Origin of the sequence: Janthinobacterium sp. 67, from assembly GCF_002797895.1 — a bacterium.
GTDB lineage: Bacteria > Pseudomonadota > Gammaproteobacteria > Burkholderiales > Burkholderiaceae_D > Janthinobacterium.
On sequence record NZ_PGES01000001.1, the window covers coordinates 3,831,254 to 3,887,641 of the forward strand.

General features: G+C 62.7%; 55 protein-coding genes (2 of these 55 only partly in view). 32 read left to right on the forward strand and 23 right to left on the reverse strand.

Annotated elements, in window-relative coordinates; translation table 11 throughout:
* The 9 genes from CLU90_RS17185 to CLU90_RS17225 form a co-directional block, all read left to right on the forward strand.
* On the forward strand, positions 1–539 hold the 3' portion of the coding sequence (locus CLU90_RS17185) for a B12-binding domain-containing radical SAM protein (RefSeq protein WP_100428492.1). It extends 982 nt beyond the left edge of the window; the window shows 539 of its 1,521 coding nt (coding positions 983–1,521); its start codon lies off the left edge, out of view; it ends in the stop codon at positions 537–539.
* Positions 540–596: 57 nt separating this feature from the next.
* Positions 597–1,730 (forward strand): MlaE family ABC transporter permease, encoded by a 1,134-nt coding sequence (locus tag CLU90_RS17190; RefSeq protein ID WP_100428493.1) that lies wholly within the window; start codon positions 597–599, stop codon positions 1,728–1,730.
* Positions 1,730–2,626 (forward strand): ABC transporter ATP-binding protein, encoded by an 897-nt coding sequence (locus CLU90_RS17195; protein WP_100428494.1) that lies wholly within the window; start codon positions 1,730–1,732, stop codon positions 2,624–2,626. The genes CLU90_RS17190 and CLU90_RS17195 overlap by 1 nt, the downstream gene beginning before the upstream one ends.
* Positions 2,626–3,585: an MlaD family protein gene (locus CLU90_RS17200; protein ID WP_100428495.1), complete on the forward strand. Its 960-nt coding sequence runs from the start codon at positions 2,626–2,628 to the stop codon at positions 3,583–3,585. The genes CLU90_RS17195 and CLU90_RS17200 overlap by 1 nt, the downstream gene beginning before the upstream one ends.
* A gap of 12 nt (positions 3,586–3,597) precedes the next feature.
* On the forward strand, positions 3,598–4,212 hold the full coding sequence (locus CLU90_RS17205; protein WP_092717647.1) for an ABC-type transport auxiliary lipoprotein family protein: 615 nt from the start codon (positions 3,598–3,600) through the stop codon (positions 4,210–4,212).
* Positions 4,209–5,396, forward strand: coding sequence for a VanZ family protein (locus CLU90_RS17210; protein WP_100428496.1), 1,188 nt, complete (start codon positions 4,209–4,211; stop codon positions 5,394–5,396). Before CLU90_RS17205 ends, CLU90_RS17210 begins: the two co-directional genes overlap by 4 nt.
* A 40-nt stretch (positions 5,397–5,436) precedes the next feature.
* Positions 5,437–5,754, forward strand: coding sequence for a (2Fe-2S) ferredoxin domain-containing protein (locus tag CLU90_RS17215; RefSeq protein WP_070310269.1), 318 nt, complete (start codon positions 5,437–5,439; stop codon positions 5,752–5,754).
* A 35-nt stretch (positions 5,755–5,789) separates the two neighbouring features.
* Positions 5,790–6,443 carry an alpha/beta hydrolase gene (locus CLU90_RS17220; RefSeq protein WP_058050378.1) on the forward strand — a complete coding sequence of 218 codons (654 nt, stop codon included), beginning with the start codon at positions 5,790–5,792 and terminating at the stop codon, positions 6,441–6,443.
* 113 nt (positions 6,444–6,556) lie between these two features.
* Positions 6,557–7,702, forward strand: a complete 1,146-nt coding sequence (locus CLU90_RS17225; RefSeq protein WP_092717641.1) for a D-alanyl-D-alanine carboxypeptidase family protein — start codon at positions 6,557–6,559, stop codon at positions 7,700–7,702.
* Positions 7,703–7,765: 63 nt separating this feature from the next.
* Here CLU90_RS17225 and CLU90_RS17230 read toward each other — a convergent pair whose 3' ends face one another.
* The 3 genes from CLU90_RS17230 to CLU90_RS17240 are packed head-to-tail and all read right to left on the reverse strand — an operon-like array spanning position 7,766 to position 11,705.
* A complete protein-coding gene (locus tag CLU90_RS17230) occupies positions 7,766–9,163 on the reverse strand; it encodes a cytochrome c (protein ID WP_100429499.1) in 1,398 nt (465 codons plus the stop codon).
* 14 nt (positions 9,164–9,177) lie between these two features.
* Entirely contained in the window at positions 9,178–10,974 is a 1,797-nt protein-coding gene (locus tag CLU90_RS17235; RefSeq protein WP_232731240.1) for a GMC family oxidoreductase, read from the reverse strand.
* 38 nt (positions 10,975–11,012) lie between these two features.
* A complete protein-coding gene (locus CLU90_RS17240; protein ID WP_100428497.1) occupies positions 11,013–11,705 on the reverse strand; it encodes a gluconate 2-dehydrogenase subunit 3 family protein in 693 nt (230 codons plus the stop codon).
* A 259-nt stretch (positions 11,706–11,964) separates the two neighbouring features.
* Here CLU90_RS17240 and CLU90_RS17245 point away from each other — a divergent pair, with 259 nt between their 5' ends.
* Together CLU90_RS17245 and CLU90_RS17250 are read left to right on the forward strand one after the other, a co-directional pair.
* Positions 11,965–12,507: a TetR/AcrR family transcriptional regulator gene (locus tag CLU90_RS17245; RefSeq protein ID WP_100428498.1), complete on the forward strand. Its 543-nt coding sequence runs from the start codon at positions 11,965–11,967 to the stop codon at positions 12,505–12,507.
* Between the two features lie 53 nt (positions 12,508–12,560).
* Positions 12,561–13,487, forward strand: a complete 927-nt coding sequence (locus CLU90_RS17250; protein WP_092717630.1) for an aldo/keto reductase — start codon at positions 12,561–12,563, stop codon at positions 13,485–13,487.
* On the opposite strand, the gene pssA is transcribed toward CLU90_RS17250, so the two are convergent.
* Complete coding sequence (gene pssA / locus CLU90_RS17255) at positions 13,484–14,224, reverse strand: CDP-diacylglycerol--serine O-phosphatidyltransferase (RefSeq protein ID WP_232731393.1); 741 nt, start codon at positions 14,222–14,224, stop codon at positions 13,484–13,486. The genes CLU90_RS17250 and pssA overlap by 4 nt on opposite strands.
* A 268-nt stretch (positions 14,225–14,492) precedes the next feature.
* Here pssA and CLU90_RS17260 point away from each other — a divergent pair, with 268 nt between their 5' ends.
* Both CLU90_RS17260 and CLU90_RS17265 read left to right on the forward strand, forming a co-directional pair.
* Positions 14,493–15,446, forward strand: coding sequence for a CAP domain-containing protein (locus CLU90_RS17260; RefSeq protein ID WP_332870869.1), 954 nt, complete (start codon positions 14,493–14,495; stop codon positions 15,444–15,446).
* 99 nt (positions 15,447–15,545) lie between these two features.
* Positions 15,546–16,181 carry an Hpt domain-containing protein gene (locus CLU90_RS17265; protein ID WP_092717623.1) on the forward strand — a complete coding sequence of 212 codons (636 nt, stop codon included), beginning with the start codon at positions 15,546–15,548 and terminating at the stop codon, positions 16,179–16,181.
* An 18-nt stretch (positions 16,182–16,199) separates the two neighbouring features.
* Here the strand turns inward: CLU90_RS17265 and CLU90_RS17270 are convergent, their stop codons facing one another.
* The 7 genes from CLU90_RS17270 to rpmH form a co-directional block, all read right to left on the reverse strand.
* Positions 16,200–16,397 carry a hypothetical protein gene (locus CLU90_RS17270; RefSeq protein ID WP_092717621.1) on the reverse strand — a complete coding sequence of 66 codons (198 nt, stop codon included), beginning with the start codon at positions 16,395–16,397 and terminating at the stop codon, positions 16,200–16,202.
* Positions 16,398–16,489: 92 nt separating this feature from the next.
* The gene (locus CLU90_RS17275) at positions 16,490–16,795 is read right to left on the reverse strand and encodes a hypothetical protein (protein WP_100428500.1); all 306 of its coding nucleotides are present in this window, start codon (positions 16,793–16,795) and stop codon (positions 16,490–16,492) included.
* A gap of 10 nt (positions 16,796–16,805) precedes the next feature.
* The gene (mnmE, locus tag CLU90_RS17280; protein ID WP_092717617.1) at positions 16,806–18,185 is read right to left on the reverse strand and encodes a tRNA uridine-5-carboxymethylaminomethyl(34) synthesis GTPase MnmE; all 1,380 of its coding nucleotides are present in this window, start codon (positions 18,183–18,185) and stop codon (positions 16,806–16,808) included.
* A 62-nt stretch (positions 18,186–18,247) separates the two neighbouring features.
* Positions 18,248–19,975 (reverse strand): membrane protein insertase YidC, encoded by a 1,728-nt coding sequence (gene yidC, locus CLU90_RS17285; protein WP_100428501.1) that lies wholly within the window; start codon positions 19,973–19,975, stop codon positions 18,248–18,250.
* 11 nt (positions 19,976–19,986) lie between these two features.
* A complete protein-coding gene (gene yidD, locus CLU90_RS17290; protein ID WP_100428502.1) occupies positions 19,987–20,247 on the reverse strand; it encodes a membrane protein insertion efficiency factor YidD in 261 nt (86 codons plus the stop codon).
* Complete coding sequence (gene rnpA / locus CLU90_RS17295; RefSeq protein WP_269800030.1) at positions 20,244–20,696, reverse strand: ribonuclease P protein component; 453 nt, start codon at positions 20,694–20,696, stop codon at positions 20,244–20,246. The genes yidD and rnpA overlap by 4 nt, the downstream gene beginning before the upstream one ends.
* Positions 20,697–20,704: 8 nt before the next feature.
* On the reverse strand, positions 20,705–20,839 hold the full coding sequence (gene rpmH, locus CLU90_RS17300) for a 50S ribosomal protein L34 (RefSeq protein WP_010401996.1): 135 nt from the start codon (positions 20,837–20,839) through the stop codon (positions 20,705–20,707).
* A gap of 513 nt (positions 20,840–21,352) precedes the next feature.
* Here rpmH and dnaA point away from each other — a divergent pair.
* The 7 genes from dnaA (at position 21,353) to CLU90_RS17335 (ending at position 31,385) form a co-directional block, all read left to right on the forward strand.
* Positions 21,353–22,747: a chromosomal replication initiator protein DnaA gene (gene dnaA / locus CLU90_RS17305; protein ID WP_034754339.1), complete on the forward strand. Its 1,395-nt coding sequence runs from the start codon at positions 21,353–21,355 to the stop codon at positions 22,745–22,747.
* A gap of 143 nt (positions 22,748–22,890) precedes the next feature.
* Complete coding sequence (gene dnaN, locus CLU90_RS17310; RefSeq protein WP_034754341.1) at positions 22,891–23,997, forward strand: DNA polymerase III subunit beta; 1,107 nt, start codon at positions 22,891–22,893, stop codon at positions 23,995–23,997.
* Between the two features lie 152 nt (positions 23,998–24,149).
* Entirely contained in the window at positions 24,150–26,648 is a 2,499-nt protein-coding gene (gene gyrB / locus CLU90_RS17315) for a DNA topoisomerase (ATP-hydrolyzing) subunit B (RefSeq protein ID WP_092717607.1), read from the forward strand.
* 147 nt (positions 26,649–26,795) lie between these two features.
* Positions 26,796–27,716: a bifunctional helix-turn-helix transcriptional regulator/GNAT family N-acetyltransferase gene (locus CLU90_RS17320; protein WP_100428504.1), complete on the forward strand. Its 921-nt coding sequence runs from the start codon at positions 26,796–26,798 to the stop codon at positions 27,714–27,716.
* A gap of 200 nt (positions 27,717–27,916) precedes the next feature.
* A complete protein-coding gene (locus CLU90_RS17325; protein WP_157808847.1) occupies positions 27,917–28,978 on the forward strand; it encodes a GGDEF domain-containing protein in 1,062 nt (353 codons plus the stop codon).
* An 88-nt stretch (positions 28,979–29,066) separates the two neighbouring features.
* Positions 29,067–30,071: a hypothetical protein gene (locus CLU90_RS17330; RefSeq protein WP_100428506.1), complete on the forward strand. Its 1,005-nt coding sequence runs from the start codon at positions 29,067–29,069 to the stop codon at positions 30,069–30,071.
* 162 nt (positions 30,072–30,233) lie between these two features.
* Complete coding sequence (locus tag CLU90_RS17335; protein ID WP_092717595.1) at positions 30,234–31,385, forward strand: AI-2E family transporter; 1,152 nt, start codon at positions 30,234–30,236, stop codon at positions 31,383–31,385.
* 1 nt (position 31,386) lies between these two features.
* On the opposite strand, the gene CLU90_RS17340 is transcribed toward CLU90_RS17335, so the two are convergent.
* The 3 genes from CLU90_RS17340 to CLU90_RS17350 all read right to left on the reverse strand — a co-directional run bounded on the left by CLU90_RS17340 (position 31,387) and on the right by CLU90_RS17350 (position 35,391).
* Entirely contained in the window at positions 31,387–33,117 is a 1,731-nt protein-coding gene (locus CLU90_RS17340) for a methyl-accepting chemotaxis protein (protein WP_092717592.1), read from the reverse strand.
* 403 nt (positions 33,118–33,520) lie between these two features.
* The gene (locus CLU90_RS17345; protein ID WP_157808848.1) at positions 33,521–34,435 is read right to left on the reverse strand and encodes a toxin-antitoxin system YwqK family antitoxin; all 915 of its coding nucleotides are present in this window, start codon (positions 34,433–34,435) and stop codon (positions 33,521–33,523) included.
* 41 nt (positions 34,436–34,476) lie between these two features.
* Positions 34,477–35,391, reverse strand: coding sequence for a DMT family transporter (locus CLU90_RS17350; protein WP_092717585.1), 915 nt, complete (start codon positions 35,389–35,391; stop codon positions 34,477–34,479).
* 102 nt (positions 35,392–35,493) lie between these two features.
* Here CLU90_RS17350 and CLU90_RS17355 point away from each other — a divergent pair, with 102 nt between their 5' ends.
* The 3 genes from CLU90_RS17355 to CLU90_RS17365 all read left to right on the forward strand — a co-directional run bounded on the left by CLU90_RS17355 (position 35,494) and on the right by CLU90_RS17365 (position 37,578).
* Complete coding sequence (locus tag CLU90_RS17355) at positions 35,494–36,282, forward strand: AraC family transcriptional regulator (RefSeq protein ID WP_100428508.1); 789 nt, start codon at positions 35,494–35,496, stop codon at positions 36,280–36,282.
* Between the two features lie 119 nt (positions 36,283–36,401).
* On the forward strand, positions 36,402–37,001 hold the full coding sequence (locus CLU90_RS17360) for a MarC family protein (protein WP_034754361.1): 600 nt from the start codon (positions 36,402–36,404) through the stop codon (positions 36,999–37,001).
* Between the two features lie 31 nt (positions 37,002–37,032).
* Positions 37,033–37,578: a DinB family protein gene (locus tag CLU90_RS17365; RefSeq protein WP_100428509.1), complete on the forward strand. Its 546-nt coding sequence runs from the start codon at positions 37,033–37,035 to the stop codon at positions 37,576–37,578.
* Here CLU90_RS17365 and CLU90_RS17370 read toward each other — a convergent pair.
* Together CLU90_RS17370 and CLU90_RS17375 are read right to left on the reverse strand one after the other, a co-directional pair.
* Entirely contained in the window at positions 37,543–38,733 is a 1,191-nt protein-coding gene (locus CLU90_RS17370; RefSeq protein ID WP_100428510.1) for an MFS transporter, read from the reverse strand. The genes CLU90_RS17365 and CLU90_RS17370 overlap by 36 nt on opposite strands.
* Positions 38,730–39,911 carry a serine hydrolase domain-containing protein gene (locus tag CLU90_RS17375; RefSeq protein ID WP_100428511.1) on the reverse strand — a complete coding sequence of 394 codons (1,182 nt, stop codon included), beginning with the start codon at positions 39,909–39,911 and terminating at the stop codon, positions 38,730–38,732. Before CLU90_RS17375 ends, CLU90_RS17370 begins: the two co-directional genes overlap by 4 nt.
* A 112-nt stretch (positions 39,912–40,023) precedes the next feature.
* Here CLU90_RS17375 and CLU90_RS17380 point away from each other — a divergent pair, with 112 nt between their 5' ends.
* The 3 genes from CLU90_RS17380 to CLU90_RS17390 all read left to right on the forward strand — a co-directional run bounded on the left by CLU90_RS17380 (position 40,024) and on the right by CLU90_RS17390 (position 46,356).
* Complete coding sequence (locus tag CLU90_RS17380; protein ID WP_100428512.1) at positions 40,024–40,914, forward strand: LysR family transcriptional regulator; 891 nt, start codon at positions 40,024–40,026, stop codon at positions 40,912–40,914.
* Between the two features lie 208 nt (positions 40,915–41,122).
* Positions 41,123–42,829, forward strand: coding sequence for a methyl-accepting chemotaxis protein (locus CLU90_RS17385; protein ID WP_092717567.1), 1,707 nt, complete (start codon positions 41,123–41,125; stop codon positions 42,827–42,829).
* 188 nt (positions 42,830–43,017) lie between these two features.
* The gene (locus CLU90_RS17390; RefSeq protein WP_232731241.1) at positions 43,018–46,356 is read left to right on the forward strand and encodes a DEAD/DEAH box helicase; all 3,339 of its coding nucleotides are present in this window, start codon (positions 43,018–43,020) and stop codon (positions 46,354–46,356) included.
* 101 nt (positions 46,357–46,457) lie between these two features.
* Here the strand turns inward: CLU90_RS17390 and CLU90_RS17395 are convergent, their stop codons facing one another.
* Complete coding sequence (locus CLU90_RS17395; RefSeq protein WP_100428514.1) at positions 46,458–47,876, reverse strand: heavy metal sensor histidine kinase; 1,419 nt, start codon at positions 47,874–47,876, stop codon at positions 46,458–46,460.
* Positions 47,873–48,571, reverse strand: a complete 699-nt coding sequence (locus CLU90_RS17400; RefSeq protein ID WP_100428515.1) for a heavy metal response regulator transcription factor — start codon at positions 48,569–48,571, stop codon at positions 47,873–47,875. The genes CLU90_RS17395 and CLU90_RS17400 overlap by 4 nt, the downstream gene beginning before the upstream one ends.
* 140 nt (positions 48,572–48,711) lie before the next feature.
* Here CLU90_RS17400 and CLU90_RS17405 point away from each other — a divergent pair, with 140 nt between their 5' ends.
* Complete coding sequence (locus CLU90_RS17405; RefSeq protein ID WP_100428516.1) at positions 48,712–49,206, forward strand: GlcG/HbpS family heme-binding protein; 495 nt, start codon at positions 48,712–48,714, stop codon at positions 49,204–49,206.
* 14 nt (positions 49,207–49,220) lie between these two features.
* Complete coding sequence (gene uraH / locus CLU90_RS17410) at positions 49,221–49,631, forward strand: hydroxyisourate hydrolase (protein WP_100428517.1); 411 nt, start codon at positions 49,221–49,223, stop codon at positions 49,629–49,631.
* Positions 49,632–49,638: 7 nt separating this feature from the next.
* Here the strand turns inward: uraH and CLU90_RS17415 are convergent, their stop codons facing one another.
* Positions 49,639–50,337, reverse strand: coding sequence for a glutathione binding-like protein (locus CLU90_RS17415; protein WP_092717547.1), 699 nt, complete (start codon positions 50,335–50,337; stop codon positions 49,639–49,641).
* A 179-nt stretch (positions 50,338–50,516) separates the two neighbouring features.
* Between CLU90_RS17415 and CLU90_RS17420 the strand changes: the two genes are divergently transcribed.
* Positions 50,517–50,942 carry a hypothetical protein gene (locus CLU90_RS17420; RefSeq protein WP_100428518.1) on the forward strand — a complete coding sequence of 142 codons (426 nt, stop codon included), beginning with the start codon at positions 50,517–50,519 and terminating at the stop codon, positions 50,940–50,942.
* A 4-nt stretch (positions 50,943–50,946) separates the two neighbouring features.
* Here CLU90_RS17420 and CLU90_RS17425 read toward each other — a convergent pair whose 3' ends face one another.
* On the reverse strand, positions 50,947–52,593 hold the full coding sequence (locus tag CLU90_RS17425; protein WP_092717541.1) for a methyl-accepting chemotaxis protein: 1,647 nt from the start codon (positions 52,591–52,593) through the stop codon (positions 50,947–50,949).
* A gap of 278 nt (positions 52,594–52,871) precedes the next feature.
* Between CLU90_RS17425 and CLU90_RS17430 the strand changes: the two genes are divergently transcribed.
* Together CLU90_RS17430 and CLU90_RS17435 are read left to right on the forward strand one after the other, a co-directional pair.
* On the forward strand, positions 52,872–53,300 hold the full coding sequence (locus CLU90_RS17430) for an EamA family transporter (RefSeq protein ID WP_092717539.1): 429 nt from the start codon (positions 52,872–52,874) through the stop codon (positions 53,298–53,300).
* Between the two features lie 72 nt (positions 53,301–53,372).
* Positions 53,373–53,738, forward strand: a complete 366-nt coding sequence (locus CLU90_RS17435) for a hypothetical protein (RefSeq protein WP_092717537.1) — start codon at positions 53,373–53,375, stop codon at positions 53,736–53,738.
* Positions 53,739–53,869: 131 nt separating this feature from the next.
* Here the strand turns inward: CLU90_RS17435 and CLU90_RS17440 are convergent, their stop codons facing one another.
* Positions 53,870–54,274, reverse strand: coding sequence for a hypothetical protein (locus CLU90_RS17440; RefSeq protein ID WP_100428519.1), 405 nt, complete (start codon positions 54,272–54,274; stop codon positions 53,870–53,872).
* A gap of 170 nt (positions 54,275–54,444) precedes the next feature.
* Here CLU90_RS17440 and CLU90_RS17445 point away from each other — a divergent pair, with 170 nt between their 5' ends.
* Positions 54,445–55,287, forward strand: a complete 843-nt coding sequence (locus tag CLU90_RS17445; RefSeq protein ID WP_100428520.1) for an AraC family transcriptional regulator — start codon at positions 54,445–54,447, stop codon at positions 55,285–55,287.
* A gap of 57 nt (positions 55,288–55,344) precedes the next feature.
* Here CLU90_RS17445 and folE read toward each other — a convergent pair whose 3' ends face one another.
* Both folE and nudC read right to left on the reverse strand, forming a co-directional pair.
* Positions 55,345–55,911, reverse strand: a complete 567-nt coding sequence (gene folE / locus CLU90_RS17450; RefSeq protein ID WP_034754386.1) for a GTP cyclohydrolase I FolE — start codon at positions 55,909–55,911, stop codon at positions 55,345–55,347.
* Positions 55,912–55,989: 78 nt separating this feature from the next.
* On the reverse strand, positions 55,990–56,388 hold the 3' end of the coding sequence (gene nudC, locus CLU90_RS17455; RefSeq protein ID WP_100428521.1) for an NAD(+) diphosphatase. Its footprint extends 435 nt past the window's final position; 399 of the gene's 834 nt are visible here — the last part of the coding sequence; its start codon lies off the right edge, out of view — the gene reads right to left on this strand; it ends in the stop codon at positions 55,990–55,992.

Sequence of the window (56,388 nt, forward strand, 5' to 3'; positions counted from 1 at the left end):
CGGCCGGCTTCAACAAGCTGGTGGCCTTGAAACCGCATGAAATCCAGTTCGGCATATTGAAACGGCTGCGCGGCACGCCCATCATCCGCCATACGGAAAACTATGGCATGGTGTTCGATCCGCACCCGCCCTACACCATCCTGGCGAACAAGCAGCTCGATTTCATGAGCATGCAGCGTCTCGTGCGCTTCGCCCGCTACTGGGACCTGGTCGCCAACTCTGGCCGTTTTGCCAATACGGTGCAATGGATGCTGGGCGAGTCGCCGTTTGAAAACTTCATGGATTTTTCGAACTGGCTGTACGCCCACACGGACGCCACCCACCGCATCGCCATGGAGCGCCTGGCCAAGCTGGTGGCGCAATGGCTGCAGACGCGCGGCATGAGCGCGCTGGAGGCCAACGCCCTCGTGGCCAGCGACTATGCGGGCGGCGCGCAAGCGGCCGCGCATGCCAAGCCAGCCGAAGCGAGTACTGGCAGCGCCAAGGTGCGCCCGGACGTCGCCCTGCCCCAGCGGCAGGCGCGCCACCTGGCGTCCTGACAGGCCGGCGATTGAACAGCGGTGGCGGTCTGCGCCATTCTCCCTTAAACTGGCACGATGCCGACTGTACAATCGCCGAAACTGACCCTCTCCCAGACCAGCCCCCAACAGGGAGCCATCGTGACCGCCAGCGGCACCTGGCAGGTGCACGCCCTCGCGCATGACAATGCGATCAAGGCCATCGACGCCCAGCTCAAGCCCTTGCAGGGCGATGCCAAGGTGCAATGGGACCTGTCGGCCATCGACAGCATGGACCATATCGGCGCCCAGCTGTTCTGGAATGCCTGGGGCAAGCAACGCCCCGCGCAGCTGACCCTGGCGCCATCGCAGGAAGAGTTTTTCCGACGCATCGAAGAAACGGGGCCGTTGACGACGCCGCCCTCGCGCGCCAACCGCCTTACGCCCGTGATGAAACTGGGCATGGCCATCCTGCTGTTTTTCGAACATTTGAAGGGCTTTATTGCCTTGGTCGGCCAGGTGACGCAGGATATCGGCCGCTTCGCGCGCCATCCGATGCGCGGGCCGTGGCGTGAAATTTCCGCCAATATCTTCCATGCGGGATTCCAGGCGCTGGGCATCACGGCCCTCGTGGGCTTTCTGATCGGCGTCGTGCTGTCCTATTTGTCGGCGCAGCAGCTGCGCGCGTTTGGCGGCGACATCTACCTGGTCAACCTGCTGGGCATGAGCGTCATCCGCGAACTGGGGCCGCTATTGGCCGCCATTCTCGTGGCCGGGCGTTCGGGTTCGTCCATCACGGCCCAGCTGGGCGTCATGCGCGTCACGGAAGAACTCGACGCCATGCTGGTGATGGGCATTTCGCATGGTTTCCGCCTGATCATGCCGAAAGTGCTGGCCCTGGCCATTTCCATGCCCCTGCTCGTCATCTGGACGGACACGGCCGCGCTGATCGGCGGCATGGTGGCGGCCAAGGTGGAATTGAACCTGTCGGCCCGCTACTTCATCCAGAAGCTGCCGGACGCCGTGCCGCTGGCCAACTACATGATCGGCCTGGGCAAGGGTGCCATCTTCGGCATGCTGATCGCGCTGGTCTCGTGCCACTTCGGCCTGCGCATCAAGGCCAACACGGAAAGCCTGGGACGCGGCACCACCACCGCCGTCGTCACGGCCATCACCGTCGTGATCCTGGCCGACGCCGTGTTCGCCATCGTCTTCAATGGAGTGGGCTACTGATGACGGACGACACCGATATCGCCTGCGGCACGAGCCAGGACGGCCAGTTCAACCTGCACGGCAGCGCGCCCGTGGTGGACATCACGAATCTGTGGACCAAGTTCGGCCGCACCGTTGTGCACCAGGACTTGAACCTGGAAATCGAACGGGGAGAGATCCTGTCCATCGTGGGCGGCTCCGGCACGGGCAAGACGGTGCTGCTGCGCCAGATGCTGGGCCTGGAACATCCGGCGCGCGGCTGCGTCAAAGTCTTCGGCGAAGATATCAACCGGGCAAGTTCCGACCAGCTGCAACAGTTGCGCAACCACTGGGGCATGCTGTTCCAGCAGGGCGCGCTGTATTCGGCCCTGACCGTGTTCGACAATGTGGCCCAGCCCATGCGCGAATTGCGCGTGCTGCCCGAGGCGCTGGTGCACGACGCGGTATTATTGAAAATGAATATGGTGGGACTGGGCCCGGAACATGCGCTCAAAATGCCATCGGACTTGTCGGGCGGCATGATCAAGCGCGTGGCACTGGCGCGCGCCTTGGCGCTGGAGCCGAAGCTGCTGTTCCTCGATGAACCGACGGCGGGCCTGGACCCGGACTTGTCGGAAAGTTTCGTCGCCCTGATCCAGTCGCTGCACCGCGAGCTGGGCTTGACGGTGGTGATGGTCACGCATGACCTCGACACCTTGTTCGCCCTGTCCACGCGCATCGCCGTGCTGGCGGAAAAACACGTGATCGCCATCGGCCCCACGCGCGAAGTCATCCAGGTGGACCACCCGTTCATCAAGCAATTTTTCCTCGGCGACCGCGGCAAGCGCGCGCTGGCCGTCCTCGATGAAAAACAGGCGGCGGGCAATGCGGCGCAGCCGGGCGGCGACGCCGGCACAGACAAGAAAGCGGAGAAGTAATGGAAAACAGATCACATGCCCTGATGACGGGATTTTTTACACTCACCCTGCTGGTGGCCGCCATCCTGTTCGGCGTCTGGTTCAACCGCGACCGCGTGGAACGCGTGCCCTACCTGCTCGCCACCACCCTGTCCGTGCCGGGCCTGAATCCGCAGGCGACCGTGCGCTACCGGGGACTGGAAGTGGGCAAGGTCGACGCCATCGACTTCGACACGCAAAAGGCGGGGCAAATCCTCGTGCACATCAGCGTGGCGCCCGACACCCCCGTCACCAATACCACGTTTGCCACCCTCGGCTACCAGGGCGTGACGGGCATCGCCTACATCCAGCTCGACGATGAGCACGTGGGCTCGAAACTGCTGGGCACCAGCAAGGACAAGCCTTCGCTGATTCCCCTGCGCGCGGGCTTGCTCGACCAGCTGGAAAAGCGGGGCAAGCGCATCCTCGACCAGGCCGAGCAGATCACCAACAAGGTCAACAATCTGCTCAGCCCCGACAACCAGGCGGCCATGCTGGGCGCCTTCACGGAAGTGGGCAAGGCAGCCAAGGCCTTCGGCGCCATTCCGCAGCAGCTGGAACCGACCCTGACGCAACTGCCGCAACTGACGGAACAGACGCGCCAAACCCTGACGGCCGTCAGCACGGCCAGCAAGAATGTGTCGGACTTGACGGCCACGTGGAAAAAGCTGGGCAACGATATCCAGGCGCCCGGCGGCGTGCTCGACAAGGTCAATGGCACGGTCGACCGGGTCGGCAGCTCGGTGGAAACGGTGGCCAATGGCGTGTCGCTGGAAGTCTTGCCGCAGGTAATCGAGCTGAGCGGCGAGGCCCGTTCCTCGATGCGCTCCCTGAAAACCACCATGAGCACGCTCAATGAACAGCCGCAGAGCATCTTGTTCGGCGCCCCAGACATCCCGCCCGGCCCGGGCGAGCCCGGTTTTTCGGCGCCAGGCAAATAAGGAGAACACCGCATGCCTATCCCACGCAATCTCACCGCCCTGGCCCTGGCCGCCGTCTTCCTGCTGGGCGGCTGCGCCAGCCGCGGCCCCGTCCCCACTTTCTATGATTTCGGCCCGGCCGCGCCGCTGACGTCCGCGCCAGCGGCCGCGCCGGCCGTGCCCGTGCTGGTGATCGCCGACGCCAACGGTCCGTCCTGGCTCGACAGCCAACGCATGTATTACCGGCTGCTGTATGCCGACGCGCAGCAATCGCGTCCCTACGCCTACAACCGCTGGAACACGCCGCCGCTGCAACTGCTGAGCCAGCGCCTGAAAACGCGCGTGGCGCAAAGCGGCGTGAAAGTGCTGTCGACCACGGATGCGGCCGCCGGCATGCCCCTGCTGCGCATTGACGTCGATGATTTTTCGCAAAATTTCGACACGCAAACGCAAAGCAGCGGCCACGTATCGCTGCGCGCCTCGCTGTTTCGCGGCCACCGCCTGATTGACCAGAAAACCTTCAGCCGCAGCGGCCCGGCCGGCAGCGCGGACGCGCAAGGGGGCGCGCAAGCGCTGGCGGCGGCATCGGACGCCATCGCCGCCGACCTGCTGACCTGGCTGGGCACGCTGAATATCACGAAAGAATGACCGACCCCGCATCCCCAGCCAGCCCGGCGGCGCCACTGCCGCCCGTCCGTTCCTCGCCCGTGTCGCGCGCGACCCTGCTCGCCTACGTGTTCCTGATCGTGTACGCGAGCTGGTTCCCGTTCACGGGCTGGCACAGCAATGGTTTGTCGCCGCTGACGTTCCTGGAAAACACGCGCATGCCCCGTTACTGGACGGGCTTCGACGTGGGCATCAACGTCGTCGGCTACATCCCGCTGGGCGCGCTGATCGTGTATTCGCTGTTTCCAAGGATTACTGGTTTCTTTGCCGTCATCGTCGCCAGCCTGTGCGGCATGTTCATTTCCGGCAGCATGGAAGCCGTGCAAACCTATCTGCCCAGCCGTGTCTCGTCGAACCTGGATTTTTATACGAATGCGGCCGGCTGCTTGATCGGTTCCGTCATCGGCGCCCTGTCGGCACGCAAGCTGCTCGACCATAGCCATTTGTACCGCTTGCGCCAGCGCTGGTTTGCCCAGCACGCCAGCCAGGGCCTGGTGCTGGTGGCCCTGTGGCCGCTGGCGCAAATCTATCCGCAAGGCTATCTGTTCGGCCTGGGCCAGCTGCTGCCCATCCTGTCGGACTGGCTGTCGCAGCTGGCGGGCATCGATATCGACCTGGCCACGTACCTGCGTCCCGACGTCGTCTTGACGGTCGAGCAATATTGGCTTTCAGAAACCATCATCACGGCTTGCGGCATGACGGGCGCCGTGCTGACCTTGCTGTGCCTGCTGCGCCGCGCCGCGCCGCGCACCATCTTGATGCTGGGCCTGATCACCGCCGCCCTGATCGTGCGCTCGATGGCCAGCGCGCTGCTGTTTTCCCCGGAGAACGCCTTCGTCTGGATCACGCCGGGCGCCCAGGGCGGCTTTCTGATCGGCCTGATCATGCTGGGCGGCCTGGCCTTCGCGCCCCACGTGGCCCAGCGCCGCATCGCGGCCGCCACCTTGCTGCTGAGCCTGGTGATGGTGAATACGACGCCGATCAACCCGTATTTCATGTCGACCTTGCAAGGCTGGGTACAAGGCAAGTTCCTGAACTTCAATGGCGCGGCGCAATTTTTGGCCTTGCTGTGGCCTTTCATGGCCCTGTGGTTCCTGTGCCTGCCCTCGCATCGCCTGAACCGGCAGGAAGATGTGCAGCGCCAGCGTCGCGAAGACCCCCCATAAGCGCTATCATGGCGCATTGATGAAATCGCAGGAGGATAGTATGAGCGACGCACCGTATTTTGAACGCCACGTTTTTTTCTGCATGAACAAACGTGAAGATGGCCGCAACAGCTGCGGCGACCATGGCGCGGAAGCGGCGCAAAAGCATTGCAAGCGCCGCATCAAGGAACTCGACATGAATGGCGCGGGCAAGATCCGCATCAACCAGGCCGGCTGCATGGACCGCTGCGAAGAGGGCCCGCTGCTGGTCATCTACCCGGAAGCGACCTGGTACACCTATGTCGACACCAGCGATATCGATGAAATCATCGATACGCACCTGGTGGGCGGCAAGGTCGTCGAACGCCTCAAGATTTAATGCCAATTTAAGAGATATCCACCAGTATGAGCATCATGAACAGAAACTCGGAAAAATTTACCCTCGCCGGCCATGCAGGCAGCATGGAAGGCTTGCTCGATTTCCCGGCAGACACTCCTCGCGGCATCGCCCTCGTTGCCCATCCGCACCCGCTGTACGGCGGCACGATGGACAACAAGGTCACGCAAACCCTGGCGCGCGCCTTTGTCGCCCTCGGCTACGTGGTGGCGCGCATCAACTTCCGCGGCGTGGGCGCATCGGAAGGCGTGCACGACCATGGCGTGGGCGAGACGGACGACATGCAGTTGCTGTATGAACACATGCGCGGCCTGTACCCGGGCTTGCCCGTGGCCCTGTCCGGCTTCTCGTTCGGCACCTTCGTGCAATCGAAACTGCAGGAACGCCTGGCCGCCGCCGGTACGCCCGTCGAGCGCCTGGCACTGATCGGCAGCGCGGCCGGCAAGTGGGCCATGGCCGATATTCCCGCCGACACCATCTTGATCCACGGCGAACTGGACGACACGATCCCCCTGTCCGCCGTCTTCGACTGGGCCCGTCCACAAGACATACCCGTGATCGTGATCCCCGGCGCCGACCACTTTTTCCACCGCAAGCTCAATCACATCAAGAACCTCGTGATTGCCCTATGGCATGGTGACAAACCCGCAATCGCAGCAGATGATCATTGAAGTGTGGGCTTACTCCTGCTTCCACGGCTATAATTGATCCGTTTTTTCCACGCGGCCATGTCAGTAGCAACAACATGGCCCTCAGCCTTCATCTTTTTCGCAGACCAGCCTCCATGAAAAAACTTTTAGCGGCACTGGCCTCCAGTGTACTTTTCCTATCCGCCGCCTTCGCGCAAACCGTTCCCGCCCCAACCATCGCCGCCAAGTCCTGGCTGCTGCTTGACGCCACCAGTGGCCAGATCATTGCTTCGCAAGATCCGGACGCGCGCATCGAGCCAGCCTCGCTGACCAAGATCATGACGGCTTACCTGACGTTTGCCGCCATCCGCGAAAAGAAACTGGCGCTGGACCAGAAAGTAAACGTGTCCGTGCGCGCATGGAAAGTCGATTCGAGCAGCTCGAAGATGTTCATCGACCCCGCTACCCCCGTCTCGATCGACGACTTGCTGCACGGCCTGATGATTCAATCGGGTAATGACGCCGCCGTGGCGCTGGCGGAAGCCGTTGCCGGCGATGAAGGCACGTTCGTCGTGCTGATGAACCGCGAAGCCCAGCGCATGGGCATGAAAAACACGCGTTTTGCCAATCCGCATGGCTTGCCTAGCCCCGATAACTATTCCACGGCGCAAGACTTGTCCGTGCTGGCCAAGCGCGTGATCGCCGACTACCCGGAATTCTACAAAATCGATTCCATCAAGAGCTTTACGTACAACAAGATCACCCAGCCTAACCGCAACCGCCTGCTGTGGCTGGACCCAACCGTCGATGGCATGAAGACGGGCCACACGGAAGCGGCCGGCTATTGCATGATCGCGTCGGCCCGCCGTCCAGGCGGCACGGGCGAGCGCCGTTTGATCTCCGTGGTGCTGGGCACCTCGTCCGACCAGGCCCGCACGCAGGAAAGCCAGAAGCTGCTGAACTGGGGCTTCCAGAACTTCGATACGGTCAAGCTGTACTCGAAAGGCCAGGCCGTGGCCACGCCGGAAGTGTGGAAAGGCTCGAAAAGCACCGTGAAAATCGGTTTCGCACGCGATGTGCTCGTCACCGTACCAAAAGGCACGGCTGCCAAGATGAAGCCTGTGCTGGAACGCAAGGACCCGCTGGTCGCGCCACTGGCTGAAAACGCCCCGGTCGGCAAATTGAAAATGATGGTCGACGACAAGGTCCTGCTGGAACTGCCAGTCGTGGCGCTGGAAACCATCAACCAGGCAACGATCTTCGGCCGCGCCTGGGATTCGATGCGCCTGTGGATGAAATAAGCTTTTAACGTTCCCATAAAAAATGCCCGCAGATGCTGCGGGCATTTTTTTCGTCTGCTCACTTTACTTCACGGGAGCATCCTTCAGGTGCGGCTTGCGCGCCACAGGCGAGAAGGTGCCGTGGCGGCCTGCCGCAAACGTCGCTTCCGTCTGCGACGCCTCCACCGGCACGGACACCTTGCGCACCTTGGCCACCTGCGCCGCCGTCACCGGCGTGCCGCGGTTGCCCCAGCTGGTCTGGATAAACGTCACCACCTGGGCAGTCTGCTCGTCATTAAAAATGTCCGCATACGGCGCCATCGTCAGCGCCGACGGTACCGTGCGCGTGGCCGGCATGGCGCCGCCCGACAGCACGATGTTGATGGCCGACGTGGGATCGTTCGTCTGCAGCACGGCATTGCCGGCCAGCGCAGGGAAAGCCTTGTCGTAGCCCTTGCCGTCGGAACGGTGGCAGCCGGCGCAACGGTCCAGGTACAACTGCGCGCCCTTGGAATTGACGATGCCGCTGAACAATTGCTTGCCCAGCTTGTCGTCCGCCACGAAGGCCGGCGTGGCCGGGCTCGATGGCGGTAATGACTTCAGGTATTTCGCCATCGCCGCCAGGTCGCCATCCGTCATGTGCTGCATGGAATGGGCGACCACATCGTTCATGGCGCCGAACGAGGCCGTATGGCTGTTGCGGCCCGTCTTCAGGAATTCGGCGATCTCGGCCGCGCTCCAGCGCGCCAGGCCGCCGCCATGCTCATTGCGCAACGATGGCACGGACCAGCCGTCGATCACGCCGCCGCCGGCCAGGAACGTCGTGTTGCCTTCGTCCGTCAGCGATTTTTCCTGCATGCCCACGCCGCGCGCCGTATGGCAGGCGCCGCAGTGGCCCAGGCCCTGCACCAGGTAGGCGCCGCGCAGCAATTGCGCATCGCCGGCAGCTGGCGCCTTGTAAGGCTGCGGCGTGGGGGCAAAGGCCCAGCGCCAGATGGTCAAGGGGAAACGCATCGACAACGGCCACGGAATGTCGGCCGCCTTGTTCGGCGTCGGGTCCGCCTTCACGCCGTGCATGAAGTAGGCGTACAGGGCCTGCATGTCAGCCTCGCTCAGGCGCGAGTACGACGGATACGGCATGGCCGGATACACGGTGTAGCCGTGTTTCGTCACGCCGGTGCGCATCAGCTTGTCGAAATCGGCAAAGCTCCAGTCGCCGATGCCAGCCTTTTTATCGGGCGTGATGTTGGTGGAATACACCTTGCCGATCGGCGTTTCCATGCCCAGGCCACCGGCGAACGGCTGGCCTTTCGTGCCGGCCGTATGGCAGGCGATACAGTCGCCCGCGCGGGCCAGGTATTCGCCCTGGCGTATCAGCTGGGCGTTCGGGACGGTGGCGGCGGCCGACCAGGCGGCGCCGGGGGTACTGGCGGCGAGCGCCAGCAGCAGCGCGCCCACGGTATTGGTGAATGTGTTGTTCATCTTCTTGTTCTTCATCAGGCGACCAGGGGACGGGGATCTTTCAGGTATTGCTCGCGGATAGCCTTGGCCGACCAGTAGGTCAGCGCGCAAGCGAGGCCCGTCGGGTTGTAGCCGATGCCGACCGGGAACACGCTGGAACCGACGGCAAACACGTTGTGCACGTCCCAGCTTTGCAGGTAACGGTTGACGACGCTGGTCTTGCGGTCCGCGCCCATGGCCGTGCCGCCCGCCCAGTGCGTGGTCTGGTAGTTGCGCAAGTCCAGGTGGTCGCCCACGTTCTTGACGGACACCTTGATCGATTCCGGGTTCATGGCTTCGGCCACCTTCATCATCTTGTCCGTGACGAAACGGCTCATCTTGATGTCGTTTTCCTTCCAGTCGAAGGTAAAGCGCAGCAATTGCTGGCCATACTTGTCCGTGTAGGTGGGGTCGAGGTCGACATAGCAGTCGCGGTAAGTCATGTTGGCGCCGTGGCAGTCGAACGAGACCGTGTTCAAATAGCTCTTCTTGACGGCCTTTTTCCAGGCCGAACCCCAGGCGGGCGTGCCGTCCGGCGTGGCAATGCCGGAAATAGGCTTGGAGCCGGCCGGGTTGCACCAGGCGGGCGAGCCGCCGACAAAGCCCAGCGGGCCATGGTCGAAATTGTCGCCATTCCAGTCATCGAGCGCGACGCCGGTGCCGCCGGCGCCGATGAACGGGTTCGTGTTCGTGTCTTCCTTGAAGAAGGTCTGGATGGTGGACATCATCTGGTAGGCGATATTGCGCCCCACCACACCCTCGTTGCTGACGGGGTCATATGGCTTGCCGATGCCCGACAGCAGGAACAAATGCGCATTGTTGTAGGCAAAGGCGCTCGCGATGACGAGGTCGGCCGGCTGCTCGACGGCCTTGCCGTCCGCATTGATGTAGGTCACGCCCGTTGCGCGCGCTTTGCCACCCTTGCTGCCGTCGAGGTTGATGCGCACGACGTTGCAATTGGCGCGCAATTCAAAGTTCGCCACCATGCGCAGGGCCGGCATGATGTTGACGTTGGGCGAAGCCTTGGAATAGTTGTAGCAGGCGTAGCCCGAGCAGAAACCGCAGAAGTTGCATGGGCCCATCTGGCAGCCGTACGGATTCGTGTACGGGCCGGACGCGTTCGACGAGGCGTTGACGAAGGGGTGGTAGCCGACAGCCTTGGCCGCGCGGCGGAACAGCTCGGCCGTGTACGGCACTTTTTGCGGCGCCAGCGCGTAATTGTCGGAGCGGTCGCCCTCGAACACATTGCCGTCGCCGACGACGATGCCGTTGACTTTATACGCCTGGCCCGAGGTGCCGAAGACTTTCTCGACGAAATCGAAGTGCGGCTCCAGCTCGGCGTAAGTCACGCCGAAGTCCTGGATCGTCATGCCTTCGGGGATGAATTTCTTGCCGTAGCGGCGTTCGTAATGGCTGCGGATTTGCAGCTCTTCCGGCAAGACGCGCCAGTGCATGCCCGACCAGTGCAAGCCCGCGCCGCCCACGCCCGTGCCCGGCTTGAAGGCGCCGATCTGGCGGTAGGGTACGGCCACGCCCGTGATGCTGTGGCGGAAGGTGAACGTGCTCTTCGACATATCCTGGAACAGCTTGCTGCGCTGGATGTAGGTCAGCTCGTCGAGCGTCTTCGGATAAGCGCCATCGGGATAGGTGTCGCGGTACTCGCCGCGTTCCAGCGCGACCACGTTCAGGCCCGCCTCCGTCAATTCCTTGGCCATGATGGCGCCGGTCCAGCCGAAGCCGACAATCACGGCATCGACAGGCTTCATTTTTACATCTGGTGTGATATCACGCATGATGGTTTTTCTTTTTCTTTGATCGGGTACTAAAAGTTTTAGGCGATGGATACGGGAGGCAGCGGATACTTCTTGCCATACTGTTCCACCCAATCCATGTAGTCGGCGCGCGCGCCTGGGAAACCCACCATCTTCCAGGCCAGCATGTCCTTGTTACCACCGTGCACGGGGTCGCAAAAGTATCCTTCGCGCGTGTTTTGCAGCAGCTGGTTGAAGAAGACTTTCGACGGCACTGCGCCGATGTCCAAGGTCCCTTTTTGCAATTGCGTGATGACGGCGTCGCGCTCGGCCCCGTTCAGCTGCACGAAAGGCTTGCCGGACTGTTTCTGCACGGCCGCGTTGACGCCGGCCAGGGCACTCTGGTACAGCTCGCGCGGCGCCATGTGGAACTGGTAGCCGAACTGTTCGATCGATGGCACGAACGGCCCCTGCATGTACCACAGCGCGCCATAGGCGTATGGCGTGTTCATCTGCAAGTCGATGAATTCATGCGCGCCCGATTCCAGCGCGCCCGGCCCTTCGGCGTCGGCGGGAATCAGGCGGTCGACCAGCGCCGTCAAGGTGGCCCATTCGGTGGCGTCGAAAAAGCGCGGTTTGTAGGCAGGCTGGTCCTTGGAGACGGCCATGGCCAGGCCGCCGCCGGCACCGGCCAGCAAGGCCACGGCAGGCGCGGCGCCGACGGCCTTGCGCAGGAAGTTGCGCCGATGGGGCGAAATCCCGATGATTTTCATAGGTTTTCCTCAGGCGGCACGAGCCGCCACAGTGATGGATGTGGAAGTCAGAAAGAAAATACGGGCACGCGCCGCGCAGAGTGCAGAGTGCAGAGTTCACGTTGGAAAGACTGGGATATCGCGGCGCTCCACCGCCAATCTCCCGGTTAGTTGACGAGGATGATTGACAAGCAGTTGCTTTGCATTTACGGTGCGCATCGTACCATAATTAAAAGAAACATTCAGAGACAGGCCAGACGTGATTAAAAAAGAGGCAGCAGTGCGTGGCCGCCCGCGCAAGGCGGGCGTGGAAGATGCGGTACTGGAAGCGATCGTCATGCTGGTGCGCCAGCATGGGCTCGATGCGGTGACGACACAGATGGTGGCCGACGCTGCCGGCGTGGGGCGCCAGACGATCTACCGGCGCTGGCCGCGCCGCGAAGACATGCTGCTCGACGCGCTCGTCAAGCGCACGGCGGAAAAGCTGCAGCGCGCGCTCGACATGCCGGACGGCCAGGAAATCGAAGCGATTTGCGCGCGCATCTTCGACAACCTGAACGCCGATGGCCGCTTCACCTGCGACTTGTTGGTGCTGATCCACAACGATGCGGCGGCGCAACTGCGTTTTCGCGAGCAGATCGTCGCGCCGTGGATTACCCTGGTGGTGCAGCGCCTCGTCAACATCGGCGTGCGCGCCGACCTCGACCTGCGCCTGTTCGCCTTCATGCTGCAGTCGGCGCTCGTGTACCAGATGCAACTGGGCGGCCAGCTCGACGATGCCCTGCAGGAGCGGTGCTGCCGCTTTATCCGCAGCATGCTCTAGCACTGGATATAATCGTGGCGTCACCTTCTTCGCCACCACCAGAAAGCCAGCCCATGAGCCATGTGTTTCCCGCCAGCCTGCAAGCGCCACGCAGCCGTTTAAGCAGCAACGGTCCCGAACTGTCGCGCATCGTCGCCGGCATGTGGCGCATCGGCGAGTGGAATATGTCGGCGCAGCAACGCCTGGCCTTCATCGAGCAATGCCTGGCGCTGGGCGTGAGCAGTTTCGACCACGCCGATATTTATGGCGATTACAGCGCCGAAGGTTTATTTGGCGAAGCGCTGGCCCTGCAGCCGGCCTTGCGCGACAAGATGGAGCTGGTCAGCAAATGCGGCATCAAGCTGCTGTCGCCGCACCGCCCCGGCCATGCCATCCAGCATTACGACACGAGCGCGGCGCACATCACCAGTTCCGTGGAACAGACCTTGCGGCAGTTGCAGACGGACCGCCTGGACTTGCTGCTGATCCACCGCCCCGATCCGCTGATGGATTTCGACGAGATCGCCGGCGCCTTCACGCAATTGAAAGCGGCGGGCAAGGTGCTGCACTTTGGCGTGTCGAACTTCAGCCGCCACCAGTTCGAGTGCCTGCACCGGCGCTTTCCATTGGTGACGAACCAGGTGGAATTTTCGCCGCTGCACGTGGCGCCGCTGTTCGACGAAACCTTCGACGGCTTGCAGGACGTGGGGGTGGCGCCGATGATCTGGTCGCCGCTGGCGGGCGGCCGGCTGTTCCAGGGCGGCGACGCGAATGTGGAAAATTTACGCAATGTCATCAAGCAGATCGCGGATCAACTGCAGCGTCCGTTTGCCAGCGTGGTGTTTGCCTGGATCATGCAACTGCCATGCCGCCCCCTGCCGCTGACGGGCACTGGCCGCATCGAGGCCGTGGGCGTGGCCGTGGAAGGCACGCAGTTCACGCTCAGCCGCAGCGACTGGTTCGCCATCCTGCGCGCCGCGCGCGGGCACGAGGTGGCCTAGTCGATTTCGTCCGGGTCGTTGAATACCTGCGGCAGCGCAATGCCGCGCCAGCCCAGGTACCACGCCAGGTTCAACGCCAGGGTGGCGGCGATGTAGACGGCGAAGAACAGCGCGAAGAAGCTTGTTTTCAGCCACACGAGCAGGGCGATGGCCACGATCAGCACCAGCAGCGCGGCCGGGCTTTTCTTTTGCTTGGAGCTGGGGAAGCGCAAGGTCGACACCATCAGGCTGCCCACGCCGACGAGCAGCAGCATCAGCAGATAGCTGTGCAGCATGGAATCGATGGGCGCCGGCCACGCCACCACGACGGCCGCCACGCAGGCGGCCCCGGCCGTGATCGGCATGCCGACGAAATACAGGGGATCGGTACGGCCCACGTTCACATTGAAGCGCGCCAGGCGCATGGCGCCGCACGCAACAAAGAAGAAGCTGGCCATGCCGCCAAAGCGCAGCAGCAGCGGGTCGTGCACGCCCATCTGCACGAAACCATAGCAGTACAACAGGACGGCTGGCGCGCAGCCGAAATTCATCACGTCGGCGATGGAATCGAGCTGCACGCCGAACTGCGAACTGGTGCCCGTCAACCGGGCCACGTAGCCGTCGAGCGCATCGAACACGCCGGCGAGCACCAGCAGCGCCGCCGCCAGGCGGTAGGCATCCGCGTCGCCGACGCCGGCGTTATCGACGGAAATGACGATGCTGGCAAAACCGCAGGCTATCGACAGCAAAGTCACCATGCTGGGCAAGGCATATTTGGCGCGCTGCAGGCGCGATTTGGGCAATGTATTCAAATGTATGGGCAATCAAAGTAGCGGGATGAGGCAATGCAGCGGCAAACGCTGCGCCGCGCCCATTCTACCCTGCGCAGCAGCGACGCCGTCCGCGCCCGGTCGCGCGACATATCTTTTCATGGATGCTCTACGGAGTATCAAAATACTTTAGAATCGTTTTACAGGGCAGCACACGGGTCCCCGCCGCTGTCCGTCTACCTATACAGGAGTCAATTTGATTGCCTCGTCGCTGCGTTGGAAATACTGGATACCCACCCTGCTGAGTGCTGCCCTGCTCAGTGCATGCGGCGGAGGCGGCAGCGATAGCAGCAATGCTGCGCCCGGCACGTCGACCCCGGCCGGGCAACTGACACAGGAGCCAGGCGCTCCCGTCCTCAGCAACAATATTGCCACCGATGGTTTTAACTGGTTCAACTACCGGCGCAGCCAGATCGGCCTGTCGCCACTGGTGCGCAACAGCCTGATCGACAGCGCGGCCCTGGGCCATTCCAGCTATCTCAATCTCAACAATACAGTGGCACACGAACAGGTGCAGGGCAAGCCCGGCTTTACAGGCGTCACGCTGGGCGACCGCCTGGCCAAGGCCGGCTACGTCGTCACCTCGCTGCAGGGCGAAGTCATCGCCGGCGCGAGCAACACGTCCGGCTTTTACCTGGCCGAAGAGCTCGTCACGGCCATCTATCACCGCTTCGTCATTTTCGAGCCGCTGTTCAAGGAAGGTGGCGCGGGCGCGGCCGTCAGCGGCACCGGCTATGCGTATTTCACCACCGACCTGGCCAGCAACCGCAACTATGGCCCCGGGTTGACGGCGGGACAAATCGTCACCTATCCGTTCAGCGGCCAGCAAAAGGTGGCCGTCAGTTTTTCCAGCGATAACGAATCGCCCGATCCCGTGCCGAACCAGGACGTGGTCGGCTACCCGATCAGCGTGCATGCCAACTACGGCACGCCCGTCAGCGTGGCGGCGTTCAGCGTGCGCCAGCGCGGCGCCGCCGCGGACCTGGCGGTGCGCCTGCTCACCAGCGGCAACGATGTGCATACGCCGGTCTCGGCCGCATCCATCATCCCGCTGGCGCCCTTGAACGCGAACACCAGCTATGACGTGCGTTTCATCGGCAAAGTCAATGGCGCCGACGTCACGCGCAGCTGGTCATTCACGACGCGCTAGCCATGCCAAGCGGGCGCGGCGTCGAAGACGAGTGGATGTAGAATAGCTGCTACTGCTTTACTGACATTGACAAGTTTTGGGGCGCCCTGCACACCAGGCATGATGAAACCACACGCCACTTGCGATGATGATGCCGCCGTTGCGGCATCCGACATGGTCCGTATCCTCGATGTCGAGAACGGACTGGGCCGCATCATGGGCGACCGCGTCCTGTACCTGAAAATCCTGCGCCGCTTCCTGCACGACCACGGCACCACGCCGTGCCAGATCCGCGCCGAATTCGACACGGGCAACTATGCCTCCGCGCGGCTGAAGGCGCATACCCTGAAGGGCGCCGCCGGCATGATCGGGGCGCGCCATGTGCACAGCTTGGCGCAAACCCTGGAATCGGCACTGCGCGCGCAGGCGCCCGACCTGGCCCAGCAGATGCTGCAGCTGGAACTGGCGCAGGATCAATTGCTCGGCGCGGTCAGCAGCATGCTGGGCACGCCGGAGGCAACCCACACGGCGGCGCAGGACGTGGCGCCCGACCCGGCCGCGCCCGCCATCCAGCTGCTGCTGGCGCGCCTGGCCAGCCATTTGCGCGAAGGCGACGGGGCAGCCATCGACATCCTGGAAAACTCGGCCAGCGTGCTCGCCGCCAGCCTGGGCGTGAATGTCTACCAGGAAGTGGCGGCCGCCGCGCACGAATTTGATTTCGACGGCGCCCTGGCGGCGCTGCTGCGGCGCCGCTAGCGCTCAGCCCGCTGCCGCTCAGCTGTTGTACTGTGCCTCTTCCGCATACGCCACGCAACAACTCTTGCAACAGAAACGGCGCACGGCATCGAGCGGCTTGTCGCAGTACCAGCAAGCTCCTTTCGGCGGCAGCGCTGCGATCAATTGCGACAGGGAAGGCAATGGCGGCGCCACGACTCCCCCGCTTTCCACGACTTCCGGCTGTTCGCTGTCCATGGCGCTTCCTTTCCTAGCGGCACTTCAAGGCCGCTCAGCAAGATTACGTCAGCGCAGTTCGGACTTCATGACATTTCTCAACGGGGCAGATGCTAGCTTGACTTCCGATAGCTGCGCACCGCGTCATTGGCCTGTTCGTCGATGATTTTCCGCAGCTTCGGCTGCCCCGCATACTTGGCGGACAGCCGCTTCCATTGCCGCTGCGCCTGGCCGCAGGCATCGTCCACGGCCGCGATGATTTCGCGCTGGCGCGCCTTGTCGTTCTCATCCCATTCGCCGGCAAAATGCTCGCACGTTTGCGCGTGCTCAATGAACTTGGCCACGTCCTTCGGTAATTTTTCCTGCGCGCCAACCAGCATGGGCAGGCAGGCGAACACGAAAGCGAGCACAAGTTTCATCGCCACCTCCTTATTTGCCGATGCAGAAACGGCTGAAGATCACGCCCAGCAGATCGTCTGGCGAAAACTCGCCCGTGATGCTCGACAGTTGCACCTGCGCCAGGCGCAGCTCTTCGGCGAACAGGTCCAGCGACTGGTCATCCTGCGCCGCGTGCTCGGCCGCGATATTCAAATGCTTGCCGGCCGATTTCAAGGCGATCAGATGGCGTTCGCGCGCCAGGTACAGCGATTCGCCCGTCTGCTGCCAACCGGCGATGCGCAGCAGTTCCGCACGCAGCAGGTCGATACCGATGTGCTCGTGCGCCGACAGATACACGTGGGTGGCGTCCGGCATGCTGTCGACGCCGGGCTTGTGGCCGGAGAGATCGATCTTGTTCCACACGCGCACCACGGGCACGCCTTCGGGGAAGGCGGCGACGATGGTTTCATCGGCCAGGGTCGGGCCGTGGTCGGCGTCGAGCAGATGCAGGATCACGTCCGCCTTGCCGATCTCGCCCCAGGTGCGTTCAATGCCGATGCGCTCGACGGCGTCGACGGTGTCGCCCGCGCTGCGGATGCCGGCCGTGTCGATGATGTTGAGCGGAATGCCTTCGATCTGGATGGTTTCGCTGACCTTGTCGCGCGTGGTGCCGGCGATCGGCGTGACGATGGCCACGTCGGCGCCCGCCAGCGCGTTCAGCAGCGACGATTTACCCACGTTGGGCTGGCCGGCCAGCACGACATTGAGGCCTTCGCGCAGCAGCGCGCCCTGCGCCGCCTGGGCAAACACTTTGTTCAAGGCTTCGATGACGGCTTTCAACTGACCGCGCGCATTCGATTTTTCCAGGAAGTCGATTTCCTCTTCCGGGAAATCCAGGGTCGCCTCGACCAGCATGCGCAAGCCCGTCACCTGTTCCACCAGCGCGTGGATGGTGTTCGAGAACGCGCCCGACAGCGATTGCGAGGCGGACTTGGCGGCCGCTTCCGTGGACGCGTCGATCAGGTCGGCCACGGCTTCCGCCTGCGCCAGGTCCAGCTTGTCATTGAGAAAAGCGCGGCGCGTGAATTCGCCCGGTTCGGCCAGGCGCAAGCCGCTGTCACGGCCCGCTTCCAGCACGCGCGCCAGCAGCAGCTGCAGCACGACGGGGCCGCCGTGGCCCTGCAATTCCAGCACGTCTTCGCCCGTGTAGGAATGCGGACCCTTGAAGTGGATGGCGATGCCCTGGTCGATGATGGCGCCATCGGCTTCCGTAAAGGGAAGATAGGTGGCGTGACGCGGTTTGAGCTGCTGCGCGCCGAACAGGGCCGTCATTAAAGGAGCGAGATTTTTGCCGGAGGCGCGTACCACGCCGATGCCGCCGCGCCCGGGAGCGGTGGCGATGGCGGCGATAGGGGAAGAGTCGAGTTTCATGGGGGATATTGTAGATGAAAAAAAAGCCCGCGCGAGGCGGGCTTTCTGTTCGCTGGCCGGAATTATTTGGCGGCTGGCGCGTATTTCTTGGTGATCACCCATTGCTGGCCGATCGACAGGACGTTGTTGACGACCCAGTAGAGTACCAGGCCCGACGGGAAGAAGAAGAACATCACCGAGAATGCCAGTGGCATGAACAGCATCATCTTCGCTTGCATCGGATCGGCCGGGGCCGGGTTCAGCTTGGTCGTGATGTACATCGAGATCGCGTACAGCACAGGCAGGATGCACCATGGGTCATGCTGGGCCAGGTCGGTGATCCAGCCGATCCATGGCGCGCCGCGGATTTCCACGGACGCGTTCAGCACCCAGTACAGGGCGATAAAGACGGGCATCTGGATCAGGATCGGCAGGCAGCCGCCCAGCGGATTGATCTTTTCCGTCTTGTACAGCTCCATCGTGGCCTGGTTCATCTTTTGCGGATCGCCCTTGTAGCGCTCGCGGATCGCCTGCATCTTCGGCGTGACCAGTTTCATCTTGGCCATGCTGCGGTAGCCGGCGGCCGACAGCGGGAAGAACGCCAGCTTGATCAGGATCGTGAAGGCGATGATGGTCCAGCCCCAGTTGCCCAGTACGCTGTGGATGTGTTCCATGACCCAGAAGATCGGCTTGGCGATGATGGTCAGCCAGCCGTAATCCTTGACCAGTTCCAGGCCAGGCGATACCGATTCCAGCAAGTGCGCGATTTGCGGACCCGAGTACAGCTTGCTGTCCATGCTGGCCGAGGCGCCAGGCGCCAGGGTCGGCAATGGCAGCACGTTGCCGATGGCGTACAGATTGGTGCCGACTTTCTTCGTGAAGATGTCGCGCTTGGCGTTCTCGGGCGGAACAAAGGCGGACACGAAGAAGTGCTGCGAAATCGCAAACCAGCCGCCATTCGCCGATTGCGGATGCAGGCCTTTCATGGCGTTGTCGTTGCCCTTCTTCTCGTCTTCCACGGCCGCTTTTTCGATTTTCTCGAACGTCAGCTTCTGGTACTTGTCTTGCGGCGTGTACAGGGTCGGACCCGTGAAGCTGCTGTTGAAGAAGGAATCGCCGACCGGCTTGTTGCCGTCATGCGTCAGTTGCAGGTACAGCTGCGGCGTGACGGGGGCCGCGCCCACGTTGGCCACGTCGTGGCGCACGTCGATGACGTAGTCGCCGCGCTTGAACGTAAACGTCTTGGTCAGCTTGACGCCGCCTTCGACCGCTTCCATCACCAGTTGCACTTGCTTGCCGTCACCGAGGGTGCGCACGCCAGGCTGCACGGTAAAACCGCTCGCGTGGGTAGGGAAAGGACCGCCGACCAGGCCCGACTGCGCCAGGTAGGTATGGTTCGCGCCTTCGTCGAACAGCACTTCGTTTTGCTTGCCTTCGTCAGGCTGGCACCATTTGAACAGGCCGAAGCAGCCGCCGAACCAGCCCGGATTGCCCGCGCCCTTGAACTTCAGCAATTCCAGACGCTTGACCTGGCCGCCCAGGGTGTCGATGTCGACCTTGATGACGTCGGTGGTGATGGTAATCACTTCGCGCTTGAACGCGGCGGGATCGGTCACTTCGCCAGGCACGGCGGTCGCGCCGGCGGCAGCCAGGGCGGCCGTCTTGGCCGGGGTGACAGGCGCCTTGGCGGTTTGTTCCGTGTTCGCGGAGAACATCGACGGCTTGCCGTTCGAGATCATCCATTCGTTCCAGAGAATTACCAGCGAGACGGAAAACACGATCCACAGGATGGTACGTTTATTGATATCCATTAGGGTATTTGTCAGGAGTGGTTGCAACCGCAAGCGGTCGTTGAAGATTGTTTGCAATCGGCCGGCGGCACCGGGTCGACGCCCCCTTCATTCCAGGGGTGGCAGCGGCACAGGCGCTTGGCAGCCAGCAGGCTGCCCTTGGCCGTACCGTGCACGCGCAGCGCTTCCATCGCGTAATGCGAACAGCTCGGATAGAAACGGCAATTCTGTCCCAGCACGGGGCTGATCAGCAACTGATAAGCGCGCAGCAGGAACAGCAGCAGGGTTTTCATGGCGCGCAGGGTGGTGATGCAGCAACAGAACGGGCCTGGGCGGCGATTTGCGCCGCGAACAGGCGGCTCAACTCTTCACGCAGCTCGGCTTTGAGCTTGGTCGTGGTGGCCGGGCCATCCTTGCTGTTGACGGCGCGCGACAAACGCACCACGCAGTCGACCGGCGGCATCGCGCTGTTGCGAAACAGCTCGCGCGTGACGCGCTTGATCGTGTTGCGGGTCGCCGCGCGGGGCGCGAAACGCTTGGCCACAACGACGCCCAGCCGCGCATGCGGCAATTGATTGTGTCGGGTGTACAGCACAAAATGCGCTGTTTTTTGCGAAGGGCGCAAACGAAAAACGGATGAAAATTCATCCGTTTTAACGATACGCCGAACGCGCGCGAAGTCGTGTGAACCTTCGCGTTGATTGCCGACTGGAGTACAGCTAGCCACGCGATCAGCTGTCAACGACAAGCCTAGACGGCCAGGCGTTTGCGGCCTTTTGCGCGACGTGCGTTGAGCACATCACGGCCACCACGGGTAGCCATACGAGCGCGGAAGCCGTGCGTACGCTTGCGGCGAACGACGGAAGGTTGGTAAGTACGTTTCATGTTGGTCTCGCTAAAAACAAAAAAAATGCAAAATCGGGTCTGACGTCCCGTCAGTTTTTGGTGCCAATGACAATCGCGCACTTATGCCAAGGCACAAGCTGGCCAATCTCATCGCCCGCTTAATCCACGCTTAGTCCATATTGTCGTTCCAAATGAATAAACACGGAATACGGGCGGGGAACCCTGAATTATTCAGCATATGCCCCCCTCTTGTCAAGGATTGCCGTGATCGCCTGGAAATTTGCGCGCCGGCCCCCATCTGCTTGCAAGGCCCCGCCACAGGCCGCGCCAGCACTGCCTGTGACGGGATAACCGGGGGATAAGTCGCTTCTTATGCACACGGCGCCCCACCCTGCCACAGAAAAATAAGCGTCGTGCCTGTGGATAACTTTGTCAGTCGGGAGTAGAATAGCGCGTTACGTGTGGCGAGCCCTCGCGCGACGCCGGCCTTGCAACACGGTGAACGCAGGGCAGAATCGATACGCCCTCCCACACCTTTTCACATAGACATACATGGATAATTTCTGGCAGGCCTGTTCCGCGCAGTTGGAACTGGAGCTGACACCGCAACAATTCAGTGCGTGGATCAAACCGCTTATCCCTCTCGATTACGAAGAGGGCAAGCTGCGCATTGCTGCGCCCAATCGCTTCAAGCTCGATTGGGTCAAGACCCAGTTCGCCAGCCGCATCACGGCCCTGGCCATTCAGTACTTCGAAGCGCCGACGGAAGTGCAGTTCGTGCTCGACCCGCGCTTGGCCTTGCCGAAGAAGCCCGTTGCCGCCAGCACCCCGGCCAGCGATCCGAACGGCGGCGCGCCCAGCGCGCGCGCCGCGGAGCCGCAGCCCAGCGTGCCGGAACTGAGCATCGGCGCCGCGCCGCGCCGCGAACAGAGCCGCATCAACACCGACCTGACCTTCGACAGTTTCGTGACCGGCAAGGCCAACCAATTGGCGCGCGCCGCCGCCATCCAGGTGGCGAACAATCCGGGCGTGTCGTACAACCCGCTGTTCTTCTACGGCGGCGTCGGCCTCGGTAAAACCCACTTGATCCACGCCATCGGCAACCAGGTGATGGCCGACAATCCGGGCGCAAAGATACGCTACATTCACGCGGAACAGTACGTTCGCGACGTAGTGACCGCTTACCAGCGCAAGGGTTTCGACGATTTCAAGCACTACTATCACTCGCTCGACATGCTGCTGATCGATGATATCCAGTTCTTTGGCGGCAAAAGCCGCACGCAGGAAGAGTTCTTCTATGCGTTCGAGGCATTGATTGCTGCGAAGAAACAGATCATCATCACCTCGGATACGTATCCGAAGGAAATCACGGGCATGGACGACCGTTTGATCTCGCGCTTCGACTCGGGCCTGACGGTGGCCATCGAACCGCCGGAACTGGAAATGCGCGTGGCGATTCTATTGAAAAAAGCCAAGCAGGAAGGCGTGACCTTCTCCGACGACGTGGCCTTCTTTGTCGCCAAGCACTTGCGCTCGAACGTGCGCGAGCTGGAAGGCGCGCTGCGCAAAATTCTGGCGTACTCGCGTTTCCATGGCAAGGACATCACCATCGATATCGTCAAGGAAGCCTTGAAGGACTTGCTGTCGGTGCAGAACCGCCAGATTTCCGTGGAAAACATCCAGAAAACCGTGGCCGACTTCTTCAATATCAAGGTTGCCGACATGTATTCGAAGCGCCGCCCCGCGAATATCGCCCGGCCGCGCCAGATCGCCATGTACCTGGCCAAGGAATTGACGCAGAAGAGCCTGCCGGAAATCGGCGAGCTGTTCGGCGGCCGCGACCACACCACGGTGCTGCATGCCGTGCGCAAGATCGCGCTGGACCGCACCAAGAATCCGGAATGCAACCATGAATTGCATGTGCTGGAACAAACGTTAAAAGGATAAGCGCGCCTGCGGGGCAAGGCTGGCTCAAAACGTGCTTTACCCTTATTATCTGGGAGAGCACCGCAGCCGGCCTGCCGGGGCTCCCCTTGCAATGATTGTTAAATTACTACGTTAAACTTCATACCTATACATTGAGGATAAATATGCAATTGGTCAAAACCACCCGAGATACCCTTCTCCGGCCACTGCAGATCGTGAGCGGTATTGTCGAGCGTCGGCACACTATGCCGATTCTGGCCAATATCCTCATCCGCAAAGACGGTGAAAATGTCTCCTTCCTGTCGACCGACACCGAAGTGCAGATCACCACGCACGCGGAAATCGGTTCCGGCGCGGACGTTACGGGCACCACCGTGGCCGCGCGCAAGCTGCTGGACATCCTGCGCGCCCTGCCCGAATCGGGCGACGTCACGATGACGCTGCTGAACAAGCGCCTGACCGTGCAAACGGGCAAGTCGCGTTTCGCCCTGCAAACCCTGGCGGCGGAAGAGTTTCCAACCGTGCAACAGGCGGAAAGCTACAACGCGTCCGTCACCCTGCCCCAGAAAACGCTGAAGCACCTGTTCAACATGGTGCATTTCTCGATGGCGCAGCAAGACATCCGCTACTACCTGAACGGCTTGCTGCTGGTTCTGGATGGCAATAACGTCATCGCCGTAGCCACCGACGGCCACCGCCTGGCGTTTTGCCAGGTCGCCACCGAGCAGACGTTCGCGCGCCAGGAAGTCATTATTCCGCGCAAGACCATCATCGAACTGCAGCGCCTGCTGGAAGAGAACGATGAGCCGGTCCAGCTGGACATCGCCGCCAACCAGGTGAAACTGACCTTTGCCGACATCGAGCTGATCTCGAAGCTGGTGGAAGGCAAGTTCCCCGACTACACGCGCGTGATTCCAAAAGGCTACAAAAACGACTTCACCATCGGCCGCGATGAACTGCTGCGCTCGCTGCAACGCGCCGCCATCATGACCAGCGACAAGTTCAAGGGCGTGCGCTGCATCATCACCCCGGGCAGCATGAAGATCAGCTCGACCAATGCGGACCAGGAAGAAGCCGTCGAAGAGCTGGAAATCGACTACGGCGGCGACTCCGTCGACATCGGCTTCAACGTCACGTATCTGCTGGACGTGCTGAACAACCTGAAATGCGAATACGTCAACATCGCGCTCGGTGATTCGAACTCGTCCGCCCTGATCTCCATCCCCGACAATGCCGACTTCAAGTATGTCGTCATGCCGATGCGCATCTAAAGACCACAGCAGTGACGTAGGTCGGATGAGCGCAGCGTAATCCGACATGCTGAATCGCCGTCTGTCGGGTTACGCCGTTCCGGCTAACCCGACCTACGTCATCAGCCAGCAGCCCCGAATCAATCAGCAATCGTTATTTGAGAAAGCAGTCCATGTCCGAGAATCCACAAGACACCCCGATCCAGGCCAAAACGGAAGAATACGGCGCCTCCTCCATCCAGATCCTGGAAGGCCTGGAAGCCGTACGCAAACGCCCGGGCATGTACATTGGCGACACCTCGGACGGCACCGGCTTGCACCATCTGGTGTTCGAAGTGCTGGACAACTCCATCGATGAATCGCTGGCCGGCCACTGCACGGAAATCCACGTCACCATCCACAGCGACAATTCGATCTCGATCACCGACAATGGCCGCGGCGTGCCGACCGGCCTGAAAATGGACGACAAGCACGATCCGAAGCGTTCGGCGGCGGAAATCGTCATGACCGAACTGCACGCGGGCGGCAAGTTCGACCAGAACTCGTACAAAGTCTCGGGCGGCTTGCACGGCGTGGGCGTCTCCTGCGTCAACGGCCTGTCGAAATTGCTGAAACTGACCATCCGCCGCGACGGCAAAGTGCACTTCATGGAATTCGTGCGCGGCGTGCCGCAGAACCGCGAAATCGAAATGCGCGACGGCGTGGCCGTCTCGCCCATCAAGGTCATCGGCGATACGGACAAGCGCGGCACGGAAGTGCATTTCTGGGCCGACGAAGAGATTTTCACGCACGTGGAATTCCACTACGAAATCCTGGCCAAGCGCATCCGCGAACTGTCCTTCCTGAACAATGGCGTCAACATCAAGTTGTCCGACCAGCGTACGGGCAAGGAAGAAGTGTTCGCCTTCGAAGGCGGCACGCGCGGCTTCGTCGAATACATCAACAAGGCCAAATCGGTCTTGCACCCGACCATTTTCCAGGCCACGGGCGAGCGCCTGTCGGACCAGGGCACGAACATCACGGTCGACGTGTCGATGCAGTGGAACGATGCCTACAATGAACAGGTGCTGTGCTTCACGAATAACATCCCGCAACGCGACGGCGGCACCCACTTGACGGGTCTGCGCGCGGCCATGACGCGCGTGATCAACAAGTACATCGACGAGCAGGAATTCGCCAAGAAGGCGAAAGTGGAAATCAACGGCGACGACATGCGCGAAGGCCTGACCTGCGTGCTGTCGGTCAAAGTGCCGGAACCGAAATTCTCGTCGCAGACGAAAGACAAACTGGTGTCGTCGGAAGTGCGCGGCCCCGTCGAAGAGATCGTCGCCAAGACCCTGGCCGATTACCTGCAAGAAAAACCAAACGACGCCAAGATCATTTGCGGCAAGATCGTCGAAGCGGCGCGCGCACGCGAAGCGGCCCGCAAGGCCCGCGACCTGACCCGCCGCAAAGGCATCATGGACGGCTTGGGCCTGTCGGCCAAGCTGGCCGACTGCCAGGAAAAAGACCCCGCCCTGTGCGAACTGTACATCGTCGAGGGTGACTCGGCAGGTGGCTCGGCAAAACAAGGGCGCGACCGCAAGTTCCAGGCGATCCTGCCGCTGCGCGGTAAAGTCTTGAACGTGGAAAAAGCCCGTTTCGAAAAAATGCTGTCATCGGAGCAGATCACCACCCTGATCGCCACGCTCGGCACCTCGATCGGACCGGACGAATTCAACGTGGAAAAACTGCGCTACCACCGCATCATCATCATGACCGATGCGGACGTCGACGGCGCCCACATCCGTACCCTGCTGCTGACCCTGTTCTACCGCCAGATGCCGCAACTGGTCGAGCGCGGCCACATCTACATCGCGCAACCGCCGCTGTACAAGGTCAAGGCCGGCCGCGACGAGCGCTATCTGAAAGATGACGCCGAGGAAGCGAGCTACATGATGACGGTGGCGCTGAACACGGCCGTGCTGGTGCCGCGCGAAGGCGCGGAAGGCATTTCCGGCGAAACGTTGACGGAACTGGTGCGCAAGTTCAACCTGTCGAACAGCATCATGACGCGCCTGACCCGCGTCATCGACCGCGCCGCGCTGACGGCCATCATGACGGGCGTGCAGCTGGACCTGTCGACGCTGGACCTGGCGGAAACCTCCGCCCTGGCCCTGCAGACGGCCATCAACGACAGCGCCGTGCGCGTGCACGTGCGCTCCGACGATTTGTCGGAAAAACACAAGCTGCACATCGAGCGCATGCACCACGGTAACGTCAAAGTGACGGCCATCGACGCCGACTTCGTGCAAGGCCCGGACTACGCCGTGCTGAGCAGCGGCGCCGCCACCTTCGAAGGCCTGATCGGCGAAGGCGCGTTCGTCCGCCGTGGCGAGGGCGAGCGCACCAAGGAAATCGCCGTGGTCGACTTCCACCAGGCCATGCAATGGCTGCGCGACGAAGCCGAACGCACCGTCTCGAAACAACGCTACAAAGGTCTGGGCGAAATGAACCCGGATCAACTGTGGGAAACGACGATGGACCCGACCGTCCGCCGCTTGTTGAAAGTGCAGATCGAAGACGCGATTGCCGCGGATCAGATCTTCACCACCTTGATGGGGGATGATGTGGAGCCACGCCGCGCGTTCATTGAAAACAACGCGCTACGGGCGGGGAATATCGACGTGTAAGCCAGCCAGCTTCCTGGTTTCCGTTGCAGCCAAGGCGGCCCTCTTCAGGGCCGCTTTTTTTATGCACGCAACATCCTGCCGCCATATTGACATAATTGCTAAAAGCAAGCAATAATGTGCCTTAAGCAAATAAATGAAAGCTATCGTATGCAGGCGGATCAACTCGGCGAACGCACGGAGATCGTGCGTCGTTTCAACCGTTTCTATACGCGCCAGATTGGCGTGCTGCATGAACACTTGCTGGACAGCGCATTCTCTCTGACGGAGGTGCGCATCCTGTATGAGCTGGCGCATCGTGAGCAACTGACCAGCGCGGACCTGTGCCGCGAGCTGGGCTTGAACGCGGGCTACCTGAGCCGTGTCATTGCCGGATTCGAAAAGCAGGGGTTGATCATCAAGACGCGCTCGCCGACGGATGCGCGCGCGGCGCAATTGCAGCTGACCGAACAGGGACAGCGCACCCTCGCGCCCCTGGTCGATGCCTCTCGGCGCGAAGTGGCGGCCATGCTGGAACGCTTGCCGCCAACGGCGCAGCAGGAACTGGTCGCTGCCATGGGGCAAATCCAGAGTTTGCTGGGGGAAACATCGCCCGGTTATATCCTGCGCAATCCGCAGCCGGGCGACATGGGCTGGATCATCCACCGGCAAGCCGTGCTGTATGCGCAGGAATTTGGCTGGAACAACGAGTACGAAGCACTCGTTGCCGAAATCCTCGCCAAATTCGTGCGCGAATTCGACCCAGCCCGCGAGCGCTGCTGGATCGCCGAGAAGGACGGCAAGGTAATCGGTTCCGTCTTCATCGTACGCCAGGACGACACGACGGCCAAGCTGCGCCTGCTGTATGTCGACCCGTGCGCGCGCGGCCTGGGTATCGGCAGCCGCCTGGTCGATGAATGCCTGCGCTTCAGCCGCCAGGTTGGCTATACGAAAATGGTGTTGTGGACCAACAGCATCCTCACCGATGCGCGCCGCATCTATGACAAGGCAGGCTTCCAGCTGGTCGAGGAAGAGGCGCATCACAGCTTTGGCAAGGACCTGGTCGGCCAGGTGCTGGCACGCGCGCTGTAACGACGTGCTTGCGCCGCCGTCTGCCACTGTGGCGGCGGCAGGACACTGGCTACCGTTTCCCTCGCTTCAATCACCATTTCCCTCAAGAAACCAGTACACTAGTTCCTGAGCGCAACTAATTTTGCATGCGCGCCATGCCGCCTGCCGTTGCCGGGAGGCGTCCCCTGCCGCAAGGCGTGTTGTCTGCCTGGACAAATGGAATGTTCACTTCGCGCAGTCTGTCTCCTGCCTTCTATTACCTGTTCTTTTCAGGAGAACGGGAGCAGCAGCAGCGCTTTTTCAAGGAACTGCATTTCATTTCGATAGCGATCCTGACGTTTGGCCTGGCTTGCTGGCTGGTCACGTTCAGCCTGACCTTGCCGCGCGCCTCGCTCGATCATGCGCAGGCGGCGCTGGGTGTGACGGGCATGCTGGTCGGGCTGCTGCTGACCATGTATGCGAAGTCCTTGCAGGCCATCATCGCCAGCGGCACGATCAGCGTGCTGTTCATCGCTTTCAGCTTTCGCGTGCTGATGCTGGGCACGGAAAACCCCGCTTTCTGGGTGTTGCCGCTGGGCGTGATGATCACCCTGACGACGGCGCCCATTTTCAGCGGCATCGCGTATTACCTGGGCGTATCGCTGTGCGTGTGGGCCATCCTGGGGCTGGGGCAGTTTCCCGTGCATGCGGGCCAGGCCGACCAGCATTGGCCCGTGCTGGCCGTCACCATCAGCGTCATCATCGGCCTGGCGCTGAATATCTATTTTCTCGTCTTGCGCATCCACAACTACCGTGCCCAGCGCGACCTGGCGACGATGGCCTACAAGGATGGCTTGACGGGACTCAACAACCGCCGCATGTTTACGCAGGGCGCCCGCGCCCTGCAGCGTACGGTGCGCACGCCCGCGTATTTCCTGATGATCGACATCGATGACTTCAAGCAAATTAACGACGTGTACGGCCATGACGTGGGCGACGAAGTGCTGAAAAAGATCGCTGACGTGATCGCCAGGCTGTCGGGCGAGCACCTGTGCGGGCGCCTCGGTGGCGAGGAGTTCGCCGTGATTTACCTGGGCGAAAAAAACGCGGCCTGCGACTTCGCCGCACAGCTGGTCGATGCCGTCGAGGCGGCCTTCGTGCCGGAACGCAAGGTATCCGTCAGCATCGGCGTCGCGGAACTGATCAAGGAAGCGGACTTGTCGCACAGCTACCGGCGCGCCGACGAATCCTTGTACCTGGCCAAGAAAAGCGGCAAGAACCGCTACGTGCTCGACGCCGCTTGAGAACACGTCATTTCTTCACAGAATGCTAAGATCGCGGCCCGCGCGTGCCGGCGACCGGACCGGCATGGCGTCTCGACAAGGATGACCATTGAATTTTCCCCTGCACACCGTGTTCCCCCTGCTGTCGCTGTGCGCGGCCCTGTATGCGCCGACGATTGCATTCGCGCAAACGGCGGAGGATGCCGCCTTCGTGGCCGCCACCGTGCCCGTGCCGTCGCCGCCGCTGCGCCTGAGTGCGCATCCGGAAATCCGCGCCGACGTCTTCAAGCTGCTCGGCTATGCGCGCGGCAGCTATACGCAGGGCAATACCCTGATCGCACGCCAGGTACTCGACAGCATGTATTCACTCGATGACATCACGCGCACCATGCTGCCCGACGGGCGCTCGGTGCTGGCCTCCATCGATGCCGGCACGCACGGTGCGTGGCGCGCCGCCATGCTGTTCGATCCGCAACGCAAGCTGCTGGCGCTTGGCCTCGTCAACGGCCATTGCCAGGCCGCCACCGGCGACGCCGCGCCGGCCTGCCTGCCATCCACGCACGCCGTGCTGACGGTGTTCGTGCCGCCAGGCTCGGAGGACGGGATGGCCGCGCCGCTGCTGGTCTGGGCGCGGCAATTGCCACCCATGCTGGCACAGGCCGCGCCGGCACAGCGGCAAAGCATTGCTGCGGTGGAATACATCACGACCCGCCCCGGCCAGCCCGGCTGGGAGGCGCGCGACGTGCCGCCCGGCTTTCCCGACAGCCTGCTGCACCTGCTGCTGCCGAATGCGGAATTGAATGGCAGCTCCAGCGGCGGCAAGATCGTCACACCGGCGGGCCTGGCGGGCTTGCCCATGCGTACGCCCACGGAAGCGGCCGAGGCGGGCGACGAGCCCATGCCCGATGCCGAGATCACCGTGCGCAGCTATGCCGATTTCCACTGGGTGCTCAACACCTACGCCAAACTGGCCAAGGGCGCGCAAGTGAAGGGCCACGACGACAAGGTGGTGTTTACGGGCAGCGATGCGAGCGGCCGCTACACGGTGACCTTGCGCGAACCCAACAAGGACGATGGCGTGTTCATCACCGTGGCCAGCTGGCGGGAAAAATAAACGACAGAGCAGGGAAAGCATTGCCATTACGCACAAGAGCATGGCATTTTGGCATTTTGCGGTATGATTTCCGGCCGTGCGGCGCGGCCCTGTCCCTGCCTTGCCCACCCTGCCCTTCAAGCCAGTCACGCTTGCGTCGCATCCTGCCTCTAAGGAATACATATGTTCGGTTTTAACTTGCGCGTTGCCAAGATGGTGTGGACGGCGTTCCTCATCGCCTTTTTGTTATTTCTCACCTACAAGGTTTCGTCGACCCTGATCGTCGTGGTCTTTGCCATTTTCTTCAGCTACCTCGTGTATCCGCTGATCGGCCTGCTCGAACGCCATGGCCCGAAACGCTTGCCGCGCACGGCCGCCATCGGCATCGTCTTTCTCGTGGTGATCTTGCTGGTGGCGATACTGGGTTCCATCTTCGGCGCGCGCATCGAAGAAGAGGCGATCAAACTCAGCGATCAGTTGCCGACCCTGCTCAAGGGCAACAACTTTGCCGAGCGCATCCCCTTGCCGGAATTCATGGAGCCGTTGCGCGCGCGCCTGCTGTCGTTCATGCAGTCGCAACTGAGCAGCGGCACGGGACAAGCGATGCCGCTGGCGAAAGAACTGGGCTTGACCGTCATGCATGCGGCCAGCAACCTGATCTATCTGGTGCTGGTGCCCGTGCTGAGTTTTTTGCTGATCAAGGAAGGACCGGACATGCGCGACGGCTTGCTGTCGCTGCTGAACCGCCCGAACAAGAAACTCTGGGGCGCCATCATCGACGACCTCGACATCCTGCTGTCGCGCTATGTGCGCGCCCTGCTGCTGTTGTCGATCGCCACGTTTGTGTCCTACAGCATCGCCTTTTCCCTGATGGGCGTGCCGTACAGCCTGCTGCTGGCCGGCGCGGCCGCCTTGCTGGAATTCATTCCGTTTGCCGGCCCGCTGGCGGCCGCCGTCATCGCCGTGGTCGTGGCCGGTTTCAGCGGCTTCGAGCACGTGTTCTGGCTGATCGGCTTTATCGCCGCCTACCGATTGTTCCAGGATTACGTGGTCAATCCGTACTTGATGAGCGAAGGCGTGGAAGTGAGCCCGCTGATGGTGATCGTGGGCTTGCTGGCCGGCGACCAGTTGGGGGGCGTGGTCGGCATCTTTTTGTCCGTGCCCGTGATGGCGGCCATCAAGATTGTCTTCGTGCGTGCGCGGGCAGCCTTGCAGGCGCGCCATGATGCGATGGAGAAAGCGGAACAGGCTGCAGAAGAAGCGCGCGCCCAGGCCCTGGCCGAGGCGGCGCGCTTGCAGGAACAGGGCAGCAAGGCCGCCCTGGAAGCGCAGTAACTTAGAACTCTTCCCACTCGCCGCTATTGTCGGCGGCGGGTTTGGCGGAGCGTGGCTGGGCTGCGGCCGGGGCGGCAGCGGCGCGCGCCGGTGCCAGGCGCAGCGACGGGCGTTTCAAGGCCGTGCTGGCGGCGGCCACGACAGGCTTGCGCAAGGCAGGCTTGGCCGCAGACGGACCGCTATGGTTGGCGTCGAGTTTGAAGATGCTGACCATCTCGGCCAGCGCCGCCGCCTGCTCCTGCATGGCTTCCGAGGCGGCCGCCGCTTCTTCCACCAAGGCCGCATTCTGTTGCGTCACGGTATCCATTTCCGCCACGGCTTGGTTGATCTGGCCGATGCCCAGTTCCTGCTCGCGGCCGGCGGCGCTGATTTCGCCCATGATGTCCGTCACGCGGCGGATGCTCGAGACGATCTCGTCCATCGTCGTACCCGTCTGGCTGACCAGTTCGCTACCGGCGCCCACGTTCTGCACCGACGCTTCGATGAGCACTTTAATATCCTTGGCGGCGCTGGCCGAGCGGTGCGCCAGGTTGCGCACTTCCGTGGCGACGACGGCAAAACCACGGCCCTGCTCGCCGGCACGCGCCGCTTCCACGGCCGCGTTCAGGGCCAGGATATTCGTCTGGAAGGCTATGCCATCGATCACGCCGATAATGTCGGCAATCTTTTTCGACGATTCGCTGATGGTGCCCATGGTATCGACCACTTGCGCCACCAATGCGCCACCTTTCACCGCCACGTCCGAGGCCGACACGGCCAGCTGGTTGGCCTGGCGCGCATTGTCGGAATTCTGCTTCACGGTCGAGGTCAGCTCTTCCAGCGACGAGGCCGTTTCTTCCAGGCTCGACGCTTGCTGCTCCGTGCGGCTGGACAGATCCAGGTTGCCCGAAGCGATTTCATTGCTGGCCGTGGCGATGGCGCCGCTGCCGTCACGCACACCGCGCACGGTGGTCGACAGGCGTTCCTGCATCTTCTGCAAGCCCGTCAGCAAGGCGCCCATTTCGTCGTGGCGCGTGATGACGATGTCGTTGGCCAGGTTGCCGTCGGAAATGGCGCCGAAATGGCGCAGGGCCTGGTCCAGCGGGCCAAAGATGGCGCGCAGCAGCAAGATGCTGGAAATAATGGTCAGCAAGGCACCGACTATCATGCCGCCGATGGCCATGCTCACTTGCGTGTGGTAGCTGGACTGGCTTTCCGCATACATCTTGGATGCCGAAGTGACCTGGTATTGCGTCAAGGTTTCGGCGGCCTGGTCCAGGCTGCGGTACAGCGGCGTCAGCCCCTTCATCATCAATTCGTCCGCCTGCGCGACGTTGCCTTCACGCAAAGCCTTGCTCATGGCCAGCACGCCATTGTTCATGTAATCGCTGCGCTTCTTGTCCATGTCGTCGGACAGGCGCTTTTCATCCGCGCTTTGCGGCAGGCCCAGGTACACCTTCCAGGACTTGTTCGAAGCTTCCATGAATTGTTCGGCGCGGGCCAGGGTATCCTTGGCATCGGCCGCGTCCGGGTGCACCATCACGCGGTCCATCGTAAAGCGGGCACGGCCCAGGGCAATTTGCGATTCGCCGATCGCTTGCGTCGATGCCAGCTGATTGCTGTAGACCTCGTTGAGGCTGTTGTTGGCCGATTTCAGGCTGATGATACTCATGACGCCCAGCAGGGCGATCAGCAGACCCAGCACACTCATGGTGGCAATCAGGCGCATCTTTATTGTTATGTTCGACAGCATGCAATTTTCCTTGGTAGGGGCGCAACCATGCCTGCGCATGCCGGACGAGATAGCGGCAAACGCCAGATGGATGGGTCACGTGAATTGTTCAGGACAGGTCGATACGGCGTGTGCGGCAGCAGGGGGGAAGGCGGCCCGCGCATATCGTCAGGAGTGCAAGACAGGGCAACGAGGTCGAGGTTTCCTGTACTTTTAATTTCCTGACTGCAAGATACAGGGAAAGATTACCAGTAGCAACATCCAGCATGGATTTTCACGCTTTGTAACAAGCGGATGATGTTTTTTGCGCAGAACTGGCATTCCGCTGCCGTGCGCGGTCGCGTGGGAATGCCAGTTATGTTAATAGACGGTTTCTGCAATCGAGCATGGTCAGCATTTGCCAGCCACCGTCCGGTGTCGGCTTTTACGGTCCCTGTTTCACGTCATCGACATACAGGCCGCCACCGCCAGGTTCCACCCACTGGCCCTGCTTCTTGCCATTTACATAGTTGCCCTGCCATTGCACCACCCCGTCGATGCGGCGTTCGCTGGGGCCGTTCAAGCGGTCCTTCACAAACGTGTCATAACCGGTGAAACTGTGCATGTCCACTTCGCGCCATTCGTCCACACCCGGGTTCACTTCCCAGCGGCCCGTGCGCTGGCCACGCTGCATCATGCCCGTCGTCGTTTCATCGCCGCTTTCATACGTCCACGGCCCTTCGGCCTTGTCATCGACAAAGGCGCCAAACGAGCGGATGGTGTTCGGCTCCTCGTAGTGCCACTGCCCCGTGCGCTTGCCGTGCGCATACTGGCCACGGGCATACACGCTGCCCACGCAGCAATTCACGTTGTACTCGATGAATAGCCCATCCTGGCTGGCGGCAAAGCGCTGCGGCTGCGTTTCCCAGGTGATCCACTTGATGTGATAGCCGGGTGCGCGGTTCCCTTTCCAGCCCTTGCCCAGCAGATACGTGACCGTGAGGAAATGGCCATCCTTTTCCACGAAGGTTTTTTTATAGGCAAACGCCGGCGCATCGGCCGGCTTGCCGGGCAATAAATCGCCATCGATATTGAAATAGCCGACGAGGGTGCCATGGCCATGCTCGATGGCGTCGAACTCGGCCACGCCCGTGGGTGCGTAGGCTATGCTGTGGTCGATCTGCGGAAAATGGGCCAGCGCCGTGCGCACCTGCGCCTCGTCCGTGGTTTTCGCGCCGCGCTCGACGGTACTGGCGGTAGCCATCGGTTTACCATCGTAGAACCGCGCCGCCTGCGCTGGCGCCAGGGTGCCCAGCGCCAGCAGCGCCGCCATCGTGCTCATCCAAAATGTTTGCCGCATGCCCACTCCACTGCCGAAAAACCGCCATTATGCATGGCCGTTCAGGCAAGACCGGACACGCGAGGACGCCGGCCGAACAGGGGCCGCTGCACCGTCTGTGCCAGCAGCACGCCCAGCAGCGAGATGCCGCCGCCGACCAGGTGGTACACATGCATGTTTTCGTGCAGCCAGACGATGGCCAGCAGGGCCGTCAGCAGGGGCAGCAGGTTGACGTAGATGCTGCAGCGGTTCGGCCCCAGCAGTTTGACGCCTTCGATCCACAGGTAGGACAGGACGATGGACGAGCCTATGCCCGCATAGCCGATCAAGGGCAAGGTGGTGGCGTCCAGCTTGGCGCTGCCGGGCGGCAAGAGCAGGAAGAACGGCAGCATGCACGCCAGGGCGGCCAGCGCCTGGCAATAAATGGCTTGCCAGGCGGGAATGGACAGACGCCAGCGGCGCAGCAGCACGCCATACAGGGCGAAGCTCAGGGAAGCGAGCAGCATCAGCGCATCGCCCGCGTGCACGCCCTGCTGCAGCAAGGCCAGCACATCGCCGCGTCCCACCAGGTACAGCAGGCCGCCGAACGACAGCACGCCGCCGGCCGCCATGCCCACCGTCAGGCGCTCGCCCAGCAGCAAGACGCTGAGCAGGGCCGTCATCAGGGGCGCCAGCGCCGTGACGATGGCCATATTCGTCGCCGTGGTGCTTTCCGCGGCGCGGTAGGACAAACTCTGGAACAGGGCCATCGACATCAGGCCGCACAGGGCCAGCTGCCACCAGTGGCGGCGGATGGCGGCGCGGTTGCGCCACAGGGGGCGGGCGATAAACGGCGTCATCACCAGCAAGACGAGCACCAGACGGTAAAAGGTGATGGCCGTGGGGGCGATGCTGGACGCGGCCAGCTTGGACACGATGACGTTGCCGGCCCACAGCAACATGGCCAGAAACGGATACAGATAGGCGCGCACAGGCATGCGAAACTCCGGGAATAGTTGCGGGGAACCATCATGCCGCAGGCACGCCGCGCCTTCTCGCGCTAAGATGTCCATACCTATCGCAAAACTGACCCCATTTTCATGGATTGTTCGTCCCACGCCTTTCAGGAATTGCTGCCCGTCACGGCGCGCGCCATGGCGCTGGCCGTCGACTATGCGCACGGCCACGTGATTTCCGCGCACCGCCACACGCATGCGCAGTTGCTGTATGCCATCGAGGGCGTGATGACCGTCGAGGCGCAGGGCGGGCGCTGGGTAGTGCCGCCCACGCGCGGCGTGTGGCTGCAGCCGGGCATCGCGCACCAGGTGCGCATGAGCGGCGCCGTCAAGATGCGCACGGTGTTCGTCAACTGCGCCAATTCGCCATTACTGCCTGGCCACAGCTGCGTGCTCGAGATCAGTCCATTGCTGCGGCAACTGATTGTGGCGGCCGTCGACATCGCGCCCGATTTCACGGAAGGCAGCCGCGACTGGCATCTGCTGCAATTGCTGTTGCACGAGCTCGACAGCCTGCCCGTGCTGCCCCTGTATCTGCCGTTACCCGTCGATGCGCGCCTGCGCGGCATTTGCGCGCGGCTGATGGAACAGCCGGGCGAACAGCAGACGGTGGCGCATTGGGCACAGGAACTGTCCATCACCGAGCGCAGTCTGCACCGATTATTCCAGAAACAGACGGGCATGCGCTTTGGCCAGTGGCGCCAGCAGGCGCGATTGCTGCGGGCGCTGGAGCAATTGGCGCAAGGCGTCAAGGTCATCGACGTGGCCATGGACAACGGCTACACGAGTCAGAGCGCATTCACGGCCATGTTCAAAAAACATTTCGGCACCACGCCCACCGCGTTTTACCAGGCGAAAGTCATCGCCGCGTAAAAAAAAATGCTGCTATGCATCAATAATCATGGGCGATAGCCGCCGCTCTTGTTATCATCGCAAGCCTTATCGCACCGCGCCCATCCTGGCGGCGGTGTTGACCTCATCTTCTCGCCACCATGACACAGAATTTCTTCCAGACATTTATCCTGCTCTTGCTCGTCACTGACCCGTTCGGCAACGTTTCCCTGTTCGTCAATGCCCTGAAACGGGTGCCCATCGAGCGGCGTTGGAAAGTCGTGGTGCGCGAATGCATGATCGCCTTCGGCATCTTGCTGCTGTTTATGTTCTTCGGCCGCCATTTCCTCAACGCCTTGCAATTGTCGGAGGTGGCCCTGCGCATCGGCGGCGGCGTGATTTTGTTCCTGATCGCCATGCGCATGGTATTTCCGCAGCCGAACGCGGGCAATAGCGACCACGAGATGGGCGGCGAACCGTTCATCGTGCCGCTGGCCATTCCCGCGCTGGCCGGCCCGTCCGCGCTGGCCACCGTGCTGCTGTTTTCCTCGCATGAAATGAACGAAGTGATCGCCCACGTGGCGGGCTTGACGGCCGTGGCCGTCGTCTGGCTGGCCGTCTTCCTGTGCGCCGAACGCTTGCAGCGGGCGCTCGGTCCAAGGGTCATGACGGCGTTCGAGCGCCTGATGGGCTTGATTCTGACGGCGATGGCCATTGAAATGCTGCTCGCCGGCATACGCGCCTTCCTGAAATCCGTTTAACATCAGCATTCATCCACTGAAGGAGTCCAGCATGAGTCGTTGCGCCCACATTTGCCTGATGGCCGATTACAACCAGTGGATGAATGTCAAGGTCTACGCGGCGGCGGCCAGCCTGCCGCCAGGCGAGCTGGAGCGCGAACGGGGCGCCTTTTTCGGCTCCCTGCTGGCCACCTTGAATCACGTGATGGTGGGCGACACCCTGTGGCTGCAGCGCTATGCGAAGCACCCGGCCGGCTTCCCCCTGCTCGATCCCATCCGCGCCATCACGCCGCCCGCGTCGCTCACGCACCCGCTGTTCGCGGCCGAGGATTTTGCCGCCATGCACGCGCACCGGCGGTGGCTGGACCAGCTCATCATCGACTGGGCCGCCTCCATCCGCGAAGAAGACCTGGACCACCTGCTCGACTACCGCAACAGCAAGGGACCGAACCGGCGCGAGTTTTTCAGCCTGCTCATGCATTTCTTCAACCACCAGACGCACCACCGGGGCCAGGCCAGCACCCTGCTGTCGCAGGCGGGCATCGACATTGGCGACACGGATTTACTGTTTCGCATCCCCAACCATATTGCCGACTGACGAGGGGCGGTACAGCCACGCCTTCACGGCAACCGCCGCCAGCGCCAGCATACCCAGCAGCGCGCCGCACGCCAGCGCCCCCTGCATGCCATGGCGCGCAATGGCCATGCCTCCCGCCAAAGCCCCCACCGTCACGCCCAGGTTGATGGCGGCGATGTACACGCCGATGGCGAACGCGGGCGCATCGCGCGCTTCGCGGCTGAGCCACACTTGCGTGACGATCAGCCCGCTCGTATGCGCCGCACCCCAGAACAGCAACAGCACCGCCATGGGCGCCCAGCCGATACCGCTGCCCGCATAGCGGTACAGCAGCCAGTATGCCAGCCCCAGCAGCACGGGCTGCAGCAAGACCGTGCGCAGCACGTGCGTGCCCAGCTGGCGCCCCGCGAACAGATTGCCCGCCACGCCACCGATACCAAACACCACCAGCGCCAGCCCCGTCTGGCGCGCCGACAAGCCCGCCACCTGCTGCAGATACGCGGCCGCATACGCATACACGGCGAACATGGCGGCAAACACCAGCACGGCGGCGGCAATGGTCAGCCACAGGGCGGGTTTGCGCAGCACGGCCAGCTGGCGCCCGTAGGCCATCGGCGCCTCGCGTGGCGTGTCCGGCAGGAACACATATAAACCGAGCGCCGCCAGGGCATTGACGAGGGCGCAGGCAAGGAAGGATGCCTCGTAGCCATACTGCGCGGCAATCCAGGTGGTGAGCGGAATGCCCAGCACCATGCCCATGCTGGTGCCCGTGAATGCATGCGCGCCGGCCCGCGCCGCCTGCGGCGGCGGGTACAGGGCGGCGGCCGCCACCATGGCCAGCGAGAAATACACAGGATGAAACAGGGCCGGCACGATGCGCAGCGCCAGCAGCAGCTCGAAGCGGGGCGCATACGCCGACACCACGCTGGCCAGCGCGAACACGAGCAGGGACGCGATCAGCACGCGCTTGCGGCGCCAGCGCGTGGCCAGCAGCACGAGGAAGGGGCCGCCCACGGCGATGACGAGGGCGAACAGGCTCACCAGCGAGCCCGCCTGCGCGGCCGTCACGCCGTAGCGCTGCATGATCATCGGCAAGATGCCGACCACGCCAAACTCGATGCAATACACGCCGAACAGGCCCAGCGCGAGAAAGACGATGGGATGCGGCCGTGTCATGGCGCCTCCATCACGCCATACACCGCCTGGCACAGTTCCGTCACGAACGGCCCCGCCATGCCTTCCAGTGCCGTATTCGTGAACGCCACCACGGACAGCTCTTGCGCCGGATCGACAAACCACGAATGGCCATACGTGCCGCCCATGCGCCAGCTGCCGACGGACTCCGGCGTGGCAGCGGCAAGCGGGTCCGTCAACACGGTAAAGCCGAGGCCAAAGCCGCGGCCCGGCCAGAACGGCAAATCGAAGCTGCCCGTCTGGCTCGTGCCCATCTGATGCGCCAGACGGGTCGGCAGCAGGGGCGCGCCGCCTTGGCGCAAGGTTTCCAGCAAACGCATGAAGTCGGGCGCGGAACCCACCATACCGGCGCCGCCGGACGGATACGCTTGCGCATCGCGAGCGCGGGCCGGTGACAGGGTAAAACCGGCCATGCCATCGAGAAACGGCAGATGGTCTTCGCCCTCGTCGCGCAAGCGGCGCGGCCGGGACTCTCCCGCAGCCCGGTCCGCATACGCGACGGCCAGGCGGGCCGGATCGGCCGCCGCAAAACCCGTGTCGCGCATGGCCAGCGGCGCCGTCACCAGGTATTCCACGGCCTGCGCCAGCGGCAAATCAGTCACCGCTTCGATCACGGCGCCCAGCACGTCCGTGGCAATCGAATACGCCCAGCGCTCGCCCGGGGGATACGCGAGCGGCACGGTAGCCAGGCGGCGCAGGTTGTCCTCCAGGGAAATGCGCGACGCATCCATGCCGTCCGACACCCCGGCCTGCGCATACGGACCACCCGGCGGCTGGAAGAAACCATAGTCGAGCCCGGCAGTGTGCGTGAGCAAGTGGCGTACGGTGATGGCCGCCACCGTACCGTCCGGCTGGCGCGGCGCAAAATACGGCAGCCAGCGCGTCACCAGGTCGTCCAGGCCCAAGCGATGCTGTCCCACCAGCGCCAGCGCGGCCGCCGAGACGATGGGTTTGCTGACGGACGCCAGGCGGAAGACGGCGTCCTCAACCATGGGCGTGCCCGCCTCACGGTCCAGGTAGCCAGCCGCGCGGCGGTACATTTCCTGGCCACGCTGGCGCACCAGCACGACGGCGCCCACCAGGCGCTGCTGCTGCAAAACATAGTCCAGCAAGGGATCGATGCGGGCGGACAGGGCCGCGGAAGAGAAGTTATAAATCATGACAGAGCCTTTCAAATGATCAGACTGCCAAGGTAAGGCAGGCGCGATAAAAGAAAAACAGGCTATAGTTTCTGTCTGTGCGGACGTTGGCATCCGCAATAAAGGCTAAAAAATGGACAACATGGCGGGATTCACGGCCTTCGTGCAGGCGGCCGAGACGCGCAGTTTTGTGGCGGCGGGCCGCGTGCTCGGCATTTCCGCCTCGGCCGTGGGCAAGAGCATCGCGCGGCTGGAAGAGCGCCTCGGCGTGCGCCTGTTTCAGCGCAGCACGCGCAGCATCGCGCTCACCAGCGAAGGCACCGTGTTTCTCGAACGCTGCCGGCGCATCCTGGGCGAGATCGAAGCGGCCGAGCTGGAGTTATCGAACAGCAAGAGCGCGCCGCAAGGCCGGCTGCGCGTCAGCCTGCCGCAGGTGGGCAGCTTGCTCAATCCCGTGCTGGCCGCGTTCGCGCGCGCCTATCCGCTGGTGGAGCTCGACCTCGATTTCAGCGACCGCCGGGTCGACGTGATCGAAGAAGGCTACGACGCCGTCGTGCGCGCGGGAGAGAGCGCCGACAGCCGTTTGATGAGCCGCCTGCTGGGCCAGTTCCAGCTGCAGCTGGTGGCCGCGCCCGCCTACCTGGCGCGGCACGGCACGCCGCTGCTTCCCGCCGACCTCGCGCAGCACACTTGTTTGCTGTACAAATTTCCCAGCAGCGGCAAGGTCGAGGCCTGGCCCCTGCCCGAGTGGCCTGCCCTGCACGCGGCCGGCTTGCCGTCCCTGCTCCACTGCAACCATGTCGACACCCTGCTGCACTTTGCCGAAAGCGGCCTGGGCATCGCCGCCCTGCCCGACTTCGCCGTGCGCGCCGCGCTGGCCGCAGGCCGCTTGCAGAGCTTGCTGGAAGGCCATCGCCAGCACGACGGCGCCTTCCGCATCCTGTGGCCCAGCAGCCGTCACCTGACGCCGAAACTGCGCGCCTTCATCGATTTCCTGGCCACCCACGTGTTTCCGGAAAGCTGAATCGACATCCAGCGCCGCGCTCGTTGTTTCCACACGACAACTTATACAATTTGCTACCAGTTTTTCAGCTTTTCGCGGACTTGATACAAGTTTTTGTATTGCAGTGCGGAATTTTGAGGAACAATTACAGGCTGGCCGCCGCTACGTATAAACCCGTAGCGCTGGCCTGTCCGATGTTTTCCCTCACTTCCGCAACACGAAAGCAATCATGTCACTCACACAATTCAAAATCGGCACCCGGCTCGGGATCGGGTTTGCTGTCGTCCTCGGCCTGCTGGTGGCCGTCTTGCTCGTCGGCCTGTATTCCATGGGACAACTGAGCGCACGCACGCACGACATCGTGACCGACAAGAACGTCAAGATGGCGGCCGCCAATACCATGAGCGACAACGTGCGCAACATCACCCTGGCGATCACGAGCGTGGTGGTGGCGCCGACGGAAGCGCTGGTGCAGGCGGAACTGGCGAAAATTGGCGAAGCGCGCAAGAAGTACGGCGCCGCCAAGGAAACCTTGCAAAAGAAAATCTCGACGGACAAGGAAACGGCGCTGATGGCCGAACTGGACGCGGCCCTGAAAGCGGGCGCGCCGCTGAACAACAAGGTCATCGAACTGCGCAATGCGGGCCAGACGGACGAAGCGATCGCCTTTTTGACGCAGCAGGCGGCGCCGAGCCTGAAGCGCGTGCTGGGCGCGCTCGACAGCCTCGTCGCGTATGAAGGCGAACAGGCGGCGCAGGCGGCAACGGACGCCGAAACGCTGAGCGCCAGCGCGCGCGCCTCCATGCTTGCCCTGGGCAGCGTGGCCGTGCTGCTGGGCGCCTTCGTTGCCTGGATCATCACGCGTTCGATCACCCAGCCCATCAATGCGGCTGTCAGCGTGGCCGAAACCGTCGCGTCGGGCGACTTGTCGTCGCACATCGTCGTCAATTCCAGCGATGAAACGGGCCGCCTGCTGGGCGCCCTGAAAGCCATGAACACCAGCCTGCTGGGCGTGGTGGCGCAAGTGCGCAACGGCACGGATGCGATCTCCACGGCATCGAGCGAAATTGCCGCCGGCAACCTCGATCTGTCGTCCCGCACGGAAGAGCAAGCCAGCTCGCTGGAAGAAACGGCGTCGGCCATGGAAGAGCTGACCTCGACCGTGAAGCAGAACGCGGACAATGCGCGCCAGGCGAACCAGCTGGCGAAAAGCGCGTCGGAAGTGGCCGTGCGCGGCGGCAGCATCGTCTCGCAAGTGGTCGATACCATGGGCACGATCAATGCCTCGTCGCGCAAGATCGTCGACATCATCGGCGTCATCGACGGCATCGCCTTCCAGACGAATATCCTGGCCTTGAACGCGGCCGTGGAAGCGGCGCGCGCGGGCGAACAGGGCCGCGGCTTTGCCGTCGTGGCTTCGGAAGTGCGCAACCTGGCCCAACGATCGGCTGGCGCGGCGAAAGAAATCAAGGAATTGATCGCCGCCTCTGTTGCCAACGTGGACACGGGTTCGCGCCTCGTCAATGAAGCGGGCCAGACCATGGGCGACATCGTCGACAGCATCGTGCGCGTGACCGACATCATGGGCGAAATCACGTCCGCCACGCACGAGCAGACCATCGGCATCGAACAGATCAACATGGCCATCGCGCAAATGGATGAAGTGACGCAGCAAAACGCGGCCCTGGTGGAAGAAGCGGCAGCCGCCTCGCAAAGCATGCAGGACCAGGCGGGCGAACTGGCCCACGTGGTCGGCTTCTTTAAAACCGGCAACCATGTCGCCAGCGCAACCAAGCTGGCGCCTGTGCGCGCCACGCCAGCAGCACCAGCCATCGCGCGCCCCGCAACCAAGCCAGCGCCAGCGCGCAAGGCCGTCGCGGCCGCGCCGGCACGCCGCAGCAATGCGGCTGCAGAGAGCGAATGGGAAGAGTTTTAATACAGTAGTTTTAACAACCGGCAACACCCTCCCCAAGGGAAAGCCAGGCAGGAAGTTGCTGCCTGGCTTTTTTTCGTCTGCCAATACCACTTTTTTTGCGGCAAAGCCCGCGCAATAGACAAAAGTGCAAAACGTGCAGCGCGCATACGCTTTACAATCCTCGCTCGCTTTACAAAATATTGGTCATCATGAATCAGGCAGAACAGCAGCGCCTCCTGGCTATCCTGGAGTATTGGCACAAGATCGAATTCTTTATCCCGTTTGACCTGAATCAAATCACGGACGTTGAAGACCAGTCCACCGTGCGTCTCCTGCACCGCGAACAGCTGGCGCAATTGCCGCCGCAGTTCGTCACGCAATGGCAAGTAGCGTCCGACCGCGAGATCGACGGCTTTTCATTGTTCCTTGGCGTGTTCGACAAGGCGGAAATCAACAAGGCTTGTCCGCCAGCCACTGGCCCGGAAAACATTGCCGAAACAGAAAAAACAGAACTGCTGGGACGCTCGTGCTTTGCCCGCATCAATCTCAATGCGCTGGGCGAGCCGCAGTTCGATCCCGTGTCCGTGTCGACCTTGCCGTGGGCCCTGGGCCGCGCACGCACGCCGGACTGGTCGGGCCTGAGCCTGGACGCCTTCAGCGACAGCCAGCTGGCGCTGCAGGACAGCTTGCGCAACTTCGCGGCCAGCCGCACGCCACAGCAAGTGACGGACGAAGCCGGCAATGTCTCCTCTCCCCTGTCCGGCATGGAAATCGCGGCCCTGGCCGACCTGCTGCGCGACTGGGCCGGCTTCCACCCGTCGGCCGGCCAGCCGCTGGCCGTGCTGGAATTGCGCACGCGCAAGAAACGCGCCGCCGCCGACACGGCCGATGCGCTTGAAAGCAGCCAGAACCGCACCTTGGACTTAGGCGACGTCGCGGAACCGTCTATCGATATCCTCAACAGTTTTTACCTCGATGACCTGGAACAGATCATCCGCGCCTTGCGTGGCGGCAAGCTGCCGGCCACGGTCGCCGCCTACCTGACGCCGCTGGCGCAGGATGAGCGCATCAACCTGTACAGCCCGGCCGGACGCCAGGCGCTGGCCGCCATGCTCAATCCGGCGAACATGAATCGCGGCCACTGGCTGGAAGACGCCAGCTACGCCATGAGCCTGATGCAGCAGTTCGCCATCCACGGCGCGCGCACGGGCTTGAGCGAACGCGGTATCTTTTCCGTCAACGGTCCGCCGGGCACGGGCAAGACGACCTTGTTGCGCGAATTGTTCGCCGACAACATCGTGCGCCGCGCCAGCGTGCTGTCCTGCCTCGATCGCGCCGGCGACGCCTTCATCGGCAAGGTCGCCGTCGCCTTCGAAGGCGTGCGCGACCCGATCACCATCGCCCGCTTGCGTCCGGAACTGACGGGCTTTGAAATGGTCGTCGCTTCGTCGAACAATGCGGCGGTGGAAAACATTTCCGGCGACCTCCCAAAACCCAAGCAACTGGGCAAGGAATGGGCGCGCACGCGCTATTTTGAAAGCGTGGCGCGCCGGATCGTGGCCGACGGCAATGGCGCCAACCGCGCCCTGGGCGAGGCGGAAGCGCCGTGGGGCTTGATGTCCTGCGCGCTGGGCAACAGCGCGAACCGCCGCCGCTTCGTCAGCAATTTCTATGACGACGACTGGGACAAGACCACGACGCGCAAGACGCCGAACGCGCAAAATATCCGCCAGTGGTTGGCCAGCCACCAGGGCGTGAGCTTTGCCCAGGCCGCGCGCGAATTCCGCGAAACGGAACACGTGGTGGAAAAAGCCCTGGCCGAGCACGCCCAATACGCGGCCTTGTGGCAAGCCGTGGGCACGTGCACGGAAGCCGAATTCATCCACAGCAGCCAGCAAGCGCTGATCGCTGCCGAGCAGGAAATGGATGCGGCCAATGGCGCCCTGTCCGACGCGCTGGCGCAACAGGACACCTTGCTGGTCAGCAAGAAGGAATTGCTGGAAGAAGAACGCCTGGTGGCGCTGACACAGCCCGGTTTCTTTGCCCGCCTGTTCCGCACGGCACCGGCGCGCGCCTACAAGGACGCCGTCGTGGCCAATGTCGAGGCGCAGCGCCAGGCCGCGCGCGACGTGTCCGCCATCAAGCTGCTGCTCAAGGGCGAACTGGAGCCCCGTTGCGAACGCGCCCGCAACAGCCTGCACATCGCCCTGCGCACGGCGCAATCGCGCCAGCGCGAATGGGATGACAGTACGGAACTGCTGCGCCGCGCGCGCATGCGCTTCCCCACCATCGCCGCGCCGGCGAGCCTGGAAGAGCTGGACGGCGACGCCTTGCAAATTGGCGGCCTGTGGCATGAACCGGCACTGGCCCGTTTGCGCTCGCGCCTGTTCGCCAAGGCCCTGGCCCTGCATGAAGCATGGCTGGCGGAAGTGGCAAAGAAAGGCGGACCCGGCTTCGGCGGCAACTTGCTGGCCGTCTCCAAATTGCTGAAAAACAAGCGCGCCTATGACCAGTCGCACATCGCCATGGTCTGGCACAGCCTGTTCATGGTGGTGCCCGTCGTGTCGACGACGTTCGCCTCGTTCGCGCGCCAGTTCCAGGGCATGGGTCCCGAATCGCTGGGCTGGCTGTTCATCGATGAAGCGGGCCAGGCCGTGCCGCAAGCGGCGCTGGGCAGCCTGTGGCGCGCCAAGCGCGCCGTCGTCGTGGGCGACCCGCTGCAGATCGAACCCGTGTTCACGGTGCCGGGCCGCCTCGTGCAAACCTTGTCCGCCCAGTCGCCGCACACGCAGGACGGCAGTTATGCGCCGACAAGCGTGTCCGTGCAGACACTGGCCGACAAGGCCAACCGCTATGGCGCCACTGTAGGCGCGAATAGCGCGCAACCGCTGTGGATCGGCAGCCCCCTGCGCGTGCACCGCCGCTGCGTGGAACCGATGTTTTCGCTGGCCAACAGCATCGCCTACGAAGACAAGATGGTCTACGGCCTGAGCGAGCGCACGCCGCCAGCCGGCGCGCGGGGACTCACGCGTGGCCCCAGCTGCTGGATCGACGCCGCCGGCCCCGTCAGCTACAAGCAGGTCGTGCCCGTGCAACTCGATTTCGTGCTGGAAGTGCTGCTGAAGCTGTATCGCCGCGACGGCAAGCTGCCCGACATGTATGTGATCACGCCGTTCAAGGCCGTGCGCAACGAATTGCGCTCGCGCATCGTGGACATGGACTGGGATCGCCGCCTCGGCTACGGCAAGGCGCCGACGGCCCGCGAATTGCGCCAGTGGAGCAGCCAGATGGTGGGCACCGTGCATACCTTCCAGGGCAAGGAACAAAGCGTCGTGATGCTGGTCCTCGGCGCCGACGACAGCACGGTGGGCGCGGCGCAGTGGGCGGCGGCCACGCCGAACCTGCTCAACGTGGCCCTGACGCGCGCGCAGCACCATGTGTACATCGTCGGCAACCCGCTGCTGTGGGGACAGTTGCCGCACTTTGCGCCGGCGTGCGCGCAATTGCCGCATGCGGGCATGCATGAGTTTTTGGTGGAGATGGGTTGACGGCCCCATGACCATGCTTTACGGCGTAGGTCGGATTAGGTCCGCAGGACCGTAATCCGACAATATGGTTGGCGCATGATGTCGGATTACGCGCTTGCGCGCTAATCCGACCTACAGTCCTCGAGCGGAAACACTAAAGTGAACGTCGTGGCGGCCGCATCGGACGCCACGGTCGCGCTGCCGCCATGCAACTGCATGATGGCCGTGACGATGGCCAGGCCCAGGCCTGTGGAAGCGGCCGAATCGCTGCGGGCCGGGTCGGCGCGGTAGAAACGCTCGAACAGGTGGGGCAAGTGGCGCGCGGGGATGGCCGGGCCGAGGTTGCTCACGCTTAGTTCCACGCCCTCGTTTGTCGCGTGCGAACGCAGCAAGATCGTGCTGCCTGGCGCCGCGTGGCGGATGGCGTTCGACAGCAAATTGCCGAGCGCGCGGCGCAGCAGTTGCGGCTCGGCCGTCACCGTGCCGCTGCCGTGGCAAGCCAGCGCCAGCTCGCGCTCTTCGGCCAGGCCTTCAAAGAAATCGGCCAGGCGCAAAAACTCGTCCTGTATGGGCAGGACTTGCTTGACGAGCAGCATTTCCTCCTGCTGGGCGCGCGCCAGAAACAGCATGCTGTCGATCATGCGCGACAGCCGTTCCAGCTCTTCCACATTCGACGACACCAGCTGTTCATATTCGTGCGCGCTGCGCGGGCGGGCCAGCATGACCTGGCTTTGTCCCAGCAGATTGGTGACGGGCGTGCGGAATTCATGCGCCAGGTCGGCGGAAAATTGCGACAGCCGCGCATAGCCTTCCTGCAAGCGTGCCAGCATGGCGTTCAGGGCCTGTACCAGGGGCAGTAATTCCGTGGGCGCGCCGCGCGCATCGAGCTGCTGCTCCAGCTTGCCCGGCCGCACGAGGGCTGCGTGCGCGGCGATATTGCGCAGCGGCCGCAATCCCCGCAGCAGCATCAGGCTCGCCAACAGGGCCGCCACCAGCGCGCTGACGGCCACCGAAACGACGATCTGCCAGCGATAGGCGGCGAACATGGCCGTGCGGTCGCCGTAGACCCGGGCGACGGAAATGTCCGCCATCTGCGCCGGATCGCCGATGCGCGCGCTGGCCGCCACCACGCGTGCGGGATAGCCGTCGCGGCTGGTCCAGCTGACGATATCGCTGTTTGTCACGGGCGCATCGACGGCAACGGGAACAGCATGCGCCACCGTCTCGCCGTTCGGATTGACGTCGATCAAACGCGTGCCATCGGCACGCACGATGCGCACCAGCGAATTCTCTTGACCGCTCATGGTGTCGCGGAAATACTGGGGCCGTTCGCGGATGATGTCGAGGGTGCCCGCATTACCCAGCAATTGCTGGATCTGCCGCAGTTTACCCAGCAACAAAATATCGTCACGGCGCTCGATTTCCGCGACAAACGAGCGGTACAGATGCATGCCCAGCCCGGCAGACACGAGCGCCACGATCAGCACGAAGACGAGCGTGACGCGCAGGGTCAGCGAGCGGCGAAGTTGCGCCAGTTTCATGCGTCAGCTGCCATGGGCGCGCGCAATTCGCAGACATAGCCCATGCCCCGCAAGGTGTGGATCAGCTTGGGTTCGAACGGATCGTCGAGCTTGCTGCGCAGGCGGCGGATGGCCGCGTCGATGACGTTGGTGTCGCTCTCGAAATTGATGTCCCACACTTGCGAGGCGATGATGGAGCGCGACAAGACTTCGCCCTGGCGCCGCGCCAGCAGATGCAGCAAGCCGAACTCCTTCGCCGTCAGGGTGATGCGCTGGCCTTGGCGGCTGACCTTGCGTTTCATCACGTCGATTTCCATGTCGCCGATGCGGATGACGTCGTCTTCGCGCGGCGGCCCGCGCCGCAGCAAAGTGCGGATGCGCGCCACCAGTTCGGCAAAGGCGAATGGTTTCACCAGGTAATCATCGGCGCCCAGTTCCAACCCTTTGACCCGGTCCTGCACTTCGTCGCGCGCCGTGAGGAAAATCACGGGCACGTCCGCGCCGCCCTCTTGCAGCCGCAGCGCGCGCAAGACTTGCCAACCGTCCATGATGGGCAGCATCACGTCGAGCACGATGAGATCGGGTGACTCCGTACTTGCCATGTGCAGGCCGTCGCGGCCGTTGCGCGCCAGGCTGACCGTAAAGCCGGACTCGGCCAGACCGCGCAGCAGATAGTCGCCCGTCTTCGGTTCGTCTTCTATGACCAGGATGCGCATCGGTGGGGCTTTCTTGTGGGAAGTTGGACCATTCTACGCCGCACGCAGGGCGCCGCGGATGATAAAAATGTCATGCGCCGATCATCTTCTCGTAGGGCAACGCTGGCCATACTGGCGTCACTTACTCAACGGACAGCCACATGAAAAACCTGTTACTCGGCAGTACCCTGCTGTGCCTGCTGGCCAGCCCGGTCCACGCCCAGCTGCGCAAGGTCGATGACCTTTCGCTGGCGGCGGCCAACAAGCTGGCCGACGCGGCCATGGCCACTTGCCAGGCGCAAGGCCGGCACATCGTCGTCACCGTGCTGGACCGTGGCGGCAATATTGTCGCCGTGCAGCGCGCCGATGGCGTCGGGCCGCACAACACGGATGCCAGCCGGCGCAAGGCCTACACGGCCCTGTCGACGAAAACCGATACGCAGGCGCTGGCCGTGGCCGCGCGCGGCAATCCCGACATGGCCAATTTGACCACCGTGCCGGAACTCTTGCTGCTGGGCGGCGGCCTGCCCTTGCGAACCAAGGGCGAAGTGGTCGGCGCCATCGGCGTGGCTGGCGGCGGTGGCGCGCAGCAAGACCGCGCCTGCGCCCATGCCGCCCTGGCCGCCATCCCCGAACTCGATTCCCCTACCCTGTAAAGAAAGATACGACGATGACCACACTGAAACACATTACCGCCGCCCTGGCCTTCGCCAGCCTGTCCGGCATGGCCCTGGCCGCCCCCAATCCCTTGAGCGTGCACATCCTCGACTTGCAGAGCGGCCAGCCGACGGCGGGCGTAACGGTCACCCTGGAGCAAAAGAACGGTGAAGGCTGGCAACAGCTGGGCAGCGCCGTGACGAATGCGCAGGGACGCATCGCGGCCATGTATCCGGTGGATGCGCCCATGCAGGCGGGCGACTACCGCATCGTGTTCAAGACAGGCGAGCACTATGCACGGCTGAAACAGGAAACGTTTTTCCCGGAAATCCCCGTGCAATTTCACGTGGAAAAGACGGACCAGCACTATCACATCCCGCTGCTGCTCAGCCCTTTCGGCTTTTCCACGTATCGCGGTAACTGACCGTTGATCAGGCCACCGTCTTTGCCGTCTGACCGAACAGCACGCTTTTCGCGTCGCCGCTGACGGTCGGCTGCACATTGATCTCGGCCGCCCGCGCATATGCGCGCACGGTGGCGGGACGGGCGGCGATGGCCGCGAACCAGCGCGCCAGGTGCGGGAAATCTTCCAGCTTCTGGCGCTGGCGTTCGTGCGGCACGATCCACGGGTAGATCGCCATGTCGGCGATGGAATAGCTGTCGCCGGCCACGAATGCGCGGTCGGCCAGGCGCTTGTTCAACACGCCATATAGCCGGTTCGTTTCATTCACGTAGCGCGTGATGGCGTAATCGATGGGTTCGGGCGCATATTGCACGAAATGGTGATTTTGCCCGGCCATGGGGCCCAGGCCGCCCATTTGCCAGAACAGCCACTGCATGACTTCGGCGCGTCCGCGCACGTCCGCCGGCAGGAATTGCCCGCTTTTCTCGGCCAGGTATTGCAGAATCGCGCCCGACTCGAACAACGACAACGGCGCGCCGCCATCTTCCGGCGCCTGGTCGACGATGGCGGGAATGCGGTTGTTCGGTGCGATGGCGAGAAACTCGGGCTTGAACTGCTCGCCCTTGCCGATATGCACGGGAATGATGTTGTAGGGGATGCCCGCTTCTTCCAGGAACATCGTCACTTTGTGCCCATTGGGCGTGGTCCAGTAATACAGGTCGATCATCGTCGTCTTTCAGCTCGTTGGCATAGGGCGGGCGTAACTATTGTCGCGCCGCAACTGGTGTGCATGGATATAATGCCACGTAAGCGAAAAACAAGACGGCGCCCAGGCAGGGCAAGCATTCACTCGCGCCGTCACGCAGGCATCCCGACATTCCAGAGCACAAACAAAGAAAGCCGACCATGCGCAAACTCCTGATCGTCACGCTGTCCGTCCTGCTGTCAGGCTGTGTCCAGGACTTCGCCATCTACATGTTCGACGGCCAGGACCATTCCCTGACCGTACGCCGCCAGCAACGTTATTTTTGGCAAGATACCGTGGAGGTGCAGCTGATGGCGACCAATCTGCCGCAATGCCAGCGCCTGCATACCCTGTCGACGGATGCGCCGGCCGACATCACCGTCGAGCTGTTTGCGGCCGGCGATGGCATCTGGAATATCCGCATGGGCAAGCAGTTGTGGCAAGCGGAAACGAATACCTGCAATGAACTGACGGAAATGGAAAACGACCCGAAAGCCGACCTGGGCCAGCCGGTCGGGCAATTCGTGGTCGTCGATGACAAGCTGGAATTCGAACCGGCACCGCCAGCGGCAGCGCCAGCCCGGTAAAACCCTAGCGCGTCGCCAGGCTGCGCAGCGGCTTTTTCGCCACGGCGCGCGGTGCGCCAGCCGAGCTTGCCGCCAGGCGCGGCGCCGTGCCCGACTCTTGCGCCGACAGTTTGAAGCGCGCCACCAGCTGCGCCAGCACGGCCGCCTGGTCCTGCATGCTCGACGCCGCTGCCGCCGCCTCTTCCACCAGTGCCGCATTTTGCTGCGTGACGCTATCCATTTCCGTGATCGCCTGGTTGACGTGGCCGATGCCCGTGCTTTGCTCGTGCGAGGCGGCCGTGATGTCGGCCATGATGTCGGTGACGCGCGACACGGAAGCGACCACCTGATCCATGGTCGTGCCCGCCTGTGCGACGAGGGTGCTGCCGGCCGCGATGCTGTCGACGGAGGCGCCGATCAGTTCCTTGATTTCCTTGGCCGCGCCCGCCGAGCGCTGCGCCAGGTTGCGCACCTCGGACGCCACGACGGCGAAGCCGCGTCCCTGTTCACCGGCGCGCGCCGCTTCCACCGCCGCGTTCAGGGCCAGGATATTCGTCTGGAAGGCGATGCCATCGATGACGCCGATGATGTCGACGATCTTGCGCGACGAAGCGTTGATCGTGTCCATGGTGCCGATCACTTGCGCCACCACGGCGCCACCCTGGCGCGCCACGGCGGAAGCGGACTGCGCCAGTTCATTTGCCTGCACGGCGTTGCCCGCGTTCTGCGTCACGGTCGAGGTCAGTTCCTCCATCGAGGCGGCCGTTTCTTCCAGCGAACTGGCTTGCATTTCCGTGCGCGCCGACAAGTCCATATTGCCGCTGGCGATCTCGCTCGATGCCGTGGCGATCGTCTCGGCGCTGTGGCGGATTTCGCTGATCGCATCGACCAGGTTCGATTGCATGGTTTTCATCGCGTACAGCACGCTGTGGCGGTCGTTGGCATGCGTGCGCACGACGCCGCTCAAATCGTTATTTGCGATCTTTTCGGCCACGTCGGCCGCATATTCGGGGTCGCCGCCCAGCGCATGGCGCAGGCTGCGGTTGATCACCACGACGACGGCGGACAGCAGCGCGCAGACGAGTACCAGCACGCCCAGCGAGGTGAGCAGCGACTGGCGGAAGGCCGCGTCGATATCGTCCATGTACACGCCCGTCACGATGGTCCAGCTCCATGGCTTGTAGGCCACCACGCGGCTCATCTTCGGTTCGGGGGTCTTCTGGCCGGGACGGGGGAAATAATAGTGAACGAAGCCCTTGCCCGTATCGGTCTTGCCGACGGCAACGATGTCGCGGTACAGATAGGTGCCGTTGGCATCTTTAAAATCCGCCATGTTCTTGCCATTCGTTTGCGGCGCGGCAGGATTCATCACGACAACGGCGTCGAGGTTGATGATGGACAAATAACCGGTCTCGCCGAAACGCATGCTCTTGATCACGGCCGTGGCCTGCTTTTGCGCTTCTTCCTTCGTCAAGGCGCCGCTGGCGGCCAGGTCGCCGAACATCTTGACGGCGCCCAGGCCCAGGTCGGCGGCATTGCTCAGGTCGGCGCTGCGCTCTTCGATGCGGATCTTGCGGATTTCCAGGGCGTTATAGACAAAAATAACGGTGATGCACAACAGGCTGCAAATCAGGGGAATCCATAACTTCTGCTGGAACGTCAATTTCTTCATGCTGTGTCTCCAACTATCTATGTGCGGCGAAAGGCGTGGCCCGCTTCCAGCTCGGCAGGCCAGGAATGCGGCGGCGACGGTGCTCTGGCGGCACCGTTCAGACGACACCAGCATACGCTCGAAATACCGATATTTACAATGCCGGGAAGCAATGATTTGTGCCTGGTGTTGTTAATGCGTTGTCGTTGCACATGCTGCATCGCAATAGAATTAGCGTCAGCACGCGTGCTTTTTTTACGCTACAGTCGCTCTACCGTCGCCACCGCGCAAGGAATCCCATGTCGACCACATTCACCTGGCAAGGCTTTGCCATCCTGTCGGCCATGTTCGCGGCCCTGACGGCCATCCTGGGCAAGCTGGGCGTCGCTCACCTGAACAGCAATATGGCCACCTTGATACGCACGGGCGTCATCCTGCTGGTGACGGCCGCCATCATCTCCCTGCGCGCCGAATGGCAGCGCCCCAGCGGCGGCAACTGGGTGGGCTGGACTTGCCTGATCGCCTCGGGCGTGGCCACGGGATTGTCGTGGCTATGCTATTTCCGCGCATTGCAGCTGGGTCCCGTCTCGCTGGTGGCGCCCGTCGACAAGCTCAGCGTGGCGCTCGTCATGCTGGCCGGCTGGCTGGTGCTGGGCGAACCGTTCACGCTGAAGGCGGCCGCCGGCGGCGGATTGATCGTGCTCGGCTCGCTGATTTTGCTGCTGTGAGGCATTCCACGGCACGGGGGGCGCGCCTGTGTCAGAATGCACGCCGCATAGATCGACACACGAAAGAACAGCATGACCAAGAATGAAGCCATGAAACGCATCAACGACCGCCTGGGCAAACCCACCCTGACGGAGAAAAATACGCACTTTGCCAGCGTCGCCAGCTATGGCACGGACGAAGGCTGGTGGCTGAAGATCCCCTTCCTGACGTTCAAGCAGGAATTGCACTTCATCCTCAACAATGAAAAAACGAAAAGCTTCCAGCACCTGAAAATCGGCGCCAACCAGATCCTCAGCCCCGGCATGAAGTTCCGCAGCACGGGCGGCGCCGCCGACGCCTTCATGTCGGCCTCGGCGCCGAAACGCCTGGTCGACTTGCTCGACGGCGGCAGCAAGTACAACTTCACCAAGCATTTCATCAACGATTACCGCTACTAAAACACCTGACCAAACCTACTGTGCGGCGCGCTTTGCGCGCCTGCGATGCTCACCGTACTAGAGTACGGTTGCGCTTCTTAGCCACAAATCACTGCCGCTCGCGACGGTTTTGTCAGGTGCTCTTCATGTCGTTAGTCTTCCCTTGGCGGCAGCCACGCGTGCAGCAAATGCTGCGCGATGTCGAGCGCATCGTCGCGGCTGGTGCCGAAATGCAGGGGGTAGCCCCAGAACTTGCCGAACATCACGGCAAAAGCCTTGCCCGCCAGGCGCTTGGCGGCGCTCGGCTCGACCAGCACCATGCCCTGGATATACGCGCGGATGGCCGCCTTGTTCTGCTTCATCCAGAGCGCAGCCCGCTTGCGCTCTTCCTGCGGGTGTTCGTGCCCCTCCTCGTCAAAACCTTCCTCGCTGAGAATGACAAACGCCTGGCGACGCGCCAGCAGCGCGTCAAACTGGACAAACAGCATATCGAGCTGGACAGGCGCTGCCTCGCGGCGCATCCAGACGAGGGGAAAAGTGGATAGATCAAGCTGCATGGTGATGACTCCTTCAAGGGGTTGCCGTTCCTCCTTACCTTCATCAGAACACTGGCGGCGGCGGTTGCCGTTGAAGCGGGGCTGCGGATACCCATACGATAGCGCTGGCGGCGCTGCGCGTCATTGCATAAAATAGCCACAATATTATTCAATCCAGCCAAACCATTCCCATGCCCTCTCCCCTCTTGCCCAAGGTGCTGACGGCCCAGCTGGGCCTCGAGGCCGGCGCTTCCCTCATCGATTTCGACATCGATGGCGTGCTGCGCCCGCTGCTGGCCGTGGGACTGGCCAGCGTGCCCGAGGATGGCGAGCAGGCGCCGCACCGGCACCGCAAGGGGCAGCTGCTGTATGCGACGCGTGGCGTGATTCATTGCGAGGTGGACAGTGGCGTGTGGATCGTGCCGCCCCAGTGCGCCGTGTGGATACCGGGCGGCCTGATGCATTCGGCGCAGGGCGTGGGCGAGGCCGCATGTTATTGCCTGTTTGTTGAACCGGCCATGGCGCCGGCCTTGCCGGCCGTCTGCTGCACCGTGGCCGTGTCGCCCCTGCTGCGCGAACTGATCGCCAAGGCGGCCGGTTTTCCCACCCTGGCCGCGCTGCATGGCGCGCAAGAACGCCTGGTGCTCACCCTGCTCGATGAACTGGCGGCCGCGCCCGTGGAAGACTTGCACCTGCCGATGCCACGCGATCCTCGCCTGCGCCGCCTGGCCGCCCTGCTGCTGGCGCAGCCCGGCGATAAAAGCACCCTGGCCGAATGGGCCGGCCGCATCGGCATGAGCGAGCGCAGCATGACCCGGCAATCACTGGAGGAACTGGGCATGAGCGTGGGCCGCTGGCGCCGGCAATTGCACGTCATCCTGGCCTTGCAGCGGCTGGCGCAAGGCCACAGCGTGAAAGCGGTGGCGCTGGAACTCGGTTATGAAAACACGAGCGGTTTCGTCACCATGTTCCGCAAGGCCGTGGGCAAGCCGCCGGCGCGCTACCTGGCGGAACGGGAATCGAAGAGGATATAAAAACGCATAAAAAAAGGCGGCATCACGCCGCCTTCGTCACGCATCGTCGCCGAACAATCAGCTTTCGCGCGCCAATGCCAGAAATTCCGTGCGCAGCGCCAAGTTCGGCTGCATCTCGCCCAGCATGGCCGAGGTGATGGTTTCCTCGCCCGGCGTGCGGATGCCGCGGCTTTCCATGCACAGGTGGCGGCAGCGTACGACCACGCCCACCGATTTCGGTTCCAGCACTTCCATCAGGGCATTGGCGATCTGCATCGTCATGCGTTCCTGCACTTGCAGGCGCTTGGAGAAGCAATCGACGAGGCGCGTCAGTTTCGACAGGCCGACGATCTTGCCGTTGGGCACGTAGCCGATGGTGGCCTTGCCGAAGAATGGCGCCAGATGGTGTTCGCAATGGCTGTAGACGGGAATGCCGCGCACGACGATCAGCTCGTTGTACTGTTCCGCGCCATCTTCAAACGCTTTCAGCAAATCCACCGGATCCTGGCCATAGCCGGACGTCCAGTGCTTCCACGCCTTGGCCACGCGCGCCGGCGTTTCCAGCAAGCCGGGACGCTGCGGGTCTTCGCCAAAGCTGCTGATCAGCCGACGCCAGTCGTTTTCGGAGAATTCTTCTTGAGACATGCTACACCACCCTAAAATTTGCAATTGCCGTCAGTATATAGAAAATGTGACAGGCTGCCCCGACGGCCATTGCTTTCCCTATGGCATAGGCGGACGGTGCGCGCGCACCAGCAGCGCGGAAATCGACACGCTCGAACTCGCCTCCGGCCATACGTCGCCGGGGCCGAACCAGCGCGCCTCGGCGATCTCGTTTTCATCGACGCGGATCTCGCCATCGAGATAATCGGCCGTAAACGCGATCATCAGCGAATGGGGAAACGGCCAGGACTGGCTCATGAAGTATTGCAGGTTGTGCACGCGCAAGCCCACCTCTTCCATCACTTCGCGGTGCACGGCTTCCTCGATCGATTCGCCCGCTTCAAGGAAACCAGCCAGTGGACTGAAACGCTGCGATGGCGAGTGCTTGTGCATGGCCAGCAGCACCTGCTCGCCCTTGCGGATGAGCACCATCATGGCCGGCGAAATGCGCGGATACGC

Coding starts and splice junctions, on each gene's coding strand:
- CLU90_RS17190 (WP_100428493.1), top strand. CDS start 597: ATGCCGACTGTACAATCGCCGAAACTGACCCTCTCCCAGACCAGCCCC.
- CLU90_RS17195 (WP_100428494.1), top strand. CDS start 1,730: ATGACGGACGACACCGATATCGCCTGCGGCACGAGCCAGGACGGCCAG.
- CLU90_RS17200 (WP_100428495.1), top strand. CDS start 2,626: ATGGAAAACAGATCACATGCCCTGATGACGGGATTTTTTACACTCACC.
- CLU90_RS17205 (WP_092717647.1), top strand. CDS start 3,598: ATGCCTATCCCACGCAATCTCACCGCCCTGGCCCTGGCCGCCGTCTTC.
- CLU90_RS17210 (WP_100428496.1), top strand. CDS start 4,209: ATGACCGACCCCGCATCCCCAGCCAGCCCGGCGGCGCCACTGCCGCCC.
- CLU90_RS17215 (WP_070310269.1), top strand. CDS start 5,437: ATGAGCGACGCACCGTATTTTGAACGCCACGTTTTTTTCTGCATGAAC.
- CLU90_RS17220 (WP_058050378.1), top strand. CDS start 5,790: ATGAACAGAAACTCGGAAAAATTTACCCTCGCCGGCCATGCAGGCAGC.
- CLU90_RS17225 (WP_092717641.1), top strand. CDS start 6,557: ATGAAAAAACTTTTAGCGGCACTGGCCTCCAGTGTACTTTTCCTATCC.
- CLU90_RS17230 (WP_100429499.1), bottom strand. CDS start 9,163: ATGAACAACACATTCACCAATACCGTGGGCGCGCTGCTGCTGGCGCTC.
- CLU90_RS17235 (WP_232731240.1), bottom strand. CDS start 10,974: ATGCGTGATATCACACCAGATGTAAAAATGAAGCCTGTCGATGCCGTG.
- CLU90_RS17240 (WP_100428497.1), bottom strand. CDS start 11,705: ATGAAAATCATCGGGATTTCGCCCCATCGGCGCAACTTCCTGCGCAAG.
- CLU90_RS17250 (WP_092717630.1), top strand. CDS start 12,561: ATGAGCCATGTGTTTCCCGCCAGCCTGCAAGCGCCACGCAGCCGTTTA.
- pssA (WP_232731393.1), bottom strand. CDS start 14,224: ATGGTGACTTTGCTGTCGATAGCCTGCGGTTTTGCCAGCATCGTCATT.
- CLU90_RS17265 (WP_092717623.1), top strand. CDS start 15,546: ATGATGAAACCACACGCCACTTGCGATGATGATGCCGCCGTTGCGGCA.
- CLU90_RS17270 (WP_092717621.1), bottom strand. CDS start 16,397: ATGGACAGCGAACAGCCGGAAGTCGTGGAAAGCGGGGGAGTCGTGGCG.
- CLU90_RS17275 (WP_100428500.1), bottom strand. CDS start 16,795: ATGAAACTTGTGCTCGCTTTCGTGTTCGCCTGCCTGCCCATGCTGGTT.
- mnmE (WP_092717617.1), bottom strand. CDS start 18,185: ATGAAACTCGACTCTTCCCCTATCGCCGCCATCGCCACCGCTCCCGGG.
- yidC (WP_100428501.1), bottom strand. CDS start 19,975: ATGGATATCAATAAACGTACCATCCTGTGGATCGTGTTTTCCGTCTCG.
- yidD (WP_100428502.1), bottom strand. CDS start 20,247: ATGAAAACCCTGCTGCTGTTCCTGCTGCGCGCTTATCAGTTGCTGATC.
- rpmH (WP_010401996.1), bottom strand. CDS start 20,839: ATGAAACGTACTTACCAACCTTCCGTCGTTCGCCGCAAGCGTACGCAC.
- dnaA (WP_034754339.1), top strand. CDS start 21,353: ATGGATAATTTCTGGCAGGCCTGTTCCGCGCAGTTGGAACTGGAGCTG.
- dnaN (WP_034754341.1), top strand. CDS start 22,891: ATGCAATTGGTCAAAACCACCCGAGATACCCTTCTCCGGCCACTGCAG.
- gyrB (WP_092717607.1), top strand. CDS start 24,150: ATGTCCGAGAATCCACAAGACACCCCGATCCAGGCCAAAACGGAAGAA.
- CLU90_RS17320 (WP_100428504.1), top strand. CDS start 26,796: ATGCAGGCGGATCAACTCGGCGAACGCACGGAGATCGTGCGTCGTTTC.
- CLU90_RS17325 (WP_157808847.1), top strand. CDS start 27,917: ATGTTCACTTCGCGCAGTCTGTCTCCTGCCTTCTATTACCTGTTCTTT.
- CLU90_RS17335 (WP_092717595.1), top strand. CDS start 30,234: ATGTTCGGTTTTAACTTGCGCGTTGCCAAGATGGTGTGGACGGCGTTC.
- CLU90_RS17340 (WP_092717592.1), bottom strand. CDS start 33,117: ATGCTGTCGAACATAACAATAAAGATGCGCCTGATTGCCACCATGAGT.
- CLU90_RS17345 (WP_157808848.1), bottom strand. CDS start 34,435: ATGCGGCAAACATTTTGGATGAGCACGATGGCGGCGCTGCTGGCGCTG.
- CLU90_RS17350 (WP_092717585.1), bottom strand. CDS start 35,391: ATGCCTGTGCGCGCCTATCTGTATCCGTTTCTGGCCATGTTGCTGTGG.
- CLU90_RS17355 (WP_100428508.1), top strand. CDS start 35,494: ATGGATTGTTCGTCCCACGCCTTTCAGGAATTGCTGCCCGTCACGGCG.
- CLU90_RS17360 (WP_034754361.1), top strand. CDS start 36,402: ATGACACAGAATTTCTTCCAGACATTTATCCTGCTCTTGCTCGTCACT.
- CLU90_RS17365 (WP_100428509.1), top strand. CDS start 37,033: ATGAGTCGTTGCGCCCACATTTGCCTGATGGCCGATTACAACCAGTGG.
- CLU90_RS17370 (WP_100428510.1), bottom strand. CDS start 38,733: ATGACACGGCCGCATCCCATCGTCTTTCTCGCGCTGGGCCTGTTCGGC.
- CLU90_RS17375 (WP_100428511.1), bottom strand. CDS start 39,911: ATGATTTATAACTTCTCTTCCGCGGCCCTGTCCGCCCGCATCGATCCC.
- CLU90_RS17380 (WP_100428512.1), top strand. CDS start 40,024: ATGGACAACATGGCGGGATTCACGGCCTTCGTGCAGGCGGCCGAGACG.
- CLU90_RS17385 (WP_092717567.1), top strand. CDS start 41,123: ATGTCACTCACACAATTCAAAATCGGCACCCGGCTCGGGATCGGGTTT.
- CLU90_RS17390 (WP_232731241.1), top strand. CDS start 43,018: ATGAATCAGGCAGAACAGCAGCGCCTCCTGGCTATCCTGGAGTATTGG.
- CLU90_RS17395 (WP_100428514.1), bottom strand. CDS start 47,876: ATGAAACTGGCGCAACTTCGCCGCTCGCTGACCCTGCGCGTCACGCTC.
- CLU90_RS17400 (WP_100428515.1), bottom strand. CDS start 48,571: ATGCGCATCCTGGTCATAGAAGACGAACCGAAGACGGGCGACTATCTG.
- CLU90_RS17405 (WP_100428516.1), top strand. CDS start 48,712: ATGAAAAACCTGTTACTCGGCAGTACCCTGCTGTGCCTGCTGGCCAGC.
- uraH (WP_100428517.1), top strand. CDS start 49,221: ATGACCACACTGAAACACATTACCGCCGCCCTGGCCTTCGCCAGCCTG.
- CLU90_RS17415 (WP_092717547.1), bottom strand. CDS start 50,337: ATGATCGACCTGTATTACTGGACCACGCCCAATGGGCACAAAGTGACG.
- CLU90_RS17420 (WP_100428518.1), top strand. CDS start 50,517: ATGCGCAAACTCCTGATCGTCACGCTGTCCGTCCTGCTGTCAGGCTGT.
- CLU90_RS17425 (WP_092717541.1), bottom strand. CDS start 52,593: ATGAAGAAATTGACGTTCCAGCAGAAGTTATGGATTCCCCTGATTTGC.
- CLU90_RS17430 (WP_092717539.1), top strand. CDS start 52,872: ATGTCGACCACATTCACCTGGCAAGGCTTTGCCATCCTGTCGGCCATG.
- CLU90_RS17435 (WP_092717537.1), top strand. CDS start 53,373: ATGACCAAGAATGAAGCCATGAAACGCATCAACGACCGCCTGGGCAAA.
- CLU90_RS17440 (WP_100428519.1), bottom strand. CDS start 54,274: ATGCAGCTTGATCTATCCACTTTTCCCCTCGTCTGGATGCGCCGCGAG.
- CLU90_RS17445 (WP_100428520.1), top strand. CDS start 54,445: ATGCCCTCTCCCCTCTTGCCCAAGGTGCTGACGGCCCAGCTGGGCCTC.
- folE (WP_034754386.1), bottom strand. CDS start 55,911: ATGTCTCAAGAAGAATTCTCCGAAAACGACTGGCGTCGGCTGATCAGC.